This window comes from Lysinibacillus sp. VIII_CA, from assembly GCF_049943995.1.
In the GTDB taxonomy this organism is placed as follows: domain Bacteria; phylum Bacillota; class Bacilli; order Bacillales_A; family Planococcaceae; genus Lysinibacillus; species Lysinibacillus pinottii.
On sequence record NZ_JBNFXM010000001.1, the window covers coordinates 346,028 to 403,698 of the forward strand.

A 57,671-nucleotide genomic window follows, 5' to 3' on the forward strand; every position below is an offset into this window, starting at 1 on the left:
TAAGATAAAAATAATTAAGCTTAGCACAAACATTTGAGGAATCATTAAAACTATTCTTCTAGCAATTGTTTTCCACATTTCACATTCCTCCTGACATTGCAACCATATGTGTGTCTGAAATGGATTTCAGTGGATAGACTTTTCCATGCTCATCATAGTATTTATGTTGCTCTTGTTGATAATTTCCTTCTACCTGCTGTCGAATTAATTTACGCTCATTCCTAGTCTCTGGTTCGATATTTGGAATGGCTGATAAAAGGCGGTTCGTGTATATATGCTGCGGATTCTTATAAATATCATGTCTTGTACCAGTTTCCACAAAGCGTCCTTTGTACATAATCGAAATATGATCACACATATGTTTAACAACGCCTAAATCATGGGAAATGAATAAGTATGTAAGTCCATACTCATTTTGAATATCTTTCATGAAATTCAATACTTGTGCCTGTACTGATAGATCTAGCGCTGAAACAGGTTCGTCTGCAATAATCATTTTAGGGTTACAAGCAACCGCTCGCGCAATGCCCAGACGTTGCTTTTGGCCACCCGAAAATTCATGGGGATATTTTAGTAAAACATCTTCCGACATCCCAACAATAGCAAGTAGCTCTTTAATACGTTTGCGTTCCTCTTGATCACTGAGCTTCATAAAATTCCGAATAGGCTCTGCTAGAATATCGAGAACACGTTTTCTAGGATTCATACTAGAATGAGAGTCTTGGAAAATCATTTGTATGTCTCTGTTATAGGCAGAATCACGTTTTCTCTGTTGGTTTGTCACATTTTCACCCTCATAAAAAATTTGACCAGAGGTGATCTTTTCTAGACCTATGATTGCTTTTCCTGTTGTTGATTTACCTGATCCTGATTCTCCTACTAGCCCATACGTCTTGCCCTTTTCGAACTCCATTGTTACACCGTCCACTGCATATACGCGATCAACAACGGTATTAAAAAATCCTCCACGTATTGGGTAATGAACACTTAAATCTTTTATTTGCATAAAGCTCATACAGCCCCGCCCCCTTCTTCACCTTCGAAATGAAAGTGTTTCCAGCAGGTACATCTCACAAAATGTCCTGGTGCAATTTCATGTAATTGTGGTTTTGCTTCGTGTGAAGATGCATCAATCCACGGAATACGTCCTGAAAAACGACAACCTTCTCGAGGTAAATTGATTAAAGATGGTACCATCCCTTGAATAACCTCGAGTCTTTCATTTTCGCTATGTGTTTGTGGAATTGAATTTAATAGTGAACGCGTGTAAGGGTGCCTTGGATTATTGAATAATTCCTGAACCGGTGCCTCCTCCACTACTTCACCTGCATACATAACTACAACACGATCAGCCATCTCTGCTACAACGCCTAAATCATGCGTAATGAGAATAATGCCTGTCTCTGTCTCAGTCTGTAATGCTTTTAACAGGTCCAAAATTTGGGCCTGAATGGTAACATCTAATGCTGTTGTTGGTTCATCAGCAATTAATATAGCTGGCTTACATGATAGGGCAATCGCAATCATGACACGCTGACGCATCCCCCCCGATAGCTGATGAGGAAATTGTCTAGCTACGCGTTCTGGATTTGCAATTCCAACTTGATTGAGTAGTTCTAATACTCTTTCACTTCGCTGTTGTTTTGAAAGCTTTGTATGATAGATTAACCCTTCTTCAATTTGTTCGCTTATTCTCATTAAAGGGTTAAGTGCTGATAGTGGGTCCTGAAAAATAAACCCAATGTCATTACCACGTAAGTTATTAAATTGTTGGTCATTCAATTTTGCTAAATTTTGATTATTATAAAAGATATCACCAGTAACCTTTGTATTAACCTCATTGTGCAAACCTACAATAGTAGTCGCTAACGTACTTTTACCACAACCTGATTCTCCAACTATTGCTAATACCTCATTTTTTTGAAGCGAAAGTGAGACATCATCTACAGCAGCGTGGTATGTATCTTTTATGCGAAAACTTGTAGTCAAATTTGTTATTGTTAGTAAGTCTTTTGCTGTATTCAAACAATCTCTCCTCTATAATTCAATATTCTGAAAATACAAACGATACTTTATATCAGAATCATATTTAGTTTTTCTCTCTTCTCCCCTCATTTTTATATTGGCAAGTATGATTTTAATAATTTTTTCGCCTTCAACTCGTCAGTTGCTGATAGAATTATCTGAAAATTAAACTGTGCTATTATTTTAGCTAGAAAACATGTATAAACGCAAGTCCCTTTTTCAAATTATTTCAATCCAGCTTATAAATTTCCACCAGACATCTCCCTCTAAAAAATGCTCGTTTTATATTTTCGTTTTAAGAAATATTTTACTTTATCTTTACAAAGTTATAATTTATACAAAAATAAATTATTCAAATATAACAAAAAAATTCATACCACAAATTTACTTTTACAAATAAAACACAGTTAAACTCAAATAAATGAGTGTTTTATAGCAAAAAATAACAAATTAACTTTTATAGAAAAATTATATTTCACACATTTTTATTTTCAATGAATAATTTTGGACGTTGAAGTGCTAATATTTCAAATTACTTTAAGAAAACAATTTAAAGCTTTTAGTTTATAGCTATCTACCATACTTCTTAATTATTCCTAATTGCCGAATTTTTCTTTAATATTCAATATAGAAATACTATTTAGAATATTTTAAAAGGAAATTACATGATTTTATGTTAAAATTTCCAATGACAAAGTTTTATTATATTATTTTTCATTTCAACATAAGGAAAGGTTGGCTGTCATGGCAAAAATTAATGATGCATGGTTTACTGTAGAGGAAATCAATAATGAAACGTATGCTATAAGTGAATATGGTCATTGGGAAAAGGTGCATTCCTTTTTATTGCTTGGGGAGAAACAAGCTGTTCTTATTGATACAGGTCTTGGGATTGATAATATTCAAAGGATTAGTAAACAATTAACCTCTTTGCCCATTTCTGTGATTACAACACATGTTCATTGGGATCATATTGGCAGTCACGGAGCGTTTGATGATATTTATGTTCATAAAGATGAAGTTGATTGGCTAATCCATGGTATCCCTAAATTATCTATCGAACAGATTAGAACGGATGTTGGCCGTAATATTACGATACCTACACCTAAAACGTTTAATCCTTCGGACTACAAGCCTTTTCAGGGACAGCCTTCTGGTGTTTTAGAAGATGGTGATATTATAGATATAGGGAACCGAAAATTATCTATACTCCACACACCAGGGCATTCTCCTGGCCATATTGCTCTTTTGGATCATAAATATGGCTATTTGTTTACTGGGGACTTACTATATGATCAAGCACCTATTTATGCATTTTTTCCAACTACTAGCCCCGAGGATTTAGTCCAATCTTTAGAAAAAATAGCTAACTTATCTTCGCTTACGAAAATTTTCGGTTCTCATCACACATTAGGTCTTGACCCTTCTATCTTATTAGAGGTAAAAAAGGCAGTTATTACACTTCGAAAAAATAATCTAGTACATTTTGGGACAGGTATACATCGTTTTAATGGCTTTAGTATTCAATTTTAAATAACCTCTCCCTATTTAAATAGGAAGAAAAAAGCTGTTCTACAGGTCAAATAACCAGTAGAACAGCTTTTTATTATAGCTCTCCTGCCTTTAATTTCGCATGCCACTCTTTTAAGAATGGAATATCTTCTTCTCTAATAGCACCTGATTCATTTGCTGCCTCAATCAGATAATCGAAATTAGTTAAGGAGACATATTGGATGCCAGCTTCATCAAATGCTTGTTCAGCTCGTGGAAGATTATATGTGTAGACACAAACAACTCCTAGTACTTCACAGCCTGCTGCACGCAATGCTTCAACTGCTGTAATGGAAGAACCACCAGTAGAAACGATATCCTCCACCACAACTACTTTTTGGCCCGCTGCGTATTTTCCTTCAATTTGATTGCCACGGCCATGTTCTTTCGCTTTAGAGCGTACATAGACCATTGGTAATTCTAAAATATCACTTACCCATGCTGCATGTGGGATACCTGCTGTTGCTGTACCAGCTACTATTTCAGTCGCTCCAAAATGCTCTTTAATTACAGCTGCTAAGCCAGTCGCAAGTTGTTTACGAATAACAGGGTCAGAGATTGTTAAACGTGTATCACAGTAAATAGGTGATTTTATACCAGATGCCCATGTAAATAATTCTGTTGGATTTAATTCTACAGCACCCACCTTTAGCATAGCGTGTGCAATTTCATTCTGTAATGTCATCATTTATGCCTCCCATAATTCACTTACGATTTTATATGCCGCTACTGGATCCTGTGCACCTGTTACAGCACGTCCAACAACGATGAGTGACGAACCTTCACGTTTTGCTCCATCCGGTGTGGCAATACGTTTTTGATCGTGTGCAGCGCCACCGGCTAGACGAATTCCTGGTGTTACCCGAAGAAAATCCTCTCCACACACTTCAGCTATTGCCTTAGCCTCATGTACCGAACAAACGACACCCTGTAAGGCAGCTTGTTTTGTTAGACGTGCATAATGTAGAACAGACTCCTGTAAGGATAAAGCAATTCTTTGCTCCGTCTGCATTTGCTCCTCTGTTGTGGATGTTAATTGTGTTACAGCAATTAATGCTGGACGTTCTTTGCCTACAGGTGTTCCTGCTTCTAGACCCTCTAGGGCAGCCTCCATCATTGGACGTCCACCTGCCGCATGGACATTTACTAAATTCACTCCTAGTTTGGCTAAGCCCTTCATAGCAGAGCCTACTGTATTCGGGATATCATGTAGTTTTAAATCAAGGAAAACATCATGACCTAACTCTTTTACTTTGCGTACAATATCAGGCCCTTCTTGCATATATAATTCCATTCCAATTTTCACGAAAAGAGGCTCATGGAAGTGCTTTAAGAAATCGAATACTTCTTTTTCTCCTGGAAAATCTAATGCTAGTATAGGCTTAGTATTCATCAACGATGGCTCCTTCCAATAATATCTGTTATATGTTCTACCTCAAGTGCGTCAAGTTTTGCTGGTAAATCATCAATAATATTTGGGCAAACGAAGTGGTCCACAAAATTTGCAGTTCCTATTGCCACAGCTGAAGCACCTGCCGACATAAAATCAATGACATCCTGTGCTTCTGTCACACCACCCATGCCAATTATCGGAATATTAACAGCCTTGTACACCTCATAAACCATTCGGATGGCAATGGGCTTTACAGCAGGACCCGATAAACCACCTGTGCCATTTGCGATGACTGGTTTCCCTGTCCGCTCATCTAAACGCATACCTACTAAAGTGTTAATCATTGTTATGCCATCCGCGCCACCCGCTTCGACAGCTAAAGCAATGTCTACGATATTTGTTACATTCGGTGATAGCTTCACATAAACAGGAACAGTGGATACAGCTTTAACCGCCTTGACAAGCTCACGTGCTGTGTCTGGATCTGTCCCAAATTGAATGCCACCACATTTAACATTTGGACATGAAATATTCAGCTCCAAAGCTTGGACATTAGGTGCTGCTGAAATACGTCTCGCTACTTCTACATAATCTGCAGTCTCTGTTCCAGCCACATTGGCGATAATTGGTACATCATAGCCCTCTAAAAATTTCAATTCCTCATTCATCACTTTTTCAATGCCAGGATTTTGTAGCCCAATTGCATTTAACATCCCTGCTGCTGTTTCAGCCACACGCGGCGTTGGATTACCTGCACGAGTTTCAACTGTTGTTGCTTTAATCATTATTGCCCCTAGCTTGGATAGATCGTAAAGCTGTGCATATTCACGTCCAAAACCAAAGCAACCGGAAGCAGGCATAATAGGGTTTTTTAAATCTAAACCTGGTAATTGAATGTTTAAACGACTCATAATGCCACCGTACCTTTCGGGAAAACTGGACCATCAGAGCATACTTTGACATAGTCTTTTGCTATTTGATCGGTTGTTTTGCAGACACATGCAAAACAAGCACCAATACCACAGCCCATACGCTCTTCAAATGATAAATAACCTTCTTTTTCTGGATAGAAGCCTTCAAGTGCTTTTAACATTGGGAGAGGACCGCAAGAATAAAAGACATCAAATTCAGGTGCTCGAGACTCTAACACATTTGTCACAAAGCCTTTGGTTCCTTTAGAGCCGTCAACCGTTACATAATGCGTTTCCCCAAGGGCGCTGAATTCCTCTTCATAGAAGCATACATCTTCCGTTTGAAAGCCAAGCACATGTATTGTTTTAACACCACGTGCGTTTAATTGCTTGGAAAGCTCATGTAGTGGAGGCACTCCGATTCCCCCTCCGACTAGTAGAGCTGTTCCTCCCTCTTTTACTGCATCTACTGGGAAACCATTTCCAATTGGTCCGAGGACATTGACCTGTTGACCTTCACGATTTGTTGCTAATACTTTGGTACCACGACCCTCAGCACGATAAATCATTGTAAATTCATTGTTATCTTTATCTATATTTGCAATACTAATTGGTCGACGTAAAAGCGGCTCCAACGAATCCGACACCTTTACATGGACAAACTGGCCAGGAGTCATATCCTGAACCAGTTCACCATGAAGTGTCAGTTCGAAAATGTTTGTCGCAATTTGCTTTTGGGAGACGACCCTCATTTTCTCTTGACGTATCATATTAGTGTACTACCTCCGCTTTTGGCATTTCTTCTGCTGTAAATGTCATAGATTCAATGACACGTACCATTGCTTCTGCCGTATCTAAAGATGTGAGACAAGGTACGCCATTTTCTACAGACTCACGACGAATTCGGAAACCATCTCGAGCTGGTTGCTTACCTTTTGTTAATGTATTAACGACAAGCTGAGCTTCGCCATTTTGGATTAAATCAATCAGTGTTTGTCCCTTCGCACCAATCTTGCCAACAACATCCGTGCGCACTCCAGCAGCTTCAAATGCTTTTGCTGTTCCCTCAGTAGCTACAATGCGATAGCCTACTGTTGAGAAACGTTTTGCTAATGCGATTGCTTCTTCTTTATCCTTATCAGATACCGTAAACAATACTGTTCCTTCTGTGCGAATTTCCATTCCTGCTGCAACTAAGCCTTTGTAAAGTGCTTTTTCTAATGTTGCATCTTTGCCCATTACTTCCCCAGTAGATTTCATTTCAGGGCCTAATGTTATATCTACACGGCGTAGTTTGGCAAATGAGAACACTGGTACTTTCACAAATACACCTTTTTGCTCAGGGGCTAATCCTGTTGGATAGCCCTGCTCGACAATCGATTTCCCTAGAATTGCTTTCGTTGCAATATTAGCCATAGGGATATTTGTAATTTTACTTAAGAATGGTACTGTACGTGATGAACGTGGGTTCACCTCAATGACATATACCTCACCTTGGGAAATTACGTATTGAATGTTCATTAAGCCTACGATTCCAAGACCTTTTGCAAGACGTGTTGTATAATCTACTAATGTATCTTTTTGATACTGTGTTAATTTCTGTGGTGGGTAAACTGATATAGAGTCACCAGAGTGAACCCCTGCGCGCTCAATATGCTCCATAATACCTGGGATTAATACATGTTCTCCATCACAGATAGCATCTACTTCAATTTCCTGCCCTGTTAGATAACGGTCCACTAATACCGGATGATCTGGAGATGCTTCCACTGCGTTCTCCATATAGTGCTGTAATTCTTCTTGGTTGTAAACAATTTCCATTGCACGTCCACCTAGAACATAGGAAGGACGGACAAGTACCGGGAAGCCCAGACGCTCACCAATGGCAAGTGCTTCAACTGTAGAAACCGCTGTTTCACCCTGTGGCTGTGGAATGTTTAAGTCACGTAAAGCATGTTCGAATTTATCGCGGTTTTCTGCACGGTCGATATCCTCTAGAGAAGTTCCTAGGATTTTCACACCATTTGCAGCTAACTTATCGGCAAGGTTAATCGCAGTTTGACCACCGAATTGAACAACAACTCCAATTGGCTGTTCTAAGTCGATAATATGCATAACATCCTCGATTGTTAATGGCTCGAAGTATAATTTATCGGAAATTGAGAAGTCCGTAGACACTGTTTCTGGATTTGAGTTGATAATGATAGCTTCATAGCCTGCCTCTTGAATGGCCCATACTGAATGGACGGTAGCATAGTCGAATTCTACCCCCTGTCCAATGCGGATAGGTCCTGAACCTAGTACTACTACAGAAGGTTTTTCTGACTTAATGGATTCGTTTTCTTCCTCATATGTGCCGTAGAAGTAAGGTGTTTCAGATTCAAACTCTGCTGCACATGTATCAACCATTTTATAGACAGGAATAATACCTTGCTCTTTACGATATGCGTAGATGGCTGCTTCAGTCGTGTCCCAAAGCTCAGCAATTTTCTTATCTGCAAAGCCTAAACGTTTTGCTGTACGAAGCACTTCTTTATCATTTTTATGGTCAGCTAGCGTTTGTTCCATATCTACAATGTTTTTAAATTTGTTTAAGAAGAATAAGTCAATAGCTGACCATTCATGGATTTGTTCAATTGTCACACCACGGCGTAATGCTTCACCGATGAAGAATAAACGCTCATCCCCAGCCTTGCGGATACGTTTTTCAATCCAAGAATCCGAGTTGTCTTCAGCGTGCTTTAGCTCTAAGTGTACTTGACCTGTTTCAAGTGAACGAACCGCCTTTAACATGGCTTCCTCGAATGTACGGCCTAGTGCCATCACTTCACCAGTAGCTTTCATTTGCGTGCCAAGATTACGCTTTGCTGATTCGAATTTGTCGAATGGCCAGCGTGGGATTTTAGCGACAATATAGTCAAGAGCTGGCTCAAAGCAAGCATAGGTTGATCCTGTTACAGGGTTTTTAATTTCATCTAATGTTAAACCAACTGCAATTTTTGCTGCTAGCTTAGCAATTGGATAGCCTGTTGCTTTAGAAGCTAGCGCAGAAGAACGTGATACACGCGGATTTACTTCAATTACATAGTAGTTGAAGCTATATGGATCAAGTGCTAGTTGGACGTTACAGCCACCTTCAATTTTTAACGCACGAATAATATCTAATGAAATATTACGTAGCATTTGATTTTCACGATCCGAGAGAGTTTGAGTCGGTGCTACTACAATCGAATCCCCCGTGTGAATTCCTACTGGGTCAACATTTTCCATGTTACATACTACAATGGCATTGTCCACTGCATCGCGCATTACTTCATATTCTATCTCTTTATAGCCTGCAATAGATTTTTCTAGTAAACATTGTGTTACTGGTGAATATTTAAGACCGGATGTTACGATTTCCTCTAAATCCTGATCATTGTAGCAAATGCCGCCTCCTGTACCACCAAGCGTAAAGGCTGGACGAACAATAACAGGGTAACCAATTTTGACTACAAATCTTTTCGCTTCGTCTAAGGAATGAATAATATCAGACTCAGGTACTGGAGCACCTAATTCGTACATTAAGTTACGGAATAAATCTCGGTCCTCTGCTTTATGAATAGCATCTAGTTTTGTACCAAGGATTTCTATACCCAGCTCATCTAGAATGCCTGATTTATCTAATTCAATCGCCATGTTAAGACCAGTTTGACCACCAAGTGTTGGCAAAATAGCATCTGGGCGTTCTTTACGTAAAATACGAGATACAAAATCAAGAGAAATCGGTTCGATATAAACTTTGTCCGCAATTTCTGTATCTGTCATAATTGTGGCAGGGTTTGAGTTAATTAAGATAACACGGTAGCCCTCTTCTTTTAATGACAAACAAGCTTGTGTTCCTGCGTAGTCAAATTCTGCTGCTTGCCCGATGACGATTGGGCCTGAGCCGATTACTAAAATTGTTTCAATATCTGTACGTTTAGGCATGTTGTTTCCCCTTCCCTGCTTCTACTTCCATCATTTCAATGAATTCATCAAATAAGTGGTTTGAATCTTCTGGTCCTGGTGATGCTTCTGGATGGTATTGTACTGTAAAAATTGGATATTTTTTATGACGTACCCCTTCACACGTACCATCATTTAAGGCGATATGTGTTAATTCTAGATCAGTATCTTGTAATGATTCGATATCAATAGCGTAGCCGTGATTTTGAGATGTTAAATCTGTACGACCTGTGCGTAAATCTTTTACTGGATGATTGCCACCACGGTGTCCAAACGGTAGTTTAAAGGCTTTCGCTCCACTTGCTAAGGAAAAGATTTGATGACCTAAGCAAATCCCGAACATTGGCACTTTTCCAATTAAGTTACGTACTGTTTCTATTCCCTCTTGGACATCTTCTGGATTCCCTGGTCCGTTTGAGAGCATAATGCCATCTGGATGCCAAGCTAAAATTTGTTCAGCTGATGTATTGTAAGGAACTACTAGTACATCACAATCACGTTTATTTAATTCTCGAAGGATGCCATGTTTCATACCGTAGTCAATTAAGACCACTCGTTTACCTCGACCAGGTGATGGATAGGCTGCTTTTGGCGATACTTCACGTACATGGTGTGTTATAGCTGGTGTCGCTTGCAGTTGCGTCACAACTTCACTCACATTTACCTCTTCATTGGCCGCTGTTAAAATCGCCTTTACTGATCCTTTACTACGAATAATACGTGTTAATTTACGCGTATCAATCCCCTCTATACCCGGGATATCTTTTGATGTTAAATACTCATCTAACGTTAAATCACAACGGAAGTTAGAAGGCGTTTTAGCAAGTTCGCGTACAACAAATCCACGTATAGCTGGCGTAATGGATTCAAAATCATCTCGGTTAATGCCGTAGTTTCCTACCATTGGATACGTCAATGTAACAATTTGACCATAGAACGAAGGGTCTGAAATAGTTTCTTGATATCCCGTCATACCTGTCGTAAATACAACCTCACCTTGTGAAGCGCGATCACTCCCAAATGCTGTACCTGTAAATACTGTGCCATCCTCTAAAACTAGTAAACGTTTTTTCATTACTCTGCCTCCTGATATACGATATTTCCTTCAAAAATTGTTAGGACCGGCCAACCTTTTGCAACCCAACCGTTAAATGGTGTATTACGTCCTTTTGATACAAAGCCTTCTGCATCAATTGTTTGTTCTTTTTGAATATCTATTAAAATCATATCCGCTGAAGCACCCACTGCTAATGTGCCATAGGGTAGATCAAAAATTTCAGCTGCCTTCACTGACATCCAGTCTATTAATTGTTTTAAAGTCCATTTCCCTGTTTCAACAAATTGTGTATATAGTAGTGGGAAAGCTGTTTCGAAACCTACAATACCAAACGGTGCCCCCACCATACCACAGCATTTTTCTTCCACTGTATGTGGTGCATGGTCTGTTGCAATACAATCGATAGTTCCATCTAGTAGTGCTGCATGCAGTGAATCTTTGTCATCAGCCCCACGCAATGGTGGATTCATTTTCCAGTTTGCATCATCGGATGGAATATCCATTTCTTCGAGTAATAAATGATGCGGACAAACCTCTGCTGTTACACGAATTCCGGCTGCCTTTGCATCTCTTACCGCACGAACGGATTCTTTTGTTGATACGTGACAAACATGGTAGCGTGCACCTGCAGCCTCAGCAAGCAGTACATCTCGTGCAATTTGAACGGATTCGCAAATGGATGGAATCCCCGGAAGATCAAGCTCCTTATTACGCTTTCCTTCATGCATAACCCCATCATAAATTAATGAATTATCCTCGCAATGGGCCACAACTACCATGTCGTGCTTGGCAGCATCCTTCATTTGCTCGTACATGGTTGAAGCAAGCTGAATTCCTACACCATCATCTGAGAACGCTACAGCTCCATATGCTTTTAACTCCTCCACATTTGTTCGAACTTCCCCAGAAATATCCTTTGTTAGTGAACCGTATGGAAGTACTCGAATCACAGCACTTTCTTTAATCAGCCCATTAATAAGCTGCATGTTTTCCACTGAATCTGGTACCGGCTTCGTATTTGGCATGGCACAAATTGTCGTAAAGCCACCCTTTGCTGCAGAGGCAGACCCTGTCGCTATTGTTTCTTTATGTTCAAAGCCTGGCTCTCGTAAATGTGTATGCACATCGACAAACCCTGGTGCTACAATCAAGCCATTTCCTTCAATGACCTCTGCATCTACTACCGTTACCTCTTGGCCAATTGCTGTAATTTTTCCATCTGCCATGGCGATATTGACTGTTTGCAGCTCACCTTGTTCATTTAACATTTGTACATTTCGAAGTACTTTTTTCATGTTATTCTCTCCCCTTTAAAATTGTTTCCACAATTGCCATCCGTGTATAGACTCCATTTCGCACCTGCTCGAAAATTCGAGAGCGTCCACACTCTACAAGCTCAGAAGCAATTTCTACATCACGATTCACTGGTGCTGGATGCATAATAATAGCTGATTCTTTCATTAGCTTTTCTCGTTCTATTGTTAAGCCGTATTCTTGATGGTAGCCTTCTTTCGAAAAGCTTTTATTTACTTTATGACGTTCATGTTGCACACGTAATAGCATAATGACATCGCTAATTTCGATTAGATCATCCCAAGAATAATGCGCTTCAAATCCTCCTGCCCATTCTTCTGGACAAAGGAAGTGCACTTTTGCCCCTAAACGTTGCAATGCATGGGCGTTTGATTTTGCTACTCGACTATGTGAGATATCTCCAACTATCGTAATATTGAGCCCTTCAAAATACCCAAACTCTTTTTTTATTGTATATAGATCCAATAATGATTGGGATGGATGCTGTCCTGCACCGTCCCCTGCATTGATGATTGCTACATTAATACCATTTAGTAGCTCATTATAATATTCATCCTCTGATGCTCGAATAATGACTGCATCTAAACCTATCATTTCTAAAGTTTTGACCGTATCGTACATGGTCTCCCCTTTAGTAACACTCGAAAATCCCGCATCGAAAGGAATGATATGACAGCCAATTTTATGCTCAGCCATTTCGAAGCTTGATTTTGTCCGTGTACTTGGTTCAAAAAATAAGTTGGCAACGTTGTATGTCCGAGATAACGATGATGTTTCACCATTTTCAAAAGCTTGCGCAAGATCTAGGATGTGGTGAATCTCTTCTGTTGTTAAATGTTCCATCGATAATAAGTTCTTCATCATGTGACCCCCATAAGGTTGTGTGTCATGAACGTCTATGTATGACGTTCTTTTCATAAAGTAAAAGCCCCGTTGATGTCATCAACGAGGCATAAGGAGGCGTGACAAACTACAGCAGGGAATCATCCTTACTTTAGCCTATCCACAACTTCCCTTTTTTTGCCTCTCTGGACAATTCATTAAAAGGTACTACTATGAATTTTTATTTTGATTGTATGGTACGGGTTTTTCGGCTTCCTTCTTACCTGGTAATATGGCATTCAATAGGACACCGATGATGGCAGCTAGTGCCATTCCTTCAATACTCAATGATTCTGAAATGACGAACTTTGCACCGCCGATCCCGATGACTAAAATCACTGAAGCAATCACTAGATTACGACTATTTCCAAAATCAATATGATTATCTACAAGCATACGTAAACCACTAGCTGCGATAATACCGAAGAGCAAGATGGACACTCCACCTAATACTGCGGTTGGAATAGTTGCAATCACTGCCATTGCTTTCCCGAAGAATGATAGTAATATGGCTACTATTGCAGCACCTGCTATAACGTACACACTATAAACACGAGTAATTGCTAGAACACCAATATTCTCACCGTAAGTTGTTTTAGGTGGACCACCGATTATTGCACTTACGAATGTGCCAAGTCCATCACCTAGTAGGGAACGGTGTAAACCAGGTTCTTTAATGTAATCACGGTTAACTACTTTCCCTAATACAAGCTGATGACCAATATGTTCAGAAATCGTTACGATCACAATTGGTACCATGACAAGTAGAATTTTTGTTGTGATTTCAAATTCATAATGTACACCTGGTAGCAAGAAGTCCGGCATAGCAAAGAATTTTGCGCTGGCAATCGGTGTATAATCTACAATGTCGACAATCATGGAGTAAATATAACCTACGATTAAGCCCATCAAAATTGGCATTGTACTTAAAATTCCTTTAAAGAAAATCGTGAAGATAATTGCTGTAAAGACTGTGACTAAAGCGGCAGAGAAATGTAAAAAGCTATATTCCCCGTTAACATTCATCGCCATATTCACGGCCGTACCCGATAGTCCAAGTCCAATAACCATAATTACTGGTCCTACTACAATCGGTGGCAAAATTTTCATTATCCACTTATAACCACTTTTCCAAATGATTAAAGATACGATTCCGTACGTGATTCCGACAGCCATTGCGCCAATCATGGCATTTCCAGGGTTTACACTGGAACCATCCTCATTCAAACCACCTGCCGCCAGTAATATTGGAGCAATAAAGGCAAAGGAGGAGCCTAAGTAAGCGGGTACCTGAAATTTTGTAATTAATAGGAAGAATATTGTTGCAATCCCACTTGTTAAAAGGGCAATTGCAGGGCTAAGACCTACTAACTGTGGCACTAAGATTGTTGACCCAAACATGGCAAACATATGCTGGAAGCTTAATGTCACTAGCTGAAGTGGGGTTGGCTTATCCTTAATATCTAATACTGCATTTGACATTTTGTTTCCTCACTTTATTGTTCGTCTTCTTTATAAATAATAACGCCATCTTCTCCATCTACATCTTGTAAATTGACAATGATGCGCTCAGAGCCAGAAGTCGGAACATTTTTCCCCACGTAATCTGCTCTGATTGGTAACTCTCGATGTCCTCTATCAACTAGAACAGCTAATTGAATTTGAGCAGGTCTTCCTAAATCCATGATAGCGTCTAGTGCTGCACGAACTGTTCGTCCTGTATAGAGAACATCATCGACTAAAATAATCTTTTGATTTTTCACTTCATGCTCAATGTCAACTTGCTCAACATGTGCTTGTTCATTTTCATGTTTCGTTGTTAAATCATCTCGGTAAAGTGTAATATCAAGCTCCCCAGTACGAATTGGTTTACCTTCGATTTTTTCAATTCGTTGTGCTAAGCGTTTGGCTAGAAAAGCACCTCGTGTTTTAATGCCAACTAAAATACATTCATCGATTCCTTTGTTGCGTTCAATAATTTCATGAGCAATACGTGTTAATGCTCGTGCCATTGATGGGCCATCTAACAATTCATTTTGAGCCAAATTCGTTTCCCCCTCTCTACAATCTATTGTGAGCATGTGTCCATAAAAAAACCTCTCGAGGCGAATAGCCTGAGAGGGTTGTATACGTGTTTAAAAAGCATGTCGAAAAAAATTTGCAGCACAAATTTTTTGCAACACTATCACATGTCCCTTCTCAGCCTCTCTGGACTGCTATTAAAGGTGAATATTTAATTAGTTTGTTCATTCACTGTCGTTAGTATAGACTTTCTTTGCGTATACGTCAATGCCTATTTCGTAATTCATTTAATAATTGCTCATAATCAGCAGGAAGTGGCGTTTCAAACTCTAAGTATTCACCTGAAGAAGGATGATTGAAGCCTAGCGTTGCTGCATGAAGAACTTGTCCACCAAAATCAATTGTCTTTTTCGGTCCATACTTTGGATCCCCAACAAGCGGGAAACCGATATAATTCATATGCACGCGAATTTGATGTGTTCGTCCTGTTTCTAGACGACATTCTACAAGCGTATAATCACCAAAGCGCTCTACCACATGAAAATGCGTAACAGCATGTTTACCATTATCGACAATAGCCTGCTTCTGACGGTCTTTCTGATCACGACCGATTGGCGCATCAATAGTCCCTTTATCATGTGCAATATGCCCATGTACAAGAGCAATATATTTACGAGTAACAGTTTTATTGACTAACTGATCCACTAACGATTCATGGGCTACATCGTTTTTGGCAACCATTAATAAGCCTGATGTATCTTTATCGATACGATGGACTATACCTGGACGCATAATCCCGTTGATACCCGATAAATCTTTACATTGATACATCAACCCATTTACTAGCGTGCCTGTCATATGCCCTGGTGCTGGATGAACGACCATACCCTTTGGTTTATTCACAACAAGAACATCAGCATCCTCATAAACAATATCAAGTGCTAGGTTTTCTGCGATTACATCAAGTGGTTCAGCTTCTGGTACATCAATAGCAATAACGTCCCCCGCTTTTACCTTATATTTTGCTTTCACAGCATCGCCATTTACCTTGATATTTCCGTCACTAATCCAGTTCCCAATCTGTGTGCGCGACCATTCAGATTGTAAGCTTGAAAGTGCTTTATCAATGCGCTCTCCTTGCTGTTGTTCTTCGATTGTATATGTTACTTCCGTCATTGTTTCACCTGTTTCTTCTCTTTTTTATCTTCCCTAATCAAGCCAATCATTAGTATAACAACAGCAATGGTCAACGCAGCATCTGCCACATTAAAAATTGGGAAATCATACTGAATAATCGGAATTAAAACATCTACAAAATCAACCACTTCTCCTCTAAATAAACGATCGATAAAGTTCCCTATTGCTCCACCAAGTAATAGCATTAAGCCCACTTGAAAAATTGGCTTCCCTTTCGCTTCTTTATGATAAAAATAGACAATGGCACAGATAACGGCAATTGTCACGATGCTAAACAGCCACATTTGCCCTTCTAGCATCCCCCATGCTGCACCTCTATTACGATGTGATAAAATGCCAAACCATGGATCTACTACAGCAATACGTTCACCATACTCCATATTTTTCACAATCAACCACTTTGTCCATTGATCCAATAATACGACAAAGGCAGCCAATCCATAATATTTATACACAAACATTCCTCCGTTCGCTCAACATCTAACCTATTCTACCATATCAGCACCATTCACAATAACTAATATCACATCAAAAATATGGCGATTCCAAATGTCTTGAAAATACAAAAAAGCTATCTCTATCACTTTTCGAGCAATAGAAATAGCCAAATTTATTGTCTTATACTGTTTCAGATTCTTTTGAATGGACTCGCTTCATAAATTCATTGACATCAGCAGGTACCTTTCGATCTAATAGTGACACAATAATAACGGATAAGAAGCCTACAGGAACCGTTACAATTCCTGGAATTTTAAACTGTAAGAAACTCGGTAAAGTTCCTGGTAAAAAAATCATCCACATAGATACGCCAAGTCCAATAAGTAATCCTGCAATGGCTCCTTTCTCTGTCATGCCTCTCCACCAAATCCCTAAAATAAATATTGGCGTAAATGTACTTGCTGCTACTGTAAAGGCGAGCGCCACTAAATGACCGATAGATGCATCCTTAACAAGGAGCCCAAGTGCCCCATATAAAATACCTAATAGTACGATAGCTACTTTTCCAGCAATGACACGCTGTTTTTGCGTAATGTCTTTTTTCATAATGTTCGCATATAAATCATGAGCGAGTGCCCCAGAGCTTGTAATAAAAAGACCTGAAAGATTAGAGAAAATAGCTGCAAATGCCCCCGCAATAACTAAGCCCAGCAACCATTTACCACCTAGAGCTAACGCTGTAGTTGGTATCACCATATTGTTTCCGCCAAGTACAAGATCACGCATAACCTCCTCACTAGCTGTTCCCGAAATGAAAATGGAACGACCAACAACTCCTAAATAAACGGCTAAAAAAAAGAATGTACTAGCAATTCCTATAGCCATCAGGGCAGATTTTCGTGCTGCTTTTGCACTTGGATTCGTATAAAAGCGCAATAAAATATGAGGGAGTCCAATGGTTCCTAAAGCTAAACCAATCGTCATGCTAATCGTTTGCCAAAATGTTGGGAAATAAAAGCCTGTCCCTGTCCAAGCAGCACCATCAAAATTAACTTCATTCCCATCTAAAGCATATGGGGATGTGCCTGAAATAGGACCGCTAAAGGAATTAATAGCTGCAAGAATTTTATCGTAATGCAAACCACTATATACCGCTGCTACTAACATGACAATAAATGCACCAAGACGAATCCATAGCTCCAAGGCTTGGTTAATGGTTGTTCCTTTCATTCCACCAATACCTACATAAAAAATCATGACTACACATGTAAAGATAATGCCAAATTCATAGGAAGTGCCAAAAAACATACTTAAAATTTGAGCAGCACCTAATAGTTGCGGAGCCGCATAAAAGCCTGAAATGGCTAATACTACCGCGACTGCTACTAGTCGTGCACGTTTACTATGAAAACGATACCCCAAAAAATCTGCTACCGTAAATGCACCAAATCGTCTCAAAGGACCCGCTACGAAAATAGCTAATAAGGTTAAACCAATGGAGAAACAAAAAGCGTAATAAGCCCCATCATATCCTAGTTGAAATGTTAAGCCTGCAATCCCAAGGAATGTGGCTGCACTTAAATAATCCCCACCAATTGCAGAACCATTTGTAAACCACCCAAAGCTTCTTCCTCCTACAAAGAAATCCGATGCTGTTGCATTTCTTTTTGTTAAATACGTAATGTATACAATCGTTCCCATTAATGCAATGGTCATTAACATCTTTGGTTCTAAAAGAGCTTCTATCATTCACTTATCCCCCTTATTTCAACTACTTATTGGCTAGATCATATTTTTTTAGGCGCTTTTCGTACATGGAAGTATGCACATAAGCGATAATAAATGCCATTGCCATCATCACAACTGTTGTCACAAACCAGGTTACCGTCATTCCACCCCACATTTTCTTAAAGGCAAATTCCGGCGCAAACCAATTCATAACTGGGATACTAAAAATCAATATAAAATAAAATACCGATAAGCCTAAACCTGTTGTAAATTCATCTTTCATAATTTTATTTGTCGCCGCATCTAGAGGTGGAAGATCCTTTACATCAATGGTGCCTGCCTCCACATATTCGTAATCATGACTCCCGACTTCTGCCATAGCCAACTCCCCCTTTTTATTTCAGTAAATAATTATCTGAAATTTCAAATTATTATTCACTACAATTATTCTATTCTATTTCAACTTCAATATAGATATAAAATATTGCTGTATTAGTACAAAAAAATGCTATTTTAAGTTAAAATATTTCTATCAATTTTATTCTTAGGAGGCTGGTAGCATTTTAAAGGTGGTATGGTTTATGGAAAGCTCATTGGATAAGCAACAAATGAGAGATTGGTTAGAAGAAGTTTTACCAAACGCTTTAATGGAGTGTAAAGAGCCTAAACCAGAAGATGACACCATTATTGTCTATGAAGTCAATCGGTTATTTGATTGGGTTAAGATTAAGCGACTAAAAAGAAATTATCCTAATAGTATAATTGTCCCAATTGTTACAGAACACCTCACCTACTCGACTGGTATAGCAATTGAATTAGTTTTACCTGCACTTCTCATTAAACCATTACAAAAATCAAAATTTTTACGTATTGTAAAAAAGTTACACACTGCCTATCTGGAAGAAAAGGCTAGTACACTTACCATGCTTGAACTGACACAACAAATATCCCATAACCAAACTTCTCCATTTCGAGAAGCATTTTTAAAACGTCTTATACGCGGTGAGATTGATAATGAACAGGAAATCATTCAATCTGCATCCTTTTTATCGCCTAACTGTATCCCTAATATGGTGTTCTTAATACAGGGCTATATCGATGTCAATGAAAAAAAAGCTCATCCACAAGATGCAAGTAGCCTCATTACAACTGTTATTCAACAGAAATTTGCAGATAAAGCGCCGTTGTCCTTTTTACATTTTGAACGCTATTTGCTTCTTCTTTTGCGAATTCCTAATGACTATAACTCATTCAAACATTGGCCAGAGGGCAAAGCATGTTTATTAGAGGTCATCGAGACACTAAAAAAGGACCATTGTATCCATCTTTTTATGGGGGTTGGAGGTGTATTTCAGGATGCTATGCAAGTGAAGGAATCCTATAGTCAGGCACGAAAAGCTCGTAGAAAACCGCCTATTGATAACATTCATATAAGATATTATGAAGATTTAACGAAGCATCCACAGCTTCAAAAAGCTATTCAATTTATAGAAGAGCATTTTGACGAACAGCTTTCTATAAGTGAAGTTGCGAAATATATAAGCTTTAGCCCAACACATTTTAGCAGGCTATTTAAAAAAGAAACGGGTCGTAATTTTGTTGACTATGTTGCCTTTACACGTATTATCAAGACTTTACCCTTTTTACGAAAGTTTGATTATACGGTCGAAAAAATTTCCTCCACCTGTGGGTTTAATACACCGAATTATTACAGTCTAACCTTTAAAAAATATGTTGGAATATCGCCAACAGACTACCGCAATACGAAGGAAATTTTGTTTAAGTAGGATGTAGTTTTTCAAGAATCTGCAAAAACCACATGAAAAAAGCAAGCCCCCTAAAGGAGACTTGCTTATAAGCTACATAGAATGCAGATTCTTATTATTCACTGATTCCACTTATGCGTAATATTTTTCTACTACTTCTGCACAGCGAGCACATACTGTAGGATGTGCCGCATTCGCACCAACTGTTTCTGAAATAGACCAGCAACGTTCGCACTTCTCACCTGTAGCCTTCTCAACAACAATGGATACATGTTCAAGTACCAAAGCATCTGCTGGTACTTCTTCGATTGTAGCTACCTCAAAAGCAGAAACGATAGATAGTTGTGCAAAGTCAATGTTCGCATCGTTCAATAATGCCACAACATCTTCTTTTGCATATACTGTTACTTTTGCTTCAAGAGATTTACCAATCGTTTTAGCATTACGAGCCTCTTCTAATGCTTTTAAAATATCATCACGTACATCAATGATTTTTTCCCATTTTGCACGAAGATTTTCAAAATTCGCTTGTACATCTTCCTCTGGGAAATCCGTTAATTGAACAGAAGCTTCCTCTACAGTACCTTGAGCATGTAAGTATGACCACATTTCATCTGTAGTATGAGGGATAATTGGTGTCATAATTTTAACTAAAGTCATCAACGTATCATAAATAACTGTTTGCATAGCACGTCGATCTTTATTGTCAGAACCTTCAATGTAAACAACATCTTTTGCAATATCTAAATAGAATGAAGATAGTTCCACTGCTACAAAATTATTCACAACATGATATACAGCAGCGAAATCATAACGATCATATGCAGTACGAACAGTTTTTAAAACATCCTGTAAACGCATATATACATATTGATCCATTTCACGAAGCTCTGCATAGGCTACACGGTCTTTTGTTGGATCGAAATCAGCAATATTGCCATGTAGGAAACGGAAAGTGTTACGAATTTTACGATATACTTCTGATACTTGCTTCAACATATCCATAGAAATTCGCACGTCAGCAGTATAGTCTACAGAAGCAACCCATAGACGAAGAATATCTGCTCCATATTGATCCATTACTTTTTGCGGAATGATGACATTCCCTAAGGATTTACTCATTTTACGACCTTCGCCATCAAGAACGAAACCATGTGTTAAAAGTCCTTTATATGGTGCAAAACCGTTAATAGCTACTGATGTAATAAGAGAAGAGTTAAACCATCCACGGTGTTGGTCTGAGCCTTCTAAATATAAATCAGCAGGGTACTTCATGCCACGTTCTACAAGTACACCTTGGTGTGAAGAACCTGAGTCGAACCATACGTCCATAATATCATTTTCTTTTGTAAATTCACCGTTCGGACTACCTGGATGTGTAAAGCCTTCCGGTAACAATTCTTTTGCTGTTTTTTTGAACCAAATATTTGAGCCATGCTCACGGAATAGTGCTGAAATATGGCTAATTGTTTCAGGTGTAATAATTGGCTCCCCATTTTCAGCGTAGAAAATTGGAATTGGTACACCCCAAGCACGTTGACGAGAAATTACCCAATCTCCTCGGTCACGAATCATATTGTAAAGACGTGTTTCTCCCCAAGCTGGTGTAAATGCAGTTGCTTTAACAGCCTCTAAGAGCTCCCCGCGGAACGCTTCAACAGACGCAAACCATTGCGGTGTGGCACGATAAATAACTGGTTTTTTTGTACGCCAATCATGTGGGTATGAGTGTGAAATAAACCCAAGACTTTCTAATGCATCTACTTCTTTTAGCTTTTCTGTTACTAGTTTATTGGCATCATTATAAAAGACGCCCTCAAACCCAGGTGCTTCATCCGTATAGCAGCCACTATTATCAAGCGGGCTCAGAATGTCTAAACCATATTGCTTACTAATATGATAATCGTCTTCCCCGTGTCCAGGAGCTGTGTGAACACAGCCAGTACCTGCGTCAGCAGTAACATGCTCGCCTACCATTACAAGTGAATCACGATCATAGAAAGGATGTTGAGCGACAATACGATCTAATACTTCACCCTTCACTTCTTGAATAACCTCATACGCTTCCCATTCAAGTGCAGTTGCCACAGTTTCTAATAAATCTTTTGCAATGATGAATTTTTTATTAGCTACTGCAACGACAACATACATAAACTCAGGATTTAAAGAAATCCCTAAGTTTGCTGGTAATGTCCAAGGAGTTGTTGTCCAAATAACAAATTTAGCATCTGCTGGTACAACACCTTTTGCATCTTTAATAGCAAAGCTTACATAAATAGAAGGCGATTTAATATCTTTATATTCAATTTCTGCTTCAGCAAGAGCAGATTCAGAAGACGGAGACCAATATACTGGTTTTAAGCCTTTATAGATATACCCTTTTTCCGCCATCTTTCCGAATACTTCAATTTGGCGAGCTTCAAACTCAGGTTTCAATGTAATATAAGGGTTTTCCCAATTACCACGGATACCTAAACGACGGAATTGATTTCGTTGATTGTCAATTTGCTCATATGCATATTCTTCACAAAGTTGACGGAAAGCTGCTACTGACATTTCTTTACGTTTAACACCTTTATTTGTCAATGCTTGTTCAATAGGTAGACCATGCGTATCCCAACCAGGAATATAATTAACATGGTAGCCAGTCATTGAACGATGACGGGTAATCATATCCTTTAATACTTTATTCAATGCATGCCCAATATGAATATCACCATTTGCATACGGAGGGCCATCATGAAGTACATATTCAGGACGTCCTTCTGTACGCTCCATCTGCAATTTATTAATATCCATTTCATTCCATTTTTCTTGCATTTTCGGCTCATTTGCTGGTAAATTTCCACGCATTGGGAAATCCGTTTTTGGCATTAATAACGTATCTTTGTATTCAACCATAAAAAATCCTCCTTTAATTTACATAAAGCATATCGACACTATTCTCTTACGACAGTTATAGGCTTACTTATCTGAAACGATTCGCGGACAAATAAAAAAAGCCCTCATCCCACTAAGGGACGAGAAGCTTCTACTCGCGGTACCACCCTACTTGTAGCACAATCCATTAGGCTGCACTACCTCTTTCAAGCACATTAACGTCGTGCACCACGAAATAACTTACTTTTTTCAGTTATTTAGCTCGGAAGTGATATTCATTGTTAGTTGCTTGTTTGGGCTTCCACTATCCCCAAATCGCTTCACCACGCCTAACAAATACTGTCTTCGTCTCTGCTTCTATGCATATGTCTGTACAAAATAATTACTATTACAAAGTATATGAAATTCAAACAATCGCGTCAAGTTTCATTTAAATTTGATCATCTCAATGAAAAGTAAAGCTACATATCTTCTGATTCTTGCGCTTCATCTACAGATGCTTGAATCTCTGTTAAATCGATATCATACTGAAGTAAATGATCCCAATCATCCGCATTTAATAAATCGAGCTGAGCTTCGACTAGCATCTTGAAACGATTACGGAAAACTTTTGACTGTTTTTTAAGCTCATCAATTTCAATCGTTACCTTACGCGCTTTCGTTAAAGCATCATTAACGATTCGATCAGCATTTTTCTCTGCCTCTTTGACAATAAGCTTTGCCTCTTTTTGAGAATTTCTTCGCACTTCATCTGCTGCTTCTTGCGCAACAACAATAGACTTCTGTAAGGTCTCTTCTAAAGTGCTAAAATGCCTCGCTTGTTCTAAGGCCATTTCTAGTTGCTTATCAACCTCTTTTTTTTCACGCAACAAAATTTCATAATCTTTAATGATTTGATCTAAAAATTCATTTACTTCATCTTCAGCATAGCCTCTGAAAGCTTTTGTAAACTCCTTATTATGTATATCAATAGGTGATAATGGCATACAATCCTTCTCTCCTTTTCGTGTACATTCGTATTTCCTATTATACAATTCTTCCGACAACTTAGCAGTATAAATTAATGAAATTTACTTTTCTTTTAGCTTTTTTGGGCCAATCGACCGACTTGTAGACGGATTTTATCTTTTTTTGTACGGCCTTCTGTCATAATTATTTTCATACGACCGCTTCCTCTTATCGATAGAATATCCCCTTCTTGTAATTCAAAAGCAACGGCATCACGCTCTGTCCAATTTACACGCACTTTTTTACCTGTAATTAAAGCTTGTGCCTTTTGACGAGACACTTTCAAAACTGTTGCAATAATAACGTCTAGTCGCATGGAGGTAACTGTGTAAGATTCCTCTAACCATTCCTCTTCATTGATAAGGAGAGGCTCCTGTTCTTTAAGAGATTCAACATGTACCTTTACTTTACCAATGCCAGTTAAATGTAGACGCACATATTCAGCCACTTCCTGTGCAACGACAAATTGAATCTGATGGTCATTAACGCGAATATCACCGAACTTACTACGATTTAACCCTAATGATAATAAGGCTCCTAAAACATCTGGATGGCGTAATTGTACAAATTTAACGGGATACTGAAGTGTAAAAGCTGTCAGTTGAAAGTCCTTCTCTGTAGGCTCATAGTAGGCTGGATAAATGAGCATACGTTGTCTCTCTGCTTCATTAAATAGCCCTGCACATAATGTATTCATTGAGTCATCCTGTCCAATAATAGATGTCACTATAAAGCGCTGTCTTGGATCAAGAAAATCAGTCAGCTTAGGTGCATAGCGATCCTCTACCTCCCGCTGCCAGCTTATTACCTGTTCAATAAAAGGTTGCTCATCTTTCCGAAAATGCTGAATCAAGTGCTCCATCTTGTTGTCTCCTCTTTCATCGTCCCTATTTGCTTCAATAATTAGATAAACATAGTATTCCCAATCATTGGTACTTTGACATCATTGCATCAAATTTTTTCTAATTCACTCGAAATGGACCCTTTAAAATTTGTGACATCTGCTTAAAGCTTTAGGGCAACATTTCTTTGTTACGTTTTTTCTATACTCCATATAAATAAAAAACCCCCACTAAAACGTGAGGATTTTATATCTATACGAACATAAGAAATATTTTCTGAATGACTATAACAAGTCCTCTTTCAATAAAATTCAGCATAAAGATCGCCACAATTGGTGAAATATCAATCATACCAAGCGGAGGGATAAACTTTCGGAATATCCCCAAATAAGGCTCACACACTTTTTCAAGCATTCGTCCAATGGCTGAATTTTGAGCGGCAGGCACCCAAGACATTAAGATATATGCAATTAGCATAAACGAATAAATCCTAAATGCTAAAGATACATAACCAAGTATTATAAAAAAAGTCATATAAACTACAATCCTCGCTATTAATTATCGTCTAAAATAAAGTTTGTAATTTCACCAGTTACTTCTACATTATCTGGAGTGCAAAGGAAAATATCTTTCCCGATACGTTGAATATCCCCTGCAAGGGCATAGACTGTGCCACTTAAAAAATCAATAATGCGTTTACCTTGCTCTCGTTCAATACGTTGTAAATTGACGATAGCTGCACGTTTATTTTTTAAATGTTCCGCGATATCTTGTGCTTCTGCATAGACTCTAGGCTCTATTAAGACAACTTTTGCTCCCTTGGAACTCATCGCAGCTTGCAAGCTAACAATATTATTAGGAGTAGCTGTACTTTGCGGCACAATTTCATGGATCGATGCCTTACGTTCTTTAATTGTTTTTTTAGGCTTTACTGAATGAATCGGTTGCTGTTGTTGTACGGGTTGTTGCTGCTGAATAGGAGCTTGCGTGATTTCTTCTTCTAGTTCTTCTTCAAGGTAAAAGAAGTTTTTAATTTTATTTTTCATGCTCATCCTGTTCCCCTCTTTCATTTCCAACAAGAGCCGTTCCGACTCGAACAAAAGTAGCCCCTTCCTCTACCGCAATTTCAAAGTCATTAGACATGCCCATTGATAACTCGGTACAAGGTGCGTGTGCGAATCCTTGCTCGGCTATTTGCTGTTGACATTGTTTTAATTGCTTAAATACAGAACGAATAAGTGCTTCGTCTTCTGTGTTTGGTGCCATGGTCATTAAACCGACAACTTGGACTTTTGTAAAGCTTCTCAATGATTCTACAAAAGGTAATACTTCTTCCATGCTTAAACCATGTTTTGATTCTTCCCCAGAAACGTTTACTTGGATAAAACATTTAACGGGCTTTACTGCTCTTTTTTCAATTTCTTCTGCCAAACTCAAACGATCTAATGAATGTAAAAAATCAATGCTGTTAATCACTTGTTTTACTTTACGTGTTTGTAGGGACCCTATATAATGCCAATTGACATCAGCTTGAATCGCAGATATTTTACGATTTAAGCCTTCCGGTCGGTTTTCTCCTAAATGAGTCAATCCAGCTTCGATAGCTTCTTGCGTTCTTTCTACAGAAACCTCTTTCGTCACAGCTATTATTTGGACATTATTGGCTTCGCGATTGACTCTTGTTTCTGCTGCTGCTATTAAATCATTTAATTTGTTTAAATTTGCTAAGATTTTTGTCACTGTTTTTCCCAACTTTACAACATTAGTTTCTCTTATTGTAACAAGCAATGCTTGATTTATCAATGAATAGCCTGACCTATGTCAGCTATTTAGGAAAGTGCCTTGACTAGAATGACATCCTTGCCAACAACAAGCACATCTTTCATATACACTTTTCTTACAGATTCTTCTCCTTTAAAAAAACCAAGATATTTTCGGGGCTCAGCAATTAAAAATGCTGTTACATAGCCCGTTTCTTTCGATACTTCAGCATCTACCACAAATCCTATAAATCGTCCATTTCCTGCTTCAATTACTTCCTTTTGCTGTAACATTGAGAACCGCAATAAATAACCTCCTCTATCCAGTACTCTTTCACCTAAATTATTTTTCTCTATCACCAAACTTTGCTGTCTCTTTATATTTATGTATCAACTGTTCATTGAATGAAGATAAAATGCGCACCGAATAATTCGATGCGCATTTTTTATTTGTAATCTTTTTGCATTGTTTCAATTGCATTCTTTTCAAGACGTGAAATTTGTGCTTGTGAAATCCCTAATTCCTTAGCGATTTCAGTTTGTGTCTCTCCATAATAAAATCGTTTTGCCACGATCATTTGCTGACGTTCATCTAGTTTCTGCAAGCTTTCCTTTACCGACACGTAGGCAACCCATTGATCTTCTGATACATCATCATCACGTAATTGGTCCATCATATAAACAGCGTCCCCACCATCTGAATAAATGGGCTCTTGTAATGACATTGGGTCTTGAATAGCATCTAAAGCAAATAAAACATCTTCTTTTTTCATGTCAATCATGTCAGCAATTTCTTCAATCGTTGGTTCGCGCAAATTTTCGGTTATCCACTGTTCTTTTGCCTGCATTGCCTTATAGGCAATATCCCTTAAAGAACGAGATACTCGTAATGCATGATGATCACGCAGATGGCGACGAATTTCACCAATGATCATTGGGACAGCATATGTTGAAAATCTTACATTATGCTTTAAATCAAAATGATCAATGGCTTTCATGAGGCCAATACAGCCTACTTGAAATAAATCATCTGCCTGTTCACCTCTATAGGCAAATCTACCAACAATACTTAGCACTAACCTTAAATTGCACATGACAAGCTCTTCTCTGATTTCAGTTTCACCGGCTTGTAAACGAATGAAGAGCTCCTTCATTTCTTCGTGCTTTAAAATTGGCAAAGTCGATGTATCTAAGCCGCAAAGATCTACTTTTGTTCGCATATTCGATTCCTCCGGATGTTATTCTCTGACTAAACCGTGACATCAGTTTGTCCGAGAGAAACAAGAATATGCACAAAAGCTATGACCAATTTTAGGTAGGATAATTTTCCCTTTCTAAGAAATTGGCTGATTTAAATTTTCACGTAAATCTTGAATAATTTTCTTTTCTAAACGGGAAATATATGATTGTGATATCCCTAAATGATCTGCTACTTCTTTTTGCGTCATTTCTACTTTTCCATTGAGACCAAAACGGCATTCCATAATATATCGTTCACGTGCACCTAATAAATTTATGGCATGGAACATATGCTGCCGTTCAATTTTTTTCTCCACATTATCAAGAATAATGTGCTCTTCCGTACCTAAAATATCTGACAGTAATAATTCATTTCCATCTGCATCAGAGTTTAAAGGTTCGTCTAATGATACTTCACCCTTCATACGACTTGTTTTTCGTAAATGCATTAAAATTTCATTTTCAATGCATCGAGATGCGTATGTTGCAAGCTTAATATTTTTATCTGTATTGAACGTTTCAATTGCCTTTATTAATCCGATAGAACCAATGCTGATTAAATCTTCGATTGGCGTTCCCGTATTGTCAAAACGTCTAGCAATATAAACAACAAGACGTAAATTACGTTCAATTAGTGTGTCTCTAGCTCGTAAATCACCTTTCATAAAGGATGCAATGACTGTAACTTCTTCTTCTCGACTTAGTGGCACTGGCAATGAATCATTTCCCCCTATATAGTACGTTTCACGACTACGAAACTTACTCCAAAATTTTTTCAAGCTAGCAAGTAGCCTAAGAAGCAATAGTTCTCCCCCTCTATGAGTTATTTGAAAGCGCTGAAAAATGTAAAATTGCTGCTGTGCTATGTGGAAAATTTTTTGCTTTTTTTGTTAAAACGATATATTCATTCGATTTCACCTGTGAAGGCTCCCCCTTTATCAACCACTCATCAAAGCGAAAACCAAGAACAACGGTTTGTTGTTGTACGGTATTGATATGAATAAATCGAATATAACGCTGATAATCTTCTGAAAACATAGATACATTGTACGGATCTGTTTCTTGCCATTCTACTAATGATTTGCAAAAATCGGCAGGTAAATGTGGGCTTAGAGCTGTATAAGAGACGAAATGAACAGGTTTCCCTGAAAGCGGCTCGATTGCTTGGTTTCCTGTGTCCACAAAAGCTGAAAGTGGTATTATCGAACCAAAGATTTTTAAAGTTGTATCAAATACAAATTGTCCACTTAAACGTTCTAGTTTAACAAAACCCCATTGCTTATAAAATGCAACAAGATTTAAAACTGCTAGTACAAAACAAATCATTATAAAATGGTTGGCAGAAAGATTTTTTAAATAGGGTTGTAGTGCTGTTAGCAATCCGCCGATAACGATCGTTGCTGTTAAAACGATCGGTCCTTGCTTTTGGAAGCTTCGAATCTTAAAGCGAAAAGCTATACCTATGAGCAATATAAAACTAAGTACCGTTGACCACAGCATTTGACCGCCAATTACAGCTACTAAACTACTACAAAATGAACTCATTAATAATCTTGAATTCTTGACCAAAACCCCTGTTACTCTTGCGGTAAACGTGAGTATTGCTAGATTGAAAAGCGTATTAATGAGCACCAGCCATTCTCCATACATAACAGCCGCCTCCTACTTACAAAGTTAGCATGTTACTCCCACAAATATTGTCAAACAATCGCACCATTTCCTTAAAATGTTTTGACAAAATACATGGTTTCCTTACACAAATGAACATCTCGACAACAAAAATAAAAAGCTCGTATTTTACATATGTAAAATACGAGCTTTTTAGAAGTTGTTTTTTCAATTAACCGCGATTTTTGCGATTGCGTAAAAATGCTGGGACTTCAAGCATGTCATCCTGTGCATAATGTTGCTGATTTTGGCGTGGCTGCTCTTGTTGAACATGCACTTCTTGTCGTTGTTCACGAATCGGTGCTTGTTGTTGTGGAGCAGATTGTCTATTTATATTGAGCGATGGTTTTGTTGTATTACGTTGTTGCTGTAAAGCTTCCTCTGAGAAACCAGTTGCGATAACTGTAACAATGATTTCATCTTTAAGGTTTTCATTAATAACAGAACCGAAAATCATATTTACTTCTTCGTCAGATGCAGAAGCTACGATATCTGCCGCTTCTTGTACTTCAAATAAGCTAAGATTAGAGCCACCTGTAATATTCATAAGAACACCTTTAGCACCATCGATAGATGATTCTAGTAATGGACTTGAAATGGCTTTCTTTGCTGCTTCTGAAGCACGGTTTTCACCAGTAGCAATACCGATACCCATTAATGCTGAGCCTTTGTTTGACATAATTGTTTTCACGTCTGCAAAGTCTAAGTTAATAAGACCAGGGGTTGCAATTAAATCTGAAATACCTTGAACACCTTGACGAAGTACGTTATCTGCTTCTCTGAAAGCTTCTAACATTGGTGTTGATTTATCGACAATTTGTAATAGCTTGTCGTTCGGGATAACAATTAGCGTATCCACAGCTTCTTTCATACTACCAATGCCGCCGATAGCTTGTGTTTGACGTTTACGCCCTTCAAACGTAAATGGACGTGTCACAACACCTACTGTTAGTGCTCCTAATTCACGAGCAATTTGTGCAATTACTGGCGCTGCACCCGTACCGGTTCCTCCACCCATACCAGCAGTGACGAATACCATGTCTGCACCACGTAGAACCTCTTCTAATTGCTCGCGGCTCTCTTCAGCAGCCTTTTTCCCTACTTCTGGATTTGCACCTGCACCTAAACCACGCGTCAGTTTCGCTCCAATTTGAAGCCTAACTTCTGCCTTTGATAAATTTAATGCCTGTGAATCAGTGTTAACTGCGATAAAGTCAACACCCTGTACACCATGTTCTATCATTCGATTGACAGCGTTGTTACCGCCGCCACCAACACCTATGACCTTTATTACTGCAAGTTCATCTACATTTGTATCAAATTCTAACATCTCTTTTTCCTCCCACGGTAACTCGACTCTGTATCAATCATTACGCATTCTAGTTAATCAAAAAACTTATCAAATAATTTTTTTGCTTTCCCAATTACGCTTTCTTTTGGTTCTGAAGGTGCAGAATACTCTTGCTTTTTAGGCATAGCTGCTTGAGCTCCTACAGCTGCATATTCAACAGGTTGCGTATTCGTACTTTTACCGTAAAAATCATCTTCTAAATAGGCGTAACGAATAAGTCCAACCGCTGTTGCAAATGAAGGCTCTCTAACGCCAATATAATCGGGTGTATAAATTCTTACACGCGTTTGTAGAATTTGACGCGCTAACTGGGCGATACCTTCAAGTTTAGCAACACCACCCGTTATAACAACGCCACCTGGTAAATCTCTAACACCTAGACGTGCTAACTCGTCAATCACTAATTCTAGTAATTCTTCTAGGCGTGCGCCAATAATTTCTGATATATAGCGTTGACTATATTGATCAGTAGAATCTGTTCCTACAATTGGTACTTCAAAGATTTCATCGTCAGATGCATCATCATAAAAGGCATGTCCAAATTGGTGTTTGATATTTTCAGCTTGTTCTGTTGGTGTCTTTAAGACGATAGAAATATCTTTCGTTATATGATCACCACCAACTGGTATGACACCTGTATGCGTTAGCAATCCCTCTTCAAATACTGCGATTGTAGTAGATCCGCCTCCTATATCGATAAAGGCAGTTCCTTGGTTTTTTTCATCTTCAGTTAATGCAAAGTAGCCTGATGCTAATGGTTGCAAATATATTTCTCGTATACTTAAACCGGCACGCTCAACACAACGAAGTACATTGTGTAAAAGCGTTTTGGATGTCGTTATCATGGTTGCATCCATTTCTAGACGAATGCCAATCATACCACGAGGATCTTTAATTTCATCAAGGTTGTCCACAATAAACTGTCTTGGAATGATGTTAACTAATTCACGTTCAGGAGGTATTGACATGACTTGTGCAGATTCTACCACTCTGTCTAAATCATCATCTGTAATTTCTCTGTTTTCACTATTTACAGCGACAACACCTTTAACTAGCTGTAACATCGTTTGGTTAGCAGGAACGCCTAGAACGACTTCGTGAATTTGATAACCTGTCATTCGTTCGGCTTGTTCTACTGCTTTTCGAATAGATTGAACTGTTGCATCTATATCAACAATTGCTCCTTTTCGAACCCCATTCGATTTTACATTTCCGACGCCAATTACATGTAATTGTCCGTCACTCATTTCACCTATTAATACCTTGATAGAGGAGGATCCAATATCAAGTGAAATGTATAAATCTTGCTGATTCAATTCGCTGCACCTCCTTGAAAAATGCTCTTATTTTCATTCTATTGTAAATTTGGCATAATGTCTAAGCAAATCGAGTATTTTGGTCAATTTTTCTCTTAATCTATGGAAGTTTTTTCTTTCTTGTGACGTTTCTCATCCAACCGTGTTAGTAATATACGCCTAATTATTGCTATATTTTGGAACAAACGTACCCCAAAAGCGAAAATAGCTGCTAAATACAAATCTATCCCTAAATTCACACCTATAAAAGCTAACCCTGCTGCGAGAACTATATTAAAAAAGAATCCTGATACAAAAACTTTATCGTCGTACACTTGCTGTAATTGAGCACGGATACCACCAAATAATGTATCTAAAGCTGCTAAAACAGCTATTGACAGATAATTTTCATACATAGAGGGGATTTGTATATTTGTTAACAAGCCAAGGGCAAGTCCAAATATCAAACCTAAAAATGGTAGCCACATAAATTAATCTCCTTTTTTTACCTCTGCTAAGTAATCATTTGTCAATCGCTGATCAAATGCTGGAATTTGTAATTGATCAATTGGCTCTTCAATCACTAAATTAAAATTATCTAAATAAAATGAATCTATAAACGTTGAGGCTTGAAGCGAATTATACATTTTTTGAGCTGCTTTAAAATCGCTTGTCCCAACATATATATCAAATTTAGGTGTCGACAATGGTACACTATTCACCGTTGTCTTCCCATTTATGTCCCGAATGGCTGTTGTTTGAACAACACGATTGCCATCTATTGAAACACTTGTTGCATCGTTTTTAAACAGCGTATTTAATAATTGGGTTAATAAATCAGGCGATATCTCTTTGATTTCATAACCCATCTCTATTAATTCAGGTGCGGGTTCAATACGAAGTCTGACACCAGGCCCTACCACTTCTGTTAGTCCAGCCTGTTGCTTTAAACGATTCAATGTTTCATGTAAAGCGGCTTGCTGATTTACTTTTTCAGATTGCTCATAGCGATCCACTACTTCATGAAGTGAGCGAATTTCTGCCAGTAATGCGGAATGTCTTTGCTTTTCTTGTGCTAATTCCTCTCTTATTGCCCAAATATCTCGTGTATCTCGCTCTGCTGGTTTTTGTATGGTATTGTATTGTACCGCTATCATCAAACCGATAATAAATAGCACGATCGTTATTCGGGTGTACATATTTCTTCGCAAAATAGCCCCTCCTAGACGTATCGTATGCCCCTCAGAATTCAATGTAAAACTTTCCTAGAGGCTAAAATTAGACTTTAAACATGAAATAGGTCTTGTCCTTAACTTTCTACTTTTACTCTTGGCATTGTAAGTTTTTGATGTTCTTCTAAAGACACTACAATATTGTCATTTAATAATTGATCAACGACACCGCCATTTAAATTTAAAGATGCTATTAAAGTATCGGAATCTCCAACAGCTTCTATCACAAAAGGAGCGGGATGCTGTGTACCATCAATAGTTATTACAGGACCATTACATCGGATATAGGAATTGGCCATGACACGTTGCCCATTAATAGCAATTGCCTGAGCACCCGATATCTTCAGTTCATTCAACAATTTAAAAACATGACTTTCATGAACAATATAGTCATTCGGATTCAAAGATTTTGGATCATAGTCACCATCCTGGAGAGTGATTCTTATTCCTTTTCCCTCACTCTTCAATTCACCAAGTAGAAGCCGTAAATCCTCTGCTTGTTCCACAAGTTCTTTATAATCCTTCTCATTAGAAGCAAATGATTTTTCATACTTTCGAATTTGTTCCTGTAGACTATTTAGCTCATCCGATAGCTCTTTATTACGTTCTTGTTGAGTGATCAATTCCTCACGATAAGAATCTTCTTGCTCAAATAGCTCTGAATTAATCGTGCCTGCTTCCCGGTTATCTTTTGCCTGATTATATGAATAGCCGATAATAAATCCTGTTGTCACACAAACAATCAGTAATTCAAATTGTTTTCTTGAAAAAAAACTTCCTTTGCTATTCATCTTTTTGTTGTTCATCCTCTGTCACTTCCTGGTCAACCATTTCCCCATCTGCATTAGCTTCCATATCGATGCTTATTTTGTTGTACTCCTCGTTAAAAGGGCGATAATAGGAACCGACCTCTAAATCAATCACGCCTTTTTCTAAATTTGCAATTTGTGCAACAATGGAGGGGTAATAATTTAACTTCTCCGCAAGCGTCTGAATAACAGCTCGTACCTCATATCCATCATTCATATAAAGCTTTACCGCGTTCGGATTTGTATCATTACTATTCGTGTTAACCTGAGAAATTAAAGCTAATACTTCTGGTTTTAATTGTGCTAACTGTTCAACAAGTTTTTTGATTGTTTTTTCGCCAGTAATACCAATAAAAACAGGTGCATCAATTGGCGTATCATTTCCTTTTTGCTCAAAACGTTCACCATTTTCAAGCAGTGGATAATAGGTGCCGTCCCCAGCCAAATACGCAACTTTTTTCCACTCTTTCACATCAATCGTTACGCCTCGAAGCCAGTTACGTTTAACATGTGCTTCTTTTACCCATTTATCCTTCAACAGAAGCTTCTCCACATCTTCTATTTTGAAACCCCACATTGATTTACCTAGCGCCAGGGTACTTGTCTCCACATAATGTTCATTATTTGCCAGCTTAGCACCATTGACTGTTATTTTATTGATGTTACTGTATGGAGATTGAAAATAAAGGAGTACTGCTAACACAATAAAGAAAAGTAATATTAGCACGATGAATTTACGATTTGTACGCTTTTTTCGTCGCTTTTTTAGCGTAGGTATACGATCTTCTATATCAATTACTTTCTCCAAAAAGTACTCCTCCTTTATATTTATTTCGCTAATTGATAAATAATACCTATTATTAACCACATTGTGACTAAAGATGTTCCTCCGTAGCTGATAAAAGGCAATGTAACACCCGTTACGGGTACTAAACCTATTACAACAGCTATATTAAGAAACGCTTGCACCATCAGCATTGTGACTAACCCTATAATCGCATAATAGGATGTTCGGCTTTTAGCCTGTACAGCAAATCTATAGCCTGCATAAATTGTCAGTACAAAAAGTGCTAAAATAACGAGACCACCAATCAAGCCGATCTCCTCCAAAATAATAGCGTAAATAAAGTCATTTTGTGGCTCAGGCAAATATAGAAACTTTTGCCGACTTTGTCCAAAACCATGACCAAAAATTCCAGCAGGACCTATCGCCATAAGTGATTGCACTGCTTGGAATCCACTTACTAAGGGATCAGCCCATGGATCGAGGAATGCTTCTATTCGCTTTAGTCGATATGGTGCAGTCGCAATTAGTCCTACTAGTCCAGCTATACCAGCTAACATAATCATGGCATATAGCTTTAACGGGTAGCCAGCGACAAAAAACAATAAAAATACAGCAACAACAAGAATAAATACTGAACCAAAGTCAGGCTGCAACATAATCAAAACAACAGGGATTAGGAGGATTAAAGCATGGCGCCAATTAACAACTGGCGTTCCTGTTTTATGCTGCGCTAAAATATGACTCAGGTAAACAATGACTGTTATTTTCGTTATCTCCGCTGGCTGGATTGTCAATGGACCAATCCCAATCCAGCTTTGCGAGCCATTTCGCACTAGCCCAATACCAGGTATTAACACTAGAACAAGTAAGACTAACGAAAATATATAGGCCATTTTCCAAAAGGACTGCTCTCTCAAAATATTTAATCGAATTGTGATTAAAAATACAATTATGGCTACCACAAAGTATACGCTTTGCTTCATATAAAACGGCATTTTTCCACTATAATGAATGGCACTCCAATAAGTCCCCGCAGAATAGACGAAAATAATGCCGATTACTGATAGCATCAAAGTTGTGACGAGCAATAAGTAGCTTTCTTTCCCTCTCAGTAATGCCATCCTTCCAAGTCAAGTATATTCTAAAATAGTTACAGGCTCATTACAGCTTCATTACAGCATCAATAAAAACATCTCCGCGTATTTCAAAGCTGTCATATTGATCCCAACTTGCACAAGCTGGTGATAGTAAAATAATATCTCCCTCTGCTGACATCGGTGCTGCATAGTGTACAGCGTCTTCCACATTTTGAGCGATTACTGTTTGTTGGACACCACATGATTTTGCAAATTCAACAAAACGTAATCCAGTTTCTCCAAATGCGACGACGCCTTTCACATGATTCATACTAGGTCGAAGCTCCTCAAAAGAATGTCCACGATCTAAACCACCTGCTAACAAAATAACGGGCGCCTGGAATGCATCTAAAGCACTTTTTGTTGCTAAACAGTTCGTTGCTTTGGAGTCATTATAAATCTTTCGACCATTCCATTCGCGTACGAATTGAGTACGGTGTCTCACCCCACCAAAAGCCGCTAAAACCTCTTCCATTTTCCCTTTGTCACAGCCAACTAAAATACAGGCCGCCACTGCTGCTAGGATGTTTTCTAAATTATGCTTACCAGGCAGTGCTATATTTGCTCGGTCCATATACGGATCCCCTTGCCAATAGATCGTTGTATCATCTGCACTGATTCCGTGGACAGTACGCCCATTTGAACTGAACGGAATTTTTTGCGCATTGGATTTTGCCGCATAGCCAACTACAATTGGTTGGTCCGCATTATAAATAAAATAATCACTTTCATCTTGATTACGTGTCACACCAAACTTCGCTTCAGCGTAATTATCAAATGTTCCATGGTAGTCAAGATGGGCATCATAAAGATTTGTAAGTATAGAAATTTTAGGCTTAAATGTTTTAGTCCCCATCAATTGGAAAGATGACAACTCCGTTACAATAACGTTATCTTTACTAGCTTCTTTAGCAACGCCACAAGCAACTGTACCAATATTTCCTGCAATTAATGGATTTTTACTTCCGTTGTTTAACATATCAAATATTAAAGTGGTCGTTGTTGTTTTTCCATTCGAGCCTGTAATACCAATAAATGGCGCGTCACTTATTAAATACGCAAGTTCAATCTCTGTCCATACAGGAATACCGCGCTGTATAGCATCCGCTACAATGCGATTGCTATAAGGTATACCTGGGTTTTTAACGACTAATTCAAAACCTTCATCCAGTAAGTCCTCAGGATGACGACCACAAATCACGGTAATCCCCTTTTGTAATAAACCCTGTGCATCTGGGCTTTCATCAAATGGTTTGGAATCATTGACTGTTACAAAGGCGCCGAGCTCATGTAAAATTTCAGCAGCGGCCACACCGCTTTTCGCTAGGCCTAACACAAGTACTTTTTTATGTTGTAAATCTGTATAGTTTTTCATTAAAACGCCTCCGATAAAACTGCAATCAATGCTACTGCTAGGGCAGTTGACCAGAAGACAAGCACTACCTTCCACTCTGACCAACCTGATAATTCAAAATGGTGATGGATTGGACTCATCTTAAAAATACGCTTTTTACGTAGCTTAAAGCTTCCTACCTGTAAAATAACGGATAATGTTTCGATGACAAAAACCAAGCCAACTAGTAAAAGTAAAAATTCTTCTTTTACTAATACCGATACCATAGCTAATGCCCCACCTAATGCTAATGAACCCGTATCACCCATAAATACTTTTGCTGGATTCGCATTAAATAATAGAAACCCTAATAATGCTCCTGTAACAGCAAATGCAAATAAAGCGATATCTGCTTGGCTTTGGAAGAGTGCGATAACGCCAAAAGCCGCAAAAGCAATCGATGCAGTTCCTGCCACTAGTCCATCCAAACCATCTGTTAAATTCACCGCATTGGAGAACCCTACTAACCAAAAGATTAAAAAGGCAACATAGAATACACCAAGATCAACTGTCCAATCTGTAAATGGAATAGCGAGCGTTGTATCAAAAGATCCAACATACAGTAGAAAATATGCAAGGATGGCGATAACAATTTGACCAATTAATTTTTGAAGAGAGGTTAACCCTAAATTCCTTTTAAATACAACCTTCAAACCATCATCCAATAAACCTATTAAGCCAAATCCTGCTAATACTAATAAAAGTACTACGGTCTGTGTCGTTAATAAATCTAAAAAGCTTCCTACACCAACAGTTGTTAGGACGATAGAAATTAAGAAAATTATACCGCCCATTGTTGGTGTACCAGCTTTTTTCATATGTGATTTCGGTCCCTCTTCACGAATACTTTGCCCAAACTTTAGGCGTCGAAGAAGTGGAATACTAATTGGTGCCAGGATAACTGTTACTATAAAAGCAAGAGCTAAAATGGTAAGTGTTGTTGCGAGTTTCATTGAAAAATCTCCTTTAAATCTTGTTTCACTTTCTTCGTTAGGAAAAAAGCATAAACTTTCATTTATTTATTACTACCCTTCATAATAATAGTGGTTCTTTCCCATTTTTTAAAGGTAAAGTTATTTCAGTTCTCCAAATATAAATGAATGGTACCATCTTGTTTGATAACACTATCCACTTCAGGTAATTGGTTACCAATTTTAGTCCCTTCTCCATGCCATTCTATACGAAATGGATAAAACTGCTTGGCAATATCATCCTTTGTCTGACCAATAAAATTTGGTACCTTCACAGTAATTGGATCACCATATCGATAATCCTTTTCAAGCTGTTCCTTTGATTTTTCAATACCTACAAACGGTGCAACATCCTCTATTATTTGCCCAACAATAGGTGCTGCTACAACACCGCCAAACTGCGTCGTCTTTTTAGGGTTGTCGACTGCTACATAGACGACAATTTGCGGATTGTCAGCTGGCGCAAAGCCAATAAATGATACGATATATTCCCCACTCTTGTAACGGCCGTTTTCAACCTTTTGCGCTGTTCCTGTTTTACCGCCAATTCGTAAACCATCTCTAAAGGCTTGTCGACCTGAACCATTTGCTACAACTGACTCCAATGCGCCCCGAACCTTTGCAGAAGTCTCCTCACGAATCACCTGATTTTTGACAACAGGTTCAGTTTCCTGTATGACATCCCCTGTATTTGGATTAAATACTTTTTTTACAACATAAGGCGTATATAGCTTGCCTCCATTTATAGCTGCTGCTACCGCTTGAACTTGCTGAATTGGAGTTACCGCTACCCCTTGCCCAAATGAGGTTGTAGCCTGTTCAACGGGTCCGAAGGCTTCCTTAGAAAATAAAATTCCTGAGGCTTCACCAGCAATATTGGAACCAGTCTTTTGACCAAAGCCAAAATCTTTAATATATTGCAATAGTCGCTCGTTTCCTAACCGCTGCCCTAATTCAACAAAGCCTGGGTTACAGGAATTCTCCACAACTTCTAAGAAGGTTTCATGTCCATGCCCTTCACGCTTCCAACAACGTAGTCTTGCCCCAGCAACCATTGTATACCCTGGATCATAAAATGTATCATGCTCTAAATCCACTAAATTTTCTTCCAATGCAGCGCTCAAGGTAATAATTTTGAAAGTAGAACCTGGCTCATATGTCATCCATACAGGTAAATTTCGATTATAAATCGTTGGTTCGACTAATTGATATTCAGCCGGATTAAAAGTTGGATAAGAGGCTAATGCTAAAATTTCACCATTATTTGGATTCATAGCAATGGCCAATGCTTGGTCCGCTTCATAGCGCTTCATAGCCTGTGACAATTCACGCTCAACGACCTGCTGGACATCGACATCAATCGTTAGCTCAATAGTTGCTCCATCCTCACCAGCTTTCCAAGCACTCGCGACATTTGGTAGATTATTGCCTTTTGCATCTGTAAAGAGGCGAATTGCAGAAGAATTAGCCTGTAAAAACTTATCATATTCGTATTCAATACCAGCTAAACCTTGTGCATCATAGCCTGTAAATCCTAAAAATCGAGATAAAAGTGTCCCATATGGATAATCTCTAGAGTAGTCGACACCACTATATAGTCCTTCAATTTGTAAGCCTTGTAATTCAACTGCTTTTTCATAGGGGATATTTTTTCCCTCAGGCGCTAGCTTTACTAAATAGGCTTTTTTCTTCATCTTCTCTAACAGTTTCTCTTTATCCACTTCCAAAACTTGCGCAATTTTTTCAGCGGCCCCTTCAATATCTTTACTTTGAGAGGGCATAAAATATAAAGTTGGTGCAAGCTTATTAGTTACAATACTCTCCCCATCTCGATCAGTAATATGCCCTCGTTCATTAGCAAACGGTATTTCTCGGTCCCAGTTCTCTTCTGCCTTCGATGTCAGTTCTTTTTGATCTAACACTTGCAAAAAGAATAGCCTAATCACTATCGCCACTGCAGCACACATAAACAACACATATAAAATACGTAAACGCTTTTTAGAATGGATAGAAATCCACTTCATTCGACATCACACCTTGTTTTTTACAACGTATGAAATAAAGTGGACTTCTATTCAGTATTATTCATCCTCTACTTGTTCAATTTCACCCTCAGAGGCAGCTTCTACATCTTGCACAAAACTTTCAGCAGGTGTTTTGAGCTTAACAACAATCGGCGAACTATCCGTTATAACAGTCCCTGGAGATACACTTTGACTCGCTACAAAGCCCTCACCGAAAATCTCCATCTCTACCCCTGTCATGGATTTGAATACAAGTAAATTTCTTAATGACCAATTCGTAAAGTCTGGCAATATGATATCTCCATCTGTCTTTAAAAATACATAACTACCTTTTACTAGTTGTTTTGTATCTTTAGGATATTGGTCTATGATTTTACCCCCGCTACCAACAATAACAGGCTGCAATCCATTGTTTCCTAGCTCTACTTCAATCGCTTCAGCACTTTGACCTGTATAATCCTTCATATCTACCTTATCCACATGCTGTACATCATCCGGATTAATATTAAGGTGCTTTAAGCTATTTAACATCACAGGATTAAACACTTTAGATACTGGCACTGATCCAAGCTCATTATTTAACTTAGGTTTTTTCACTGAGACATACATAATGAGCTGAGGATCATCAACGGGAGCCATTCCTAAAAATGAATATAGGAATTGGTTAGCGCCCCAAGCATACGTACCATCTGCTCTCGGAATTTGCGCTGTCCCTGTCTTCCCCGCAACCTCGTAATCTTCCAATATAAAATCCTTTGCCGTACCATATTTTGAAGTTAAAGTAGAAGCAAGAATTTCTCGTACTTGTTTCGCTGTATCTGCTTTGATTGGCTGTCCTTTTTCAACAGGTTCATGGTTTTGAATAACCTTCCCTGTTGATGAATCAACAATGCGGTCAATTACATAGGGCTGCATCATCTTGCCATCATTCGCAATAGCAGTCATGGCTTGAATCATTTGGATAGGTGTTACGGTTGACCCTTGCCCATATGTTGTTGTTACTCGTTGGATTGGGTATTGAGATAATATTGTTCCTGCCGCTTCATTCGGTAAATCAATTCCGGTTTTGTGGCCAAAACCAAAGCGGTCTAAATATTCCACAAAGACATCATCGCCAATCAATTTTAATAAGTGGGCCATGGCCGTATTCGAAGAGCGTTGGAAACCCTCTAAATAGCTAATTTGTCCCCATCCAACCTGATTATGGTCTCGAATTGTTCGGTCATGTACTGTATAAGAGCCAGATTGAAAATTTGCATTCGGAGCCCACGTATTTGTATCAATCGCTGAAGCGAGCGTGAATGTTTTCATCGTTGAACCAGGCTCAATTGTCTCCTCAATTACCTCGTTCAGCCATTTCATATTTTGGCTTTCGCGTGTTTCAGGATTGAACGTAGGTCGTTGGGACATCGCTAATATTTTCCCTGTTTTGGGGTCTGCTACAACCGCAGTCATAGATTCAGGATTGTATTCCTTTTCAACCTTTGACATTGCTTCCTCTAAAAAGCTTTGGATGGTTTTATCGAGGGTTAAATAAATGTCATCCCCATTTTTAGCAGGCGTCACCATCTTCTCGCTGTTGGGTAATAAATAGCTGAAAGCATCTGTTTCATATTTGATTTTCCCGTCGACGCCTGTCAGTTCTTTATCATACGTATATTCTAGGCCCATTTCGCCTTTTGTTGTAACAGTCCCGTCCTCGTTATCCTTCTTCAGTGCATAGCCAATTAAATGGGAGGCAAAGACACCATTTGGATAATATCGTTTTAAGTCGCTAACAAATAGAATCCCTGGTAATTTTTCTTCCTTTATTTTACTCATAACCTCGTGACTAATACCGCGTCCTGAACTACCAAACTCTACTTGATATAATGGTTTCCCATCGCTTCTATAGCGATTATTTAGCTTTTTAAGAATTTCGTCTTCTTTTCCTTGCATGGCTGGAATATACTTCGCTAAAACTTGAGCCGTTTTTTCAGCATCTACAACATGCCTCGGTTTCTTTGAATCCGTTGTAGCTGCTTCACTTACGACAGCTACTAGGCGATAGCTTAACGTATCCTCTGCAATCACTTGACCGTTTTGGTCATAAATCTTTCCTCGGTTTGCTGTGATAACACTTTCCTTACCATACTTAGCAGCTGCTCTTGCTGCAAGCTCCTGTCCTTCTACTTGCCCTGTCGCCTGAATGTTCACCATTCTTGTGAATAATAGAAAAAAGAGCCCTCCATAAAAAATCAATAATAGAAAGGCTCCCCATTGGAATCGAAATCTCTTTTTTTTCATTCTCCCGGCACTACCTTTACATTTTTCTCATTTTGAGTTAAACCGAGTTCTTTCGCTTTTTTCCATATGTTTTCGTATGTAGAAAGTTCACTTACACGAACCGTTAAGTCAACATTCTGTTTTGCAATCTCATCTGCTTCTGATTCGATGTTTTGAATGTCCATGTTTGTAGTTTGAATAGCTGCTTGTTTATTTAATACCAGGATACCTAATACAGCAATAATGCTAACTAAAACAATTAGCATTGTCTTCTCAAACTTCTGGTTCGTTTTTTTACGACGTATGATAGTGGGTTGTGGACTAGGTGGTGTTATCGGTTGTTGCACTTGTTGATGTTGGTGCTGTTGCCTTACACGTACGGCTGCCATTTACTCACGCCCTTTGTCGTTAATTTTCTCCACCACTCTAAGCTTTGCTGAACGCGCCCGATTATTCACTTCTAATTCTTCATCTGAAGGAACAATTGGCTTTCGTGTAATAAGCTTTAAAGTTGGCTTCATGTCATCGGGAATTACAGGTAAATTTGGTGGTAATTCCGGTAATGATGACGCTTCCTTAAAGATTGTCTTGCATAGGCGGTCCTCCAATGAATGGAACGTAATGACACTAATGCGTCCACCTACGTTAATCATATCAATCGCATCGACTAATGAATCCTCTGCCGCGCCTAACTCGTCATTGACAGCAATTCTTATTGCTTGGAAAATGCGCTTTGCTGGATGCCCACCTTTTCGGCGTGCCGCTGCTGGAATACCCTCTTTAATAAGTTCTACAAGTTGTCCAGTTGTTTCAATCGGTGCTGATTTGCGCGCCTCTTCAATTTTACGAGCAACTTGCTTTGAAAACTTTTCTTCCCCATAACGGAAAAAAATACGTACTAAATCCTCATAAGCCCATTGATTGACAACTTCAAAAGCTGTAAGTGTTGCCGTTTGATCCATGCGCATATCTAGTGGTGCATCATGGTGATAGCTAAAGCCTCGCTCTGGTGTATCTAGCTGAGGTGAAGATACGCCTAAGTCATATAAAATGCCATCTACTTGTTCAAAACCATGAGCCAATAATTCTTCTTTTAAATACCGGAAATTCGAGTGGATAAACGTGACACGCTCAATATAGGGCGCTAATCGAATTTTCGCATTTTCAATAGCCGTCATATCTTGATCAAAACAAATTAATCGGCCTTTATCTGATAATTGCTGTACTAAATATTCACTATGGCCTGCACCACCTAACGTACAGTCCACATATACACCATCAGGATCGATGTTCAACCCATCAACAGTTTCTTTTAATAACACGGTTGTATGATCGAACATACCACTCGCTCCTTTCAGGCCTTAACCTCATGTCAACTTTGCATTGACATGCCTATCAAAAGTTAAAAATCAAAGCCAATCATATTTTCTGCAATTTCATTAAAAGATTGTTCAGACTCGCTGAAGTAAGCTTCCCATGCATCCTTAGCCCAAATCTCAATTCGATTTGAAACCCCCAACACTACACATTCCTTAACCAGATGTGCATGTTGCATAAGAGTAGCTGGAATATTGATTCGCCCCTGCTTGTCTATTTCTACCTCTGTTGCTCCAGAAAAGAAAAACCTTGCAAATGCACGTGTATCCTTTTTGGTCATCGGTAAATCTTTTAACTTTTCTTCGAGTTTTCGCCATTCATTCATAGGATAGCCAAATAGACAGTTATCGAGACCTCTTGTGACAACAAACGCTTCGCCTAAAGCTTCACGAAATTTTGCCGGCACGATTAATCGCCCTTTTGCATCAACGGAGTGTTGATATTCTCCCATGAACATACTACTCACCCCACTTTATTAAATAATGTACCACATCCCCCCACTTTCCTCCACTTTTTTTAAAAAAAACTTGACATTTTATCTCTTAATATGCAATTAGACCTTGATAGGAATTTTTGATATATGCTAAATGACATAAAGAAAGAGCTATCCTTAGTAGGATAGCTCTCTATATACGATTTTTATAGACATTATTCATCAAATCCCTATTGTATCAAAAAACTACCTAGGTATAAAGAACTTGATACTTAGGTTTTATAAATAAAGTAAATAGTGGTGTTTGCCAATACTATAGTTTTGCTTTAACATTTCAGCAATCAACATAGGTCCAAACTCATTAAAATATTGATACGGATTATACGTTCTTTCCTGGAAGCCCTCATTTGGATACAACTCATTTTGTAGCGTCGTAAATTTGCGTATAGTAGTCTCATGCTTATCGAGTACAGTTTGTTCAATTTTTTGCTGAAGGTAATCAAATTGTTTTGCATGATTTTCTTGATTCTTCACAAGGATTTTATCTAAAGTTAAATGTTGTTCCTCTAAATACGATGCAAGCTCACTGTACTTTTCTGCTAATAACTGCTCCATAGCCTGAATTTGGCGTTTAGCTTCAATATCTTGCACATCATGAATAAAACGCTCTTTCATTTCTAAGGCTTTGCCATTCCAAACATCTGTAACAGACAATTGATGTTCACGTAATAATTGTTCTACATGACGCGTCACAATCGTCATATGAAGGCGTGGAGCAAAAATAGGCATTTGTAGGTCTAGCACAGAAAATGCACTCTTTAATGTTGCCCAATAAGCTAATTCACCTGGACCACCGACGAATGCTAGTACAGGGAACGTCATTTCCTGCATTAATGGGCGAGACACTACATTATTACTCAAACGCTCTGGATATTTTTCAGCAATCTCTAATAGCTCTTCTCGAGTAAATTTAAGGTTTGCTGCTAAATTAATAAATAGATCATTTTTTCTTTCTAAAAGATGACGTTCTCCATCCTCTACATAGAATAAATTAGCTGCTTCTCGTGTGGCCAAAATAGGTTTTCCGTAGCCCGTTCGCTCTAGTTGCTCTTCCTTTTCTGTTACGACTCTAGCAATTTCTTCACTATGCTGAATGATATGCGTAAAATTGGTACTTTCATATTGACGGAAATTATAATCCGCTGCATCAATTAACAGTAACCCTTCATCTTTAAATAATTGGTTCATTAACCGCGCAAAGAAATCAGTAAATGTCTCACTTTCGTTTAGCACATCTACTAATTGTTTAATAAGCGCCTCTGTATACTCTGTTTCCCCAATATCCCTAACAACGGTATGGATGAATTGTGTCATTGACTCTTTATTGAGCATTGTTGCAGAAGCCATTGTTTTACGTCTAGAGCGCTCACTGTATGCACGTTTTTTTAATAGCTCACCATGCACCGTATAGGTATGATTAATTTCTTCCAAATCATGATCTTCTCCAGCTATCCAAAAAACAGGTACCACAGATCTTTGAAGCTTCACACTTTGCTCTTTTGCTAACACAATCACTGAAATCGCTTTATGAACGGAGTAAAGAGGGCCAGTTAAGATACCTGCTTGTTGGCCACCAATTATGACCATAGCTCCCTGTTCTAATTGTTGTAAATGCTCATTCGCTTTTTGTGATAGCCCTAGCGGCTCCATAAATTGACGGATGATGGCTGTCAGCTCTTTTTGATCTCTGGCATGTTGTGCTAAATGCTTCGCTCTTTTCTCAAAAGCCTGATCATTAAATTCGTATTCAAAAAACTGATGAATGGCAGTATTTGGCGACCAGTAATCGGCTAGCACATTATTTTTTATAGGTACTTGGATAGACTCCAGTTTCATTTAACATAAGCTCCTCTACTCACTCAATCATTAATTTACTTATAACGAGAAATTGATTCCTCACATATTATGCACATGATGCAGTAAATGTTTTAGCCCATATTGCATTTCTCCCACCATAAATATAGCACTGTGCAATATTACTGAACTATTCTTCTAGCTCTGGGCTTTATGGCCTTTAATCAGTTTCCCATCCATAAAGAATGATTTTTTATATCTACTTTATAATGCTATTATTTTAACCCTTATAGCTCCAACTTGAAAAGAAAATGCTTAGACAACCCGAAAATAGTCTACAAGGGACTGAATGACACCAATTATACAAATAACAGCATACGCGGTGCTCAATAATAAAAATAAAAAACGCCAAATTTTCTTTAATAAAGGCTTCACTTCTATTTCTTTTTTTGTCCGCCAATCAATATATGTAAAAATCATAGCCATCATTATTGCAAGTATGACTAAAAGTCCCCCTACATTTATTTGCCATAGTACCCCAATGCCTAAGGGTACCGAAAAGAACAAACAGAAGGTTGTCACATCAGAGGCTGCACCAAATGCATGCGTGCCCCGTATTTTAACTTTCCTACTAATTAGATAGACTATAATAAAAAGAACAATTGGACAAAAAATAACGATACTAACAATTATATGTAAAATGTCTTTCAACTTTGTTCACCGCTCTCCTCTATCGCAAGTACTTGGAGATATAAGGTACGCAAAGTAGGCAAATGATGACCATTTGTTAAGGCTTTATTCAGTATGGCACCAACAATTGTTTCAATCTCACTTCTTCTTCCCTGCATACGATCTGCAAGCATAGAAGAGGTATTTTCGGCTGTTTGCCTACATAAGTCTACCACGTCTCCAAAAGATATAGTGCGCTCAATGCCTTCGAACGCCATTGTTAACTCCTCATATAAATTTTTCATAAGTACATACGCGTGTGTATTCGTCACTAGTTCCCCGTTCTTTATTTGTAATACACAAGTTAATGGATTGATTAAGCTATTGAATATAGCTTTTTCAAATAGCATCTTCTCCGCATTATCGACCAGTTCAACAGGAAACAATGGGTTTTGTAACTGTAACAACTTAAAAAAAACATGTTGTTCCCCTCGTTCAATAGCTATTTTACATGGACCAATTCCTCTATGTTGAACCGTTGTTTGATTCAGCAATTGTGCGCCAAAAGATACAGAGCAAAACGCGATATTTTTTTGAGGTAAATTTAGTGCCTCCTCAAAATGAGCTAAGCCATTTTGCAAAAAGAGCAAAGGTATTTCATTTGATAGTGACGCTAATTGGTCGTAGAGATTCTGTAAATGAACATATTTAACAGCAATGACCATTAAATCTTGAGGTGGTAAAGAAGTTAAATTTGTTGTAGAAACAATTTTTTGTACAGTTTTAGTTCCATCAACATTCAATCGCGTTAATTGATTGATAGTTAGCTCTTCTACCTGCTCCTGTTTTCTGGCAACCAATGACACTGACATTCCCGACTCTGCTAAAAAGCTTGCTGTTAATTGACCAACCGCACCAGCACCAATAACTGCTACCTTCATCATTTCATTTTACATCCTTTCCTCACTACTTTATAAAGCTATAAGAATAAGGTGCCTCAGAATAAATTCTAAGGCACCCCTAAGCAGGTTCTTCTATTATACAAGATTGGCTGATTATTGACGATATACTGAAAGGGTTTTATCTCTAGGAAAGATAAATATTGTATAATCTTCCGAAGCTACTGTTAATTTAATCTTTCATTAATGAATAACCTTGTTGCAGCCACTTCACTAATTTCTCATGTTCATTTTGCAACTCGCGATGTTTCATTTCAAGGGTTTGATAGGCATCTGTTAATTCGTCAAAACTTGTCAATGCCAATTTCAAGTGACTTCGCATAGATTGTTGTGGTTGATTTCTTACAGCTAATAATGACTGACTATATTGACCACGTAATGTTTTATTCCAACGGAAGCCACATGCCTGCTTTGTACGGCCCAATTCCACAGCCGCCATTTCAAAAGCCTCCAACTGCGTTTTGCCATTTTGCACATTATGCAAGACAATTTCTGCTAGTCTTTCATCGTCTTCCTTTGTCCATTGATCTTTTCTTTTTTTCAATTCCATAATCTATCACCCTCGCATTTTTTACTACTATATGCAGTAGCGAGCAAAATAGAATCATTGCATGAAAAAAGACAGTGATGATGTTTTACTTTCATCACTGCCTTTATACATCACTTTTTATTCTTCTTAGTTAAGAAATTATTAACAGCCAGATGATGCGCTTCGCTTTCCCACAATTTTGCACAAGTACGAACTTCCTCCATCACCCGCTCATACATATTTCGTTCGCGCCATTTACGAAGTTCGATTTCCTTATAAGCTTTATGAACAGACGGATGTATTTTTCGCATATGTTCAATAAAATCATTTAACGCCTCTTCTTTTGAGCCTTCAAAAACTCGCATTGCCCACCCTATTTCATAGAGCAAATGTGCAGGATATGGCTTTGCATCTACAAGCATTTTTAACGCACGATCATGACGTAACCCTCTTTCAAAAAGATATGTACCACCACCCCAGCCACTCGTAATGGCTAAGGTCCCTTGAATAAAACCGCACTTGGCATGTTCTGCCACTAAACGGAAATCACAAGCCGTGGCAATCTCACAACCGCCACCAACTGCAGTACCATTTATAAGCGCTATCGTCGGAACCGGGAGCGTCGCAAGGTCATATAATATGTTCCCCATTTTACTTAACATACCAAATGCCTCATCCTCCGTCTCCAGAGAATGAAACTCAGATAGATCTCCCCCAGAGCAAAATGATTTTTCTCCAGCACCCGTCACTACTAAAAAACGTACATCCTCATGTTTACGAATATACATAATGACTTCCTGAAGACCATTCATAACCTCATCATTGACAGCATTACGCTTCTCTTCTCGATTAATCGTAAAAGTCATAACACCATCACGATTGTCAATCGTATAACTCACATCACTACCCCCTTTGTCTCCATGAAATAATTGTATCATACAATTATTTCACTATTATATTAAACTTCACAAACGACGCAATATTCCGTTTTTAATCCATCAAAAAAAGGCTAGTAAAGAGCCATGGTCTCTCTACTAGCCTTTTAAGTGAGCAAACACTGTATTATTTGCTTACTACTTCTTTACCTTTGTATTGTCCGCAAGCTTTGCAAACACGGTGTGATAATTTAGCCTCACCACAGTTAGGGCAAGTTACCATACCAGGTACAGATAATTTGAAATGCGTACGACGCTTTCTTTTTGCAGTTTTAGAAGTTCTTCTAAATGGTACAGCCATTGATGGCACCTCCTTACAGATCGTCTATTCGTCTGTTTGATCAAAATACTTAGCTAAAGCAGCTAGTCTTGGATCCACTTTTTGTTCGTCAGCTTTTTTGTGTAGCTCTACGTCTTCGTCTGTTGCATAAGACCAGCTTTTACCGCCTTGCACTTGTCCTTCAGTATTTTCCTTGAACACTTGCATAGGCACCTCGAGTAACACTAGTTCCTCAAGAACTGGTTTCATGTCGATGACTTCACCGTCAATATAGTGAATGTCTCCGTCATCGTCTCCTCGTTGATCTTCGTCAATCCAGCTAAAAATTTCAACTGTCTCAACATTGATAGGAAACTCAACATCCTCCCACGTGCGAGCACATGGTAGTGTTAACGTCGCTTTCACAGTTAACTGACATGTCATTTGCGATGCACCAAAAGTACATAGCCCTTTTACATGAACGGGCGAAATTGCTCGAATATCCTGGTTTCGCTCCATCACTTCGTCCAATTGGACAAAGGCATCGATTGGCATCCCGTTTTGGCGGTATTTAGATAATTGATGAATTGACCATTTCATTCGTTTAATCACCTCGAGACAACAATGTTGATTATATAATGTGTAAAAATAGATGTCAAGATAATTTCTTGTCACTACTTTAAAACCTACTTATAATTATATACTATAAGAAGTATATTTGCTCCTAACAGCTTACCATAAAAACATAAATGACCAGGAGGGAAAGCATGAAAGCAGTTGGAATTGTTGTTGAATATAATCCTTTTCACAACGGACATGCCTATCATTTGACACAGGCAAAAAAAGTAGCGAAAGCAGATATTGTCATCGCTGTTATGAGTGGAACATTTTTACAACGTGGTGAACCAGCTATGGTTGATAAATGGACACGTACAAAAATGGCACTCGCAGGTGGTGTAGATATTGTCATTGAGCTACCTTATGTCTATAGTACAGCTCCTGCTACTGATTTCGCAAAGGGGGCGATTTCAATATTAACTGCCGTTGGCTGTGACTCATTTGCTTTTGGTAGTGAGGATGGCTCTATCCAACCATTCTTGAACACTTATGATTTGATTGACAATAACCGTACAGAATATGACGCACTCATAAAAGACAGCCTTAAAACGGGGGCTAGCTACCCTAAAAGCCTATATTACGCCTATGAACAGCTTACTCAGAAGTTCCCAGCCCCATACATTGATCTTGCACAACCCAATAATATTCTTGGCTTTCATTATCTAGAGGCGGCGAGAACGCTGGACAGTAACATCAAGCCGCTAACCATTCCCCGTATCGCAGCAGGTTATCATGATGCACTTAAACAGGACTCATCCATTGCAAGCGCCACTGGAATACGTAAAGCCCTAGCATCTACAAGTTCTTTACAAAGTGTGCAAAAGGTTGTCCCTGAGACATCTTTTGATTATTTGACAGACTGGCATAGACACTATAAAAAATTTGCCAGTTGGGAATCATTTTGGCCACTATTACAGTTCACTATCATGAGACACACGCCTTCAGAGCTCACTCGTTATGCAGAAGTAACTGAAGGAATTGAGAACGCTATTATGAAAGCTGCAAAAAATAGCTCATCCTTTAATAGCTTTATGGAAAAAATAAAATCTAAACGTTATACATGGACACGAATACAACGTATGATCACTCATATTTATACAGGGTTTACAAAGGAGCAGCTACAGAGCTTTGAAGCCCCATCATTTATCCGTTTACTTGGCATGAGCGCAAAGGGTCAAGCTTATTTAGGAAAGCGCAAAAAAGATATTGAATTACCTTTAATAAGTCGTGTTGCAGCTGCAAATGATGCTATGTTGGCCATCGATATTCATGCTGCAGAGCTATACAATTTAAGTATAGAACAAGGCGTTACAGCGCAGAGTCTCCCTAAAGATTATCAAACACCCCCAATTCGTAATTAAAGTCATAAAAAGAGATGCTAGATAGTCTAGCATCCCTTTATCGTCTTTATTTTTGTTGCAGCTGCTTTAAATATTTTATGGCATCATCTACATTTTTCACAGGTACAATTTTCATCTTTGTCCCAATCTCCTTCGCTGTTTTTACAGCAGTTGTATAATTCGACTCTAAATCTGGATATTTTGCCTTCATTTCTGTAGAAATTTCATCATCGGGGGCAAAAAAGATTTCCATACCATCACGATCAGCCGCTATGACCTTATAGTCAATCCCCCCAATTCGACCAACAGATCCATCCACTAGCATTTCTCCTGTACCTGCAATGGCATAACCTTTCGTTAAATCCTCATCCAGAAGTTGGTCTAATATTTCAAGTGTAAACATCAATCCTGCAGATGGACCACCAATATCCTCTGTTTTCATTGTTACTTGTGGATTGGTTTCAATTGATTTGCTTTCTGTATAAGAAATCCCTAAACCCGCTCTATGTTCTTGCGCATTTGGAATTTCCTTCAATGTAACCGTTGCCTTTTGCTGTTCTTCTTGTCGTATAAATTGAATCGTTACTTGATCCCCAAGCTGTTTAGGCTGTAAAAGCTCTACAAGCATTTGCTGATTAGTTATTTTGTGACCATCCACTTCAATTATTTCATCACCAGCTTTTAAGATGCCGTCTGAAGCACCACCATCTAATACATTTAAGATAAAAACACCGTTAAAATGAATTTTTGTCTCTAATCCAGCTCTTTGGAAAGCTACATATTTTGCATTAAATTGTGAATCTGACATTAATTTCAACTGTCGAACATTATATTCCTCATCATCCTCTAATGGATTTCGGACTTGTTCAATATCCATGAGTTTTTGATATTTTTGAGTTTTAGCCCATAAATATGAAAACGGTGTGGCTTGCTGCATGGCAACCGTCATGAGACTCATAGACCCTAAACTATCTGGCTCCTTGCTATCGACTGTAACAAATTTACTGACATCATAGGCACTACCAGGTTTCATAATATACGCGTCTAGTCGGTATAACATCATAGAACAAATCACGACTATTACCACCGCATAAATGCCAATTTTTTTCTTCACTTGAATACACCTCCTAGGACGCTTGCAAAACCATACGTTCATGTTTTTGCCTTTCTCACATATATTAATTTTAGCATTTGCCTATGTGAATGACAAAAAGTTGAAACGAGATGATAACATGTTTGCTACAATTCAAATAGCGCTCTGCGTAATTCTAATTCTCTTACTCTTGTTATTCCCACAAACCGCTCATAGTGGTACTGATTTAGGCTTATCTCTTTTCATGGAGGCGTTATTTCCGTATTTACTACCCTATTTGGTATTAACACAATGGCTTTTGCGTTTAACAGCGCCTATGCGTACGAAAACAAAGAGAGCTTCCTTATACGTACAAGCCTATATTATTAGCGCACTTGGGGGCTATCCAACTGGAGCAACCACTATTGTTTATTTAAAAAACAGCGGTCAGTTACATCCTAAAGAAGCAAATTTTCTACTAGCTGTTTGTCATGCACCAAGTCCATTATTCGTGTTAGGTTTTGTAAGTCTTGATTTACTACACAGTAATACGTTTGGATGGTTATTTTTATGTTTACTACATACGTTTAATATTTGTTGCTTAGTAACTGGTTACTTTTTATACCGCAAAACGGATTCACCTACCATATCTGTTCACAACACTACACTTTATACGGCTCCCTTTTCAGAAAGTATTAAAGAAACTGCCCCAACAATTTTGCTAGTGGGCACAACTATTATCTTTTTCACAACCATCCAGACTATTGTGCAACAGGGATTAGATCAATTAATACCAAAGCTGCCTTATACAATTGAACTTTCCTTAGCAGCTATTCTAGAAGTGACAAATGGTCTTAAAATGACTGTCACTGCCTTCCCAGATTTTCCGTATACTACTTTACTAGTCGTCATTTTGTTAACGATGCAAAGTATAAGTATTCATTTACAAATTTTTGTGATTGCTAAATCCGCCAAACTTTCTGTGAGACCTTATCTAAAATTCCGCCTCCTTAGCATAATCATTGTACCAACTATTTATGCTCTATTTTTTCTGAAATAATTAGTTTTCACAGATAAAAAAGAGGATGTTCAGCGTATATTACCGACATCCTCTTCAACCACTATTGGGAAAAACCATATTTTTCTTTTAAAGCTTGTACAACACAATCTGGAACTAGCTCATTTACATCACTTCCATATTTCGCAACCTCTTTTACAATACTGGAACTTAGGAATGAGTATTGATTCTTCGTCATAATGAAAAATGTTTCAATGGTTTCATCAAGAAAACGGTTCATAGAAGTAATTTGCATTTCATATTCAAAATCTGAAACTGCTCGTAAGCCACGTACAATGGCCTTGGCTTTTTTTTCTTTAGCATAGTCTATGAGAAGACCTGAAGAACTTTCTATCCGAACATTAGGTAACGCTTTTGTTACTTCAGCCATTAAAGCCATACGCTCCTCTACAGAAAACAACGGATTTTTTGCTGAATTGTTTAATACGGCGACATAGACGATATCGAACACATCGGCTGCACGTTTAATAATATCTAAATGGCCAAATGTCACAGGGTCAAAACTTCCAGGAACTACAGCAATTTTCTCTGACAACTTATTCTCCCTCTTCCTCTGTACAGCGATAAACAGAAATAATTGTTCCGCCATATGCTTCTTGTCTTTTTAAAACAAACTCACCAAAACTTTGAGGCAATGTTACTTCTTTTGCATGTTCACATAAAATAATACCATTTTGTTGAATTTTTTCATTATCAACGAGTAATTGTACTAAGTCATAGTATTCCTTTTGATGATAAGGTGGATCTAAAAAAACTAATGAAAACGTAATATCACGCTTTAATAGCGCTTTCACAGCACGCTTTGCATCAATGCGAAACAGCTCAGTATGCTCTTCGTAACGGCATTTTTTTATATTTTCTTGCAGCACCTGAAAGGCTTTTGCATCTTTTTCAATAAAAATAGCACGCTCTACACCACGACTTAGCGATTCAATGCCTAAACCGCCGCTTCCTGCAAACAAATCAAGTGCAGTACCTCCATCAAAAAAAGGACCAATAATATTAAAAATCGATTCCTTCACTTTATCAGTTGTAGGCCTCGTCGTATTCCCAGCTATCGCCTTTAGCGGCATTCCTTTACGCTCTCCTGCTACAACTCTCATATAAGCTATCACCGTACTTTCATCCATATAAAGTATTTTTGCAGCGAAAGGAAAGCCCTCCGCTGCAAAATTTATTGTTGCTCTTGTGTTAATACTTGAATACGTTCCTCTTTCTTTTGTAATTCAACTAAGAATAAACGTTGTAACCAAGCTTCTTCCACATAATACTGATTAGCAATTTTAATAATTGGCTCTGAAATTGTTGAATATCTTCGCTGATTGAATACATAAAATCCAGGTTCTTTAGGGAATCGGAATGTGCGATGCTCGCTATTTACATAATAGCCGTTCTTTCCTTCTCCGACTGTATAACCAAGATAAGGTAATAACGTATCTGCCGTATATAACGCTTGTCCTTCATATAGAATAACATGAACGTCTTCCTTCAACACATCATTCACATATACATCTCGAGAATCCTCAAATAATAACGGATATGTTCCGTTTTTCTGTGCTGCATTTAACGTAAAGTATGATGTCTTAGCATCTAACACTTGCGATAAATACTCATCCATAGTGTTTGGAGAAATAGGGTCATCTCCAAGTTTTTTCAACTTATCTTGCCAACTCTGCTGTTGACTATCTGTCATATAATCATTCAATGTCTTCACAATTTTCTTTGCTTTGTCTCCACCAATTGAATCATTCACTAAATAGGATGCCACAACTTCTAGCAACCATTCTGGGGAGTCCACAAATGTATATTGCGATTTTATTTGGGACAAAATGACTTCCTGTTCAACAGCTTGAGCTGTAAGTGTTGGTAAAAATAACAACCTTTCATCATGAACCGGGACAGGACTTTTCTCTTGAATAATCGCGATATGTTCATCATTTAAAAACTGTAAACTCTCTAAAGATTTTAGGAAATCATTCGGAACAGCCTGTTGTGCATAGATTGATAATACAGGCGTTTGTTCTTGTACTTTGAGTTTTCCTGCTTGCCAATAAAGATCATGAACAGTTCCGTTGCCTCTAAACATCGTATAGTTAACAAGTGATAGCTGTTGTTGACCTACTAATGGCAAACCTGTAATCCATTGTCCATTAATTTTACTATCTGTAGAAATATGAACAATTGAATAGGACGCTTCACCATTAATTAGTGTAGCAAAAACGTCTTGAAGGAGCATCTTATTTTTCAAGCCACCCTCAATCGGAATTATGTATGACACAGATTGTGATTTTGTCTCCCCTTTTGCAAAATAAGAGACCTCATCTGATAATCGATCACAGCTTTTTTCATTCTCGATAAAGCAACTAGGATTTGTTGCCTTTTCAGGCCATTTTATTTTCACCTTTTGATTTGGCAAATTTTTAAAATGTTGGCGAATATCTAAGCTATTTTCACGATAAACAATCTCAATTTCCTGCGAGTAATGAAAATCCCCTATGCCGGTTTCTAAATCAGATGAGTATGCATGATACTGGAAAAATAACGTTCCTGAAATAATAAGTACTAAAATAGAAAAAAAGCTTAATGCAAATTTCATGTGCTTGACCTCCCGCAGCATGATACTATGAGTATTGGAAAGGATGTGCAATTATTATGCCACAACAATTTATAGAATTAGGAGAAGGCTATGGTGATGTATACGAGCTACTTGAAATTATTAAAACCAATCAGGAACGCTTTCATCAGGCCTTTATACTAACATCTACAAAAGAAGATAAAAAGGTAATCTCCTTAGCCGTTGCCTTCAAACCAGTGGGTGAAAGTAAATTCATGCCAATATATATTTGTCGCGAAGGCATCCCTTATCATGATGAACAACCAACTAAGCGACAAAAAATGTTTGAAGCACAAATAGAACAACTAGACCGAAAAGCAGTTGTTGTAGAAATAAAGCACTCATCTATATTTTCGGAATCAAAACTATTTTATCAATACTTAATCGGCATATTAAGACTAAATAACTATATACCAGCATTGCCCTAATATTATAGACCTACTTTATAGTCATATTCCTTGGCTTTATCTGGCTTTGCATTTTCGTATTCAGTTTTCACAAATGGACGGTAAGATTCCACAACGTCTTTCACAAAAGGAAGGCGTTGTAGTTTTGTTGTCAACATTTCAATGTCCTCACGATCACAATACAGCACTACATATTTTTGTCTTCTAGAAATATAAAGAACATGACCATATTTCCGAAGAGACTTCGCATGTTTTAATTGATGGACGTAAACGATTAGCCCTTGTCGTTCGTTCATAATGGATTCCCTCATTTCTTACCTAAAAGCATACCATAGACCAGAAAATGATAGCAACAGAGTTTAGCTGACAGAACGCTCGATTTTCCGTTATAATGGAAAAGCATACTACGTTAGCATCGTAGAAATTCGAATCAGTTGTTTTAAATAGCTTACATGATTATTTTTTCCATGGAATGTATATTTTACTGAAGGATGAGATGTTTATGCCTCATTCTTTCATCACGGATGAAGGTAGAAGTCGACATGAAAAAATCATCATTCCCTTAACTACTTACTAGTTTTTTATAAAGCTCTTGG

The 57,671-nt window shown here is 38.2% G+C and carries 58 protein-coding genes and 1 other annotated feature (1 of these 59 cut by a window edge); of the genes, 5 read left to right on the forward strand and 53 right to left on the reverse strand.

Annotated features, from left to right (window positions below):
* The 3 genes in view from opp4B to ACP3VS_RS01735 are tightly spaced (at most 1 nt apart) and all read right to left on the reverse strand, a layout consistent with a single transcriptional unit that may run on beyond the window.
* Window positions 1-78, reverse strand: partial view of an oligopeptide ABC transporter permease gene (gene opp4B, locus ACP3VS_RS01725; protein ID WP_031418940.1) — the start only. 885 nt of this gene lie to the left of the window's left edge; only the first 78 of its 963 coding nucleotides appear in the window; the start codon lies at window positions 76-78; the stop codon falls past the left edge of the window.
* Window position 79: 1 nt separating this feature from the next.
* A complete protein-coding gene (locus ACP3VS_RS01730; protein WP_012293193.1) occupies window positions 80-1,015 on the reverse strand; it encodes an ATP-binding cassette domain-containing protein in 936 nt (311 codons plus the stop codon).
* Window positions 1,012-2,025, reverse strand: a complete 1,014-nt coding sequence (locus ACP3VS_RS01735) for an ABC transporter ATP-binding protein (protein ID WP_197223839.1) — start codon at window positions 2,023-2,025, stop codon at window positions 1,012-1,014. The genes ACP3VS_RS01730 and ACP3VS_RS01735 overlap by 4 nt, the downstream gene beginning before the upstream one ends.
* A 744-nt stretch (window positions 2,026-2,769) precedes the next feature.
* On the opposite strand from ACP3VS_RS01735, the gene ACP3VS_RS01740 reads away from it, so the two are divergent.
* Window positions 2,770-3,558: an MBL fold metallo-hydrolase gene (locus tag ACP3VS_RS01740; RefSeq protein WP_012293191.1), complete on the forward strand. Its 789-nt coding sequence runs from the start codon at window positions 2,770-2,772 to the stop codon at window positions 3,556-3,558.
* Between the two features lie 73 nt (window positions 3,559-3,631).
* On the opposite strand, the gene pyrE is transcribed toward ACP3VS_RS01740, so the two are convergent.
* From pyrE to ACP3VS_RS01810, 14 genes are all read right to left on the reverse strand, one after another.
* Window positions 3,632-4,261, reverse strand: a complete 630-nt coding sequence (gene pyrE / locus ACP3VS_RS01745) for an orotate phosphoribosyltransferase (RefSeq protein ID WP_031418938.1) — start codon at window positions 4,259-4,261, stop codon at window positions 3,632-3,634.
* Window positions 4,262-4,264: 3 nt separating this feature from the next.
* Window positions 4,265-4,969, reverse strand: coding sequence for an orotidine-5'-phosphate decarboxylase (gene pyrF, locus ACP3VS_RS01750; protein ID WP_036167383.1), 705 nt, complete (start codon window positions 4,967-4,969; stop codon window positions 4,265-4,267).
* Window positions 4,969-5,880 carry a dihydroorotate dehydrogenase gene (locus ACP3VS_RS01755; protein WP_031418936.1) on the reverse strand — a complete coding sequence of 304 codons (912 nt, stop codon included), beginning with the start codon at window positions 5,878-5,880 and terminating at the stop codon, window positions 4,969-4,971. Before ACP3VS_RS01755 ends, pyrF begins: the two co-directional genes overlap by 1 nt.
* The gene (locus ACP3VS_RS01760) at window positions 5,877-6,650 is read right to left on the reverse strand and encodes a dihydroorotate dehydrogenase electron transfer subunit (RefSeq protein ID WP_012293188.1); all 774 of its coding nucleotides are present in this window, start codon (window positions 6,648-6,650) and stop codon (window positions 5,877-5,879) included. Before ACP3VS_RS01760 ends, ACP3VS_RS01755 begins: the two co-directional genes overlap by 4 nt.
* Window position 6,651: 1 nt before the next feature.
* Entirely contained in the window at window positions 6,652-9,849 is a 3,198-nt protein-coding gene (gene carB / locus ACP3VS_RS01765; RefSeq protein ID WP_426388324.1) for a carbamoyl-phosphate synthase large subunit, read from the reverse strand.
* Window positions 9,842-10,942: a carbamoyl phosphate synthase small subunit gene (locus ACP3VS_RS01770; RefSeq protein WP_012293186.1), complete on the reverse strand. Its 1,101-nt coding sequence runs from the start codon at window positions 10,940-10,942 to the stop codon at window positions 9,842-9,844. Before ACP3VS_RS01770 ends, carB begins: the two co-directional genes overlap by 8 nt.
* The gene (locus ACP3VS_RS01775) at window positions 10,942-12,219 is read right to left on the reverse strand and encodes a dihydroorotase (RefSeq protein WP_099805040.1); all 1,278 of its coding nucleotides are present in this window, start codon (window positions 12,217-12,219) and stop codon (window positions 10,942-10,944) included. Before ACP3VS_RS01775 ends, ACP3VS_RS01770 begins: the two co-directional genes overlap by 1 nt.
* A 1-nt stretch (window position 12,220) precedes the next feature.
* Window positions 12,221-13,099, reverse strand: coding sequence for an aspartate carbamoyltransferase catalytic subunit (locus ACP3VS_RS01780; protein WP_426388325.1), 879 nt, complete (start codon window positions 13,097-13,099; stop codon window positions 12,221-12,223).
* A gap of 192 nt (window positions 13,100-13,291) precedes the next feature.
* Window positions 13,292-14,602, reverse strand: a complete 1,311-nt coding sequence (locus ACP3VS_RS01785; protein ID WP_426388326.1) for a uracil-xanthine permease family protein — start codon at window positions 14,600-14,602, stop codon at window positions 13,292-13,294.
* A 14-nt stretch (window positions 14,603-14,616) separates the two neighbouring features.
* A complete protein-coding gene (gene pyrR, locus ACP3VS_RS01790; protein WP_031418931.1) occupies window positions 14,617-15,165 on the reverse strand; it encodes a bifunctional pyr operon transcriptional regulator/uracil phosphoribosyltransferase PyrR in 549 nt (182 codons plus the stop codon).
* A 241-nt stretch (window positions 15,166-15,406) separates the two neighbouring features.
* A complete protein-coding gene (locus ACP3VS_RS01795; RefSeq protein ID WP_012293181.1) occupies window positions 15,407-16,318 on the reverse strand; it encodes an RluA family pseudouridine synthase in 912 nt (303 codons plus the stop codon).
* Window positions 16,315-16,794: a signal peptidase II gene (gene lspA, locus ACP3VS_RS01800; RefSeq protein WP_080695172.1), complete on the reverse strand. Its 480-nt coding sequence runs from the start codon at window positions 16,792-16,794 to the stop codon at window positions 16,315-16,317. The genes ACP3VS_RS01795 and lspA overlap by 4 nt, the downstream gene beginning before the upstream one ends.
* A 163-nt stretch (window positions 16,795-16,957) precedes the next feature.
* The gene (locus tag ACP3VS_RS01805) at window positions 16,958-18,526 is read right to left on the reverse strand and encodes a cation acetate symporter (RefSeq protein WP_012293177.1); all 1,569 of its coding nucleotides are present in this window, start codon (window positions 18,524-18,526) and stop codon (window positions 16,958-16,960) included.
* Window positions 18,527-18,548: 22 nt separating this feature from the next.
* Window positions 18,549-18,884 (reverse strand): hypothetical protein, encoded by a 336-nt coding sequence (locus ACP3VS_RS01810; RefSeq protein WP_012293176.1) that lies wholly within the window; start codon window positions 18,882-18,884, stop codon window positions 18,549-18,551.
* Window positions 18,885-19,086: 202 nt separating this feature from the next.
* Here ACP3VS_RS01810 and ACP3VS_RS01815 point away from each other — a divergent pair, with 202 nt between their 5' ends.
* Window positions 19,087-20,292, forward strand: coding sequence for an AraC family transcriptional regulator (locus tag ACP3VS_RS01815; RefSeq protein ID WP_031418928.1), 1,206 nt, complete (start codon window positions 19,087-19,089; stop codon window positions 20,290-20,292).
* A gap of 111 nt (window positions 20,293-20,403) precedes the next feature.
* Here the strand turns inward: ACP3VS_RS01815 and ileS are convergent, their stop codons facing one another.
* The 31 genes from ileS to ACP3VS_RS01970 all read right to left on the reverse strand — a co-directional run bounded on the left by ileS (window position 20,404) and on the right by ACP3VS_RS01970 (window position 50,546).
* Window positions 20,404-23,172, reverse strand: coding sequence for an isoleucine--tRNA ligase (gene ileS, locus ACP3VS_RS01820; protein ID WP_012293174.1), 2,769 nt, complete (start codon window positions 23,170-23,172; stop codon window positions 20,404-20,406).
* Between the two features lie 112 nt (window positions 23,173-23,284).
* Window positions 23,285-23,512 (reverse strand) — a binding site (T-box leader).
* A gap of 100 nt (window positions 23,513-23,612) precedes the next feature.
* Window positions 23,613-24,137: a DivIVA domain-containing protein gene (locus ACP3VS_RS01825; protein WP_012293173.1), complete on the reverse strand. Its 525-nt coding sequence runs from the start codon at window positions 24,135-24,137 to the stop codon at window positions 23,613-23,615.
* Window positions 24,138-24,232: 95 nt separating this feature from the next.
* On the reverse strand, window positions 24,233-25,021 hold the full coding sequence (locus tag ACP3VS_RS01830) for an RNA-binding protein (protein WP_012293172.1): 789 nt from the start codon (window positions 25,019-25,021) through the stop codon (window positions 24,233-24,235).
* A 232-nt stretch (window positions 25,022-25,253) separates the two neighbouring features.
* Window positions 25,254-25,535: a YggT family protein gene (locus ACP3VS_RS01835; RefSeq protein ID WP_025113856.1), complete on the reverse strand. Its 282-nt coding sequence runs from the start codon at window positions 25,533-25,535 to the stop codon at window positions 25,254-25,256.
* A gap of 20 nt (window positions 25,536-25,555) precedes the next feature.
* A complete protein-coding gene (locus ACP3VS_RS01840; protein WP_031418927.1) occupies window positions 25,556-26,053 on the reverse strand; it encodes a cell division protein SepF in 498 nt (165 codons plus the stop codon).
* Window positions 26,037-26,741: a YggS family pyridoxal phosphate-dependent enzyme gene (locus ACP3VS_RS01845; protein WP_031418926.1), complete on the reverse strand. Its 705-nt coding sequence runs from the start codon at window positions 26,739-26,741 to the stop codon at window positions 26,037-26,039. The genes ACP3VS_RS01840 and ACP3VS_RS01845 overlap by 17 nt, the downstream gene beginning before the upstream one ends.
* Window positions 26,742-26,830: 89 nt before the next feature.
* A complete protein-coding gene (locus tag ACP3VS_RS01850; RefSeq protein ID WP_031418925.1) occupies window positions 26,831-27,067 on the reverse strand; it encodes a PRC-barrel domain-containing protein in 237 nt (78 codons plus the stop codon).
* Window positions 27,068-27,207: 140 nt separating this feature from the next.
* Entirely contained in the window at window positions 27,208-27,981 is a 774-nt protein-coding gene (gene sigG, locus ACP3VS_RS01855) for an RNA polymerase sporulation sigma factor SigG (RefSeq protein WP_012293168.1), read from the reverse strand.
* 114 nt (window positions 27,982-28,095) lie between these two features.
* On the reverse strand, window positions 28,096-28,803 hold the full coding sequence (sigE, locus tag ACP3VS_RS01860) for an RNA polymerase sporulation sigma factor SigE (protein WP_025113851.1): 708 nt from the start codon (window positions 28,801-28,803) through the stop codon (window positions 28,096-28,098).
* Between the two features lie 13 nt (window positions 28,804-28,816).
* Window positions 28,817-29,650 (reverse strand): sigma-E processing peptidase SpoIIGA, encoded by an 834-nt coding sequence (locus tag ACP3VS_RS01865; RefSeq protein WP_031418923.1) that lies wholly within the window; start codon window positions 29,648-29,650, stop codon window positions 28,817-28,819.
* A 190-nt stretch (window positions 29,651-29,840) separates the two neighbouring features.
* Window positions 29,841-30,998, reverse strand: a complete 1,158-nt coding sequence (gene ftsZ / locus ACP3VS_RS01870) for a cell division protein FtsZ (RefSeq protein ID WP_031418922.1) — start codon at window positions 30,996-30,998, stop codon at window positions 29,841-29,843.
* Between the two features lie 53 nt (window positions 30,999-31,051).
* Window positions 31,052-32,335 carry a cell division protein FtsA gene (gene ftsA / locus ACP3VS_RS01875; protein ID WP_012293163.1) on the reverse strand — a complete coding sequence of 428 codons (1,284 nt, stop codon included), beginning with the start codon at window positions 32,333-32,335 and terminating at the stop codon, window positions 31,052-31,054.
* A 95-nt stretch (window positions 32,336-32,430) separates the two neighbouring features.
* A complete protein-coding gene (locus tag ACP3VS_RS01880; RefSeq protein WP_008173872.1) occupies window positions 32,431-32,802 on the reverse strand; it encodes a small basic family protein in 372 nt (123 codons plus the stop codon).
* Window positions 32,803-32,805: 3 nt separating this feature from the next.
* A complete protein-coding gene (locus ACP3VS_RS01885) occupies window positions 32,806-33,525 on the reverse strand; it encodes a DUF881 domain-containing protein (RefSeq protein WP_031418921.1) in 720 nt (239 codons plus the stop codon).
* A 98-nt stretch (window positions 33,526-33,623) separates the two neighbouring features.
* The gene (locus ACP3VS_RS01890) at window positions 33,624-34,352 is read right to left on the reverse strand and encodes a DUF881 domain-containing protein (protein ID WP_031418920.1); all 729 of its coding nucleotides are present in this window, start codon (window positions 34,350-34,352) and stop codon (window positions 33,624-33,626) included.
* Window positions 34,330-35,163 (reverse strand): cell division protein FtsQ/DivIB, encoded by an 834-nt coding sequence (locus tag ACP3VS_RS01895; RefSeq protein ID WP_325881162.1) that lies wholly within the window; start codon window positions 35,161-35,163, stop codon window positions 34,330-34,332. The genes ACP3VS_RS01890 and ACP3VS_RS01895 overlap by 23 nt, the downstream gene beginning before the upstream one ends.
* A gap of 20 nt (window positions 35,164-35,183) precedes the next feature.
* Window positions 35,184-36,263: a putative lipid II flippase FtsW gene (ftsW, locus tag ACP3VS_RS01900; RefSeq protein ID WP_012293158.1), complete on the reverse strand. Its 1,080-nt coding sequence runs from the start codon at window positions 36,261-36,263 to the stop codon at window positions 35,184-35,186.
* A gap of 40 nt (window positions 36,264-36,303) precedes the next feature.
* Entirely contained in the window at window positions 36,304-37,653 is a 1,350-nt protein-coding gene (gene murD, locus ACP3VS_RS01905) for a UDP-N-acetylmuramoyl-L-alanine--D-glutamate ligase (RefSeq protein WP_207889693.1), read from the reverse strand.
* Complete coding sequence (gene mraY, locus ACP3VS_RS01910) at window positions 37,653-38,624, reverse strand: phospho-N-acetylmuramoyl-pentapeptide-transferase (protein WP_036160939.1); 972 nt, start codon at window positions 38,622-38,624, stop codon at window positions 37,653-37,655. The genes murD and mraY overlap by 1 nt, the downstream gene beginning before the upstream one ends.
* Window positions 38,625-38,749: 125 nt before the next feature.
* On the reverse strand, window positions 38,750-40,666 hold the full coding sequence (locus ACP3VS_RS01915; RefSeq protein ID WP_012293155.1) for a stage V sporulation protein D: 1,917 nt from the start codon (window positions 40,664-40,666) through the stop codon (window positions 38,750-38,752).
* Between the two features lie 57 nt (window positions 40,667-40,723).
* Window positions 40,724-42,952 carry a penicillin-binding protein gene (locus ACP3VS_RS01920; protein ID WP_036167365.1) on the reverse strand — a complete coding sequence of 743 codons (2,229 nt, stop codon included), beginning with the start codon at window positions 42,950-42,952 and terminating at the stop codon, window positions 40,724-40,726.
* Window positions 42,949-43,320 (reverse strand): cell division protein FtsL, encoded by a 372-nt coding sequence (ftsL, locus tag ACP3VS_RS01925; RefSeq protein ID WP_012293153.1) that lies wholly within the window; start codon window positions 43,318-43,320, stop codon window positions 42,949-42,951. Before ftsL ends, ACP3VS_RS01920 begins: the two co-directional genes overlap by 4 nt.
* Complete coding sequence (rsmH, locus tag ACP3VS_RS01930; RefSeq protein ID WP_012293152.1) at window positions 43,321-44,271, reverse strand: 16S rRNA (cytosine(1402)-N(4))-methyltransferase RsmH; 951 nt, start codon at window positions 44,269-44,271, stop codon at window positions 43,321-43,323. It abuts the gene before it with no gap.
* 62 nt (window positions 44,272-44,333) lie between these two features.
* A complete protein-coding gene (mraZ, locus tag ACP3VS_RS01935) occupies window positions 44,334-44,765 on the reverse strand; it encodes a division/cell wall cluster transcriptional repressor MraZ (RefSeq protein WP_008173894.1) in 432 nt (143 codons plus the stop codon).
* Window positions 44,766-45,020: 255 nt separating this feature from the next.
* Window positions 45,021-46,637 carry a bacillithiol biosynthesis cysteine-adding enzyme BshC gene (gene bshC, locus ACP3VS_RS01940; RefSeq protein ID WP_012293150.1) on the reverse strand — a complete coding sequence of 539 codons (1,617 nt, stop codon included), beginning with the start codon at window positions 46,635-46,637 and terminating at the stop codon, window positions 45,021-45,023.
* A gap of 273 nt (window positions 46,638-46,910) precedes the next feature.
* Window positions 46,911-47,306, reverse strand: coding sequence for a DUF3397 domain-containing protein (locus tag ACP3VS_RS01945; RefSeq protein WP_031418914.1), 396 nt, complete (start codon window positions 47,304-47,306; stop codon window positions 46,911-46,913).
* The gene (locus ACP3VS_RS01950) at window positions 47,303-48,208 is read right to left on the reverse strand and encodes a ketopantoate reductase family protein (RefSeq protein ID WP_012293148.1); all 906 of its coding nucleotides are present in this window, start codon (window positions 48,206-48,208) and stop codon (window positions 47,303-47,305) included. Before ACP3VS_RS01950 ends, ACP3VS_RS01945 begins: the two co-directional genes overlap by 4 nt.
* 187 nt (window positions 48,209-48,395) lie before the next feature.
* Complete coding sequence (locus tag ACP3VS_RS01955) at window positions 48,396-48,773, reverse strand: transcriptional regulator (RefSeq protein ID WP_012293147.1); 378 nt, start codon at window positions 48,771-48,773, stop codon at window positions 48,396-48,398.
* 110 nt (window positions 48,774-48,883) lie between these two features.
* Window positions 48,884-49,651, reverse strand: coding sequence for an enoyl-CoA hydratase/isomerase family protein (locus ACP3VS_RS01960; RefSeq protein WP_031418911.1), 768 nt, complete (start codon window positions 49,649-49,651; stop codon window positions 48,884-48,886).
* 163 nt (window positions 49,652-49,814) lie between these two features.
* On the reverse strand, window positions 49,815-49,988 hold the full coding sequence (rpmF, locus tag ACP3VS_RS01965) for a 50S ribosomal protein L32 (protein ID WP_004224819.1): 174 nt from the start codon (window positions 49,986-49,988) through the stop codon (window positions 49,815-49,817).
* Between the two features lie 24 nt (window positions 49,989-50,012).
* Complete coding sequence (locus tag ACP3VS_RS01970; protein WP_031418910.1) at window positions 50,013-50,546, reverse strand: YceD family protein; 534 nt, start codon at window positions 50,544-50,546, stop codon at window positions 50,013-50,015.
* 167 nt (window positions 50,547-50,713) lie between these two features.
* Here ACP3VS_RS01970 and ACP3VS_RS01975 point away from each other — a divergent pair, with 167 nt between their 5' ends.
* Window positions 50,714-51,925: a nucleotidyltransferase gene (locus tag ACP3VS_RS01975; RefSeq protein ID WP_012293144.1), complete on the forward strand. Its 1,212-nt coding sequence runs from the start codon at window positions 50,714-50,716 to the stop codon at window positions 51,923-51,925.
* A 46-nt stretch (window positions 51,926-51,971) separates the two neighbouring features.
* On the opposite strand, the gene ACP3VS_RS01980 is transcribed toward ACP3VS_RS01975, so the two are convergent.
* Complete coding sequence (locus tag ACP3VS_RS01980) at window positions 51,972-53,018, reverse strand: SepM family pheromone-processing serine protease (protein ID WP_426388328.1); 1,047 nt, start codon at window positions 53,016-53,018, stop codon at window positions 51,972-51,974.
* A 118-nt stretch (window positions 53,019-53,136) separates the two neighbouring features.
* Here ACP3VS_RS01980 and ACP3VS_RS01985 point away from each other — a divergent pair, with 118 nt between their 5' ends.
* Window positions 53,137-54,036, forward strand: coding sequence for a hypothetical protein (locus tag ACP3VS_RS01985; RefSeq protein ID WP_230584349.1), 900 nt, complete (start codon window positions 53,137-53,139; stop codon window positions 54,034-54,036).
* A 61-nt stretch (window positions 54,037-54,097) separates the two neighbouring features.
* On the opposite strand, the gene coaD is transcribed toward ACP3VS_RS01985, so the two are convergent.
* From coaD to ACP3VS_RS02000, 3 genes are all read right to left on the reverse strand, one after another.
* Complete coding sequence (gene coaD / locus ACP3VS_RS01990) at window positions 54,098-54,589, reverse strand: pantetheine-phosphate adenylyltransferase (RefSeq protein WP_012293141.1); 492 nt, start codon at window positions 54,587-54,589, stop codon at window positions 54,098-54,100.
* Window position 54,590: 1 nt separating this feature from the next.
* Window positions 54,591-55,157 carry a 16S rRNA (guanine(966)-N(2))-methyltransferase RsmD gene (gene rsmD / locus ACP3VS_RS01995; RefSeq protein ID WP_031418904.1) on the reverse strand — a complete coding sequence of 189 codons (567 nt, stop codon included), beginning with the start codon at window positions 55,155-55,157 and terminating at the stop codon, window positions 54,591-54,593.
* Between the two features lie 71 nt (window positions 55,158-55,228).
* Window positions 55,229-56,650 (reverse strand): hypothetical protein, encoded by a 1,422-nt coding sequence (locus tag ACP3VS_RS02000; protein ID WP_036214899.1) that lies wholly within the window; start codon window positions 56,648-56,650, stop codon window positions 55,229-55,231.
* 56 nt (window positions 56,651-56,706) lie between these two features.
* Here ACP3VS_RS02000 and ACP3VS_RS02005 point away from each other — a divergent pair, with 56 nt between their 5' ends.
* Window positions 56,707-57,096, forward strand: coding sequence for a DUF7147 family protein (locus ACP3VS_RS02005; protein WP_426388329.1), 390 nt, complete (start codon window positions 56,707-56,709; stop codon window positions 57,094-57,096).
* Between the two features lie 2 nt (window positions 57,097-57,098).
* Here ACP3VS_RS02005 and ACP3VS_RS02010 read toward each other — a convergent pair whose 3' ends face one another.
* Window positions 57,099-57,371, reverse strand: coding sequence for a YlbG family protein (locus ACP3VS_RS02010; RefSeq protein WP_031418902.1), 273 nt, complete (start codon window positions 57,369-57,371; stop codon window positions 57,099-57,101).
* Window positions 57,372-57,671: the final 300 nt, after the last annotated feature.

Coding starts and splice junctions, on each gene's coding strand:
- ACP3VS_RS01740 (WP_012293191.1), top strand. CDS start 2,770: ATGGCAAAAATTAATGATGCATGGTTTACTGTAGAGGAAATCAATAAT.
- ACP3VS_RS01780 (WP_426388325.1), bottom strand. CDS start 13,099: ATGAAGAACTTATTATCGATGGAACATTTAACAACAGAAGAGATTCAC.
- ACP3VS_RS01785 (WP_426388326.1), bottom strand. CDS start 14,602: ATGTCAAATGCAGTATTAGATATTAAGGATAAGCCAACCCCACTTCAG.
- ACP3VS_RS01970 (WP_031418910.1), bottom strand. CDS start 50,546: ATGAAATGGTCAATTCATCAATTATCTAAATACCGCCAAAACGGGATG.
- ACP3VS_RS01730 (WP_012293193.1), bottom strand. CDS start 1,015: ATGAGCTTTATGCAAATAAAAGATTTAAGTGTTCATTACCCAATACGT.
- ACP3VS_RS01840 (WP_031418927.1), bottom strand. CDS start 26,053: ATGAGCATGAAAAATAAAATTAAAAACTTCTTTTACCTTGAAGAAGAA.
- mraY (WP_036160939.1), bottom strand. CDS start 38,624: ATGAAACTCGCAACAACACTTACCATTTTAGCTCTTGCTTTTATAGTA.
- ftsW (WP_012293158.1), bottom strand. CDS start 36,263: ATGGCATTACTGAGAGGGAAAGAAAGCTACTTATTGCTCGTCACAACT.
- ACP3VS_RS01915 (WP_012293155.1), bottom strand. CDS start 40,666: ATGAAGTGGATTTCTATCCATTCTAAAAAGCGTTTACGTATTTTATAT.
- ACP3VS_RS01835 (WP_025113856.1), bottom strand. CDS start 25,535: ATGACTTTTTTTATAATACTTGGTTATGTATCTTTAGCATTTAGGATT.
- bshC (WP_012293150.1), bottom strand. CDS start 46,637: ATGAAACTGGAGTCTATCCAAGTACCTATAAAAAATAATGTGCTAGCC.
- ACP3VS_RS02010 (WP_031418902.1), bottom strand. CDS start 57,371: ATGAACGAACGACAAGGGCTAATCGTTTACGTCCATCAATTAAAACAT.
- ACP3VS_RS01770 (WP_012293186.1), bottom strand. CDS start 10,942: ATGAAAAAACGTTTACTAGTTTTAGAGGATGGCACAGTATTTACAGGT.
- ACP3VS_RS01815 (WP_031418928.1), top strand. CDS start 19,087: ATGGAAAGCTCATTGGATAAGCAACAAATGAGAGATTGGTTAGAAGAA.
- ACP3VS_RS01985 (WP_230584349.1), top strand. CDS start 53,137: ATGTTTGCTACAATTCAAATAGCGCTCTGCGTAATTCTAATTCTCTTA.
- carB (WP_426388324.1), bottom strand. CDS start 9,849: ATGCCTAAACGTACAGATATTGAAACAATTTTAGTAATCGGCTCAGGC.
- ACP3VS_RS01810 (WP_012293176.1), bottom strand. CDS start 18,884: ATGGCAGAAGTCGGGAGTCATGATTACGAATATGTGGAGGCAGGCACC.
- ACP3VS_RS01880 (WP_008173872.1), bottom strand. CDS start 32,802: ATGTGGCTACCATTTTTAGGTTTGATATTTGGACTTGCCCTTGGCTTG.
- murD (WP_207889693.1), bottom strand. CDS start 37,653: ATGAAAAACTATACAGATTTACAACATAAAAAAGTACTTGTGTTAGGC.
- ACP3VS_RS01760 (WP_012293188.1), bottom strand. CDS start 6,650: ATGATACGTCAAGAGAAAATGAGGGTCGTCTCCCAAAAGCAAATTGCG.
- ftsL (WP_012293153.1), bottom strand. CDS start 43,320: ATGGCAGCCGTACGTGTAAGGCAACAGCACCAACATCAACAAGTGCAA.
- ACP3VS_RS02005 (WP_426388329.1), top strand. CDS start 56,707: ATGCCACAACAATTTATAGAATTAGGAGAAGGCTATGGTGATGTATAC.
- pyrF (WP_036167383.1), bottom strand. CDS start 4,969: ATGAATACTAAGCCTATACTAGCATTAGATTTTCCAGGAGAAAAAGAA.
- ACP3VS_RS01775 (WP_099805040.1), bottom strand. CDS start 12,219: ATGAAAAAAGTACTTCGAAATGTACAAATGTTAAATGAACAAGGTGAG.
- ACP3VS_RS01805 (WP_012293177.1), bottom strand. CDS start 18,526: ATGATAGAAGCTCTTTTAGAACCAAAGATGTTAATGACCATTGCATTA.
- ACP3VS_RS01865 (WP_031418923.1), bottom strand. CDS start 29,650: ATGTATGGAGAATGGCTGGTGCTCATTAATACGCTTTTCAATCTAGCA.
- ACP3VS_RS01795 (WP_012293181.1), bottom strand. CDS start 16,318: ATGACGGAAGTAACATATACAATCGAAGAACAACAGCAAGGAGAGCGC.
- rsmD (WP_031418904.1), bottom strand. CDS start 55,157: ATGAGAGTTGTAGCAGGAGAGCGTAAAGGAATGCCGCTAAAGGCGATA.
- ACP3VS_RS01825 (WP_012293173.1), bottom strand. CDS start 24,137: ATGCCATTATCACCTATTGATATACATAATAAGGAGTTTACAAAAGCT.
- ACP3VS_RS01755 (WP_031418936.1), bottom strand. CDS start 5,880: ATGAGTCGTTTAAACATTCAATTACCAGGTTTAGATTTAAAAAACCCT.
- rsmH (WP_012293152.1), bottom strand. CDS start 44,271: ATGTTCGATCATACAACCGTGTTATTAAAAGAAACTGTTGATGGGTTG.
- ACP3VS_RS01950 (WP_012293148.1), bottom strand. CDS start 48,208: ATGATGAAGGTAGCAGTTATTGGTGCTGGTGCGGTTGGTCAATTAACA.
- rpmF (WP_004224819.1), bottom strand. CDS start 49,988: ATGGCTGTACCATTTAGAAGAACTTCTAAAACTGCAAAAAGAAAGCGT.
- ACP3VS_RS01955 (WP_012293147.1), bottom strand. CDS start 48,773: ATGGAATTGAAAAAAAGAAAAGATCAATGGACAAAGGAAGACGATGAA.
- ileS (WP_012293174.1), bottom strand. CDS start 23,172: ATGGTTGAATACAAAGATACGTTATTAATGCCAAAAACGGATTTCCCA.
- sigG (WP_012293168.1), bottom strand. CDS start 27,981: ATGCGAACAAAAGTAGATCTTTGCGGCTTAGATACATCGACTTTGCCA.
- ftsZ (WP_031418922.1), bottom strand. CDS start 30,998: ATGTTAGAATTTGATACAAATGTAGATGAACTTGCAGTAATAAAGGTC.
- mraZ (WP_008173894.1), bottom strand. CDS start 44,765: ATGTTCATGGGAGAATATCAACACTCCGTTGATGCAAAAGGGCGATTA.
- ACP3VS_RS01920 (WP_036167365.1), bottom strand. CDS start 42,952: ATGAAAAAAAAGAGATTTCGATTCCAATGGGGAGCCTTTCTATTATTG.
- ACP3VS_RS01975 (WP_012293144.1), top strand. CDS start 50,714: ATGAAAGCAGTTGGAATTGTTGTTGAATATAATCCTTTTCACAACGGA.
- ACP3VS_RS02000 (WP_036214899.1), bottom strand. CDS start 56,650: ATGAAATTTGCATTAAGCTTTTTTTCTATTTTAGTACTTATTATTTCA.
- pyrE (WP_031418938.1), bottom strand. CDS start 4,261: ATGACATTACAGAATGAAATTGCACACGCTATGCTAAAGGTGGGTGCT.
- ACP3VS_RS01890 (WP_031418920.1), bottom strand. CDS start 34,352: ATGAACAACAAAAAGATGAATAGCAAAGGAAGTTTTTTTTCAAGAAAA.
- ACP3VS_RS01830 (WP_012293172.1), bottom strand. CDS start 25,021: ATGGAGCACTTGATTCAGCATTTTCGGAAAGATGAGCAACCTTTTATT.